Origin of the sequence: Pseudomonas sp. MWU13-2862 (assembly GCF_023242495.1) — a bacterium.
Classification (GTDB): domain Bacteria; phylum Pseudomonadota; class Gammaproteobacteria; order Pseudomonadales; family Pseudomonadaceae; genus Aquipseudomonas; species Aquipseudomonas gingeri_D.
Genome location: NZ_JALMEZ010000006.1, coordinates 228,518 through 286,188, shown reverse-complemented (window position 1 = coordinate 286,188; position 57,671 = coordinate 228,518). Strand labels below are relative to the sequence as shown.

General features: G+C 61.5%; 46 protein-coding genes and 1 riboswitch (2 of these 47 running past the window's edge). Of the genes, 16 read left to right on the top strand and 30 right to left on the bottom strand.

The window, feature by feature from the left end; genetic code table 11:
* The 3 genes from zapE to M5C56_RS13640 form a co-directional block, all read right to left on the bottom strand.
* Window positions 1–418, bottom strand: the beginning of a protein-coding gene (gene zapE / locus M5C56_RS13650; RefSeq protein WP_103494505.1) for a cell division protein ZapE. 677 nt of this gene lie to the left of the window's left edge; only the first 418 of its 1,095 coding nucleotides appear in the window; its start codon is at window positions 416–418; its stop codon lies off the left edge, out of view.
* A gap of 90 nt (window positions 419–508) precedes the next feature.
* On the bottom strand, window positions 509–1,864 hold the full coding sequence (locus M5C56_RS13645) for a tryptophan--tRNA ligase (RefSeq protein WP_103494504.1): 1,356 nt from the start codon (window positions 1,862–1,864) through the stop codon (window positions 509–511).
* A gap of 14 nt (window positions 1,865–1,878) precedes the next feature.
* Window positions 1,879–2,508: an alpha/beta hydrolase gene (locus M5C56_RS13640; protein WP_103494604.1), complete on the bottom strand. Its 630-nt coding sequence runs from the start codon at window positions 2,506–2,508 to the stop codon at window positions 1,879–1,881.
* A 149-nt stretch (window positions 2,509–2,657) separates the two neighbouring features.
* Here M5C56_RS13640 and M5C56_RS13635 point away from each other — a divergent pair, with 149 nt between their 5' ends.
* The gene (locus tag M5C56_RS13635) at window positions 2,658–3,092 is read left to right on the top strand and encodes a DUF1043 family protein (protein ID WP_103494503.1); all 435 of its coding nucleotides are present in this window, start codon (window positions 2,658–2,660) and stop codon (window positions 3,090–3,092) included.
* 82 nt (window positions 3,093–3,174) lie between these two features.
* Here M5C56_RS13635 and M5C56_RS13630 read toward each other — a convergent pair whose 3' ends face one another.
* The 10 genes from M5C56_RS13630 to M5C56_RS13585 form a co-directional block, all read right to left on the bottom strand.
* Entirely contained in the window at window positions 3,175–4,020 is an 846-nt protein-coding gene (locus M5C56_RS13630) for an OmpA family protein (RefSeq protein WP_103494502.1), read from the bottom strand.
* 97 nt (window positions 4,021–4,117) lie between these two features.
* Window positions 4,118–4,762, bottom strand: coding sequence for an MBL fold metallo-hydrolase (locus M5C56_RS13625; protein WP_103494501.1), 645 nt, complete (start codon window positions 4,760–4,762; stop codon window positions 4,118–4,120).
* Window positions 4,763–4,806: 44 nt separating this feature from the next.
* A complete protein-coding gene (locus tag M5C56_RS13620) occupies window positions 4,807–6,096 on the bottom strand; it encodes an MFS transporter (protein WP_103494500.1) in 1,290 nt (429 codons plus the stop codon).
* 42 nt (window positions 6,097–6,138) lie between these two features.
* Window positions 6,139–10,425 carry a CHASE domain-containing protein gene (locus M5C56_RS13615; RefSeq protein WP_247263180.1) on the bottom strand — a complete coding sequence of 1,429 codons (4,287 nt, stop codon included), beginning with the start codon at window positions 10,423–10,425 and terminating at the stop codon, window positions 6,139–6,141.
* A 117-nt stretch (window positions 10,426–10,542) separates the two neighbouring features.
* Window positions 10,543–12,237, bottom strand: a complete 1,695-nt coding sequence (locus tag M5C56_RS13610; RefSeq protein WP_103494499.1) for an EAL domain-containing protein — start codon at window positions 12,235–12,237, stop codon at window positions 10,543–10,545.
* Window positions 12,238–12,439: 202 nt separating this feature from the next.
* Window positions 12,440–15,187: a LuxR C-terminal-related transcriptional regulator gene (locus M5C56_RS13605; RefSeq protein ID WP_103494498.1), complete on the bottom strand. Its 2,748-nt coding sequence runs from the start codon at window positions 15,185–15,187 to the stop codon at window positions 12,440–12,442.
* A 337-nt stretch (window positions 15,188–15,524) separates the two neighbouring features.
* Window positions 15,525–16,889, bottom strand: a complete 1,365-nt coding sequence (locus M5C56_RS13600; RefSeq protein WP_103494497.1) for a DUF1329 domain-containing protein — start codon at window positions 16,887–16,889, stop codon at window positions 15,525–15,527.
* 30 nt (window positions 16,890–16,919) lie between these two features.
* Window positions 16,920–18,779, bottom strand: a complete 1,860-nt coding sequence (locus M5C56_RS13595) for a DUF1302 domain-containing protein (RefSeq protein WP_103494496.1) — start codon at window positions 18,777–18,779, stop codon at window positions 16,920–16,922.
* A gap of 331 nt (window positions 18,780–19,110) precedes the next feature.
* Window positions 19,111–20,793, bottom strand: a complete 1,683-nt coding sequence (locus M5C56_RS13590; protein ID WP_103494495.1) for a fatty acid--CoA ligase — start codon at window positions 20,791–20,793, stop codon at window positions 19,111–19,113.
* 148 nt (window positions 20,794–20,941) lie between these two features.
* Complete coding sequence (locus tag M5C56_RS13585) at window positions 20,942–22,126, bottom strand: MFS transporter (RefSeq protein WP_103494494.1); 1,185 nt, start codon at window positions 22,124–22,126, stop codon at window positions 20,942–20,944.
* Between the two features lie 106 nt (window positions 22,127–22,232).
* Here M5C56_RS13585 and M5C56_RS13580 point away from each other — a divergent pair, with 106 nt between their 5' ends.
* Window positions 22,233–23,006, top strand: coding sequence for a helix-turn-helix transcriptional regulator (locus M5C56_RS13580; protein ID WP_103494493.1), 774 nt, complete (start codon window positions 22,233–22,235; stop codon window positions 23,004–23,006).
* Here the strand turns inward: M5C56_RS13580 and M5C56_RS13575 are convergent.
* The gene (locus tag M5C56_RS13575; RefSeq protein ID WP_103494602.1) at window positions 22,990–23,619 is read right to left on the bottom strand and encodes a LysE family transporter; all 630 of its coding nucleotides are present in this window, start codon (window positions 23,617–23,619) and stop codon (window positions 22,990–22,992) included. The two genes, M5C56_RS13580 and M5C56_RS13575, sit on opposite strands and share 17 nt — an antisense overlap.
* A gap of 89 nt (window positions 23,620–23,708) precedes the next feature.
* On the opposite strand from M5C56_RS13575, the gene M5C56_RS13570 reads away from it, so the two are divergent.
* From M5C56_RS13570 to M5C56_RS13560, 3 genes are all read left to right on the top strand, one after another.
* Window positions 23,709–24,674, top strand: a complete 966-nt coding sequence (locus tag M5C56_RS13570; protein WP_103494492.1) for a 2-hydroxyacid dehydrogenase — start codon at window positions 23,709–23,711, stop codon at window positions 24,672–24,674.
* A gap of 32 nt (window positions 24,675–24,706) precedes the next feature.
* Entirely contained in the window at window positions 24,707–25,705 is a 999-nt protein-coding gene (locus M5C56_RS13565) for a class I SAM-dependent methyltransferase (RefSeq protein ID WP_103494491.1), read from the top strand.
* A 40-nt stretch (window positions 25,706–25,745) separates the two neighbouring features.
* A riboswitch (yybP-ykoY riboswitch) is annotated at window positions 25,746–25,865 on the top strand.
* Between the two features lie 88 nt (window positions 25,866–25,953).
* Window positions 25,954–26,538, top strand: coding sequence for a TMEM165/GDT1 family protein (locus tag M5C56_RS13560; protein ID WP_103494490.1), 585 nt, complete (start codon window positions 25,954–25,956; stop codon window positions 26,536–26,538).
* Between the two features lie 46 nt (window positions 26,539–26,584).
* Here M5C56_RS13560 and M5C56_RS13555 read toward each other — a convergent pair whose 3' ends face one another.
* Window positions 26,585–27,403, bottom strand: coding sequence for a M48 family metallopeptidase (locus M5C56_RS13555; RefSeq protein ID WP_103494489.1), 819 nt, complete (start codon window positions 27,401–27,403; stop codon window positions 26,585–26,587).
* A 275-nt stretch (window positions 27,404–27,678) separates the two neighbouring features.
* On the opposite strand from M5C56_RS13555, the gene M5C56_RS13550 reads away from it, so the two are divergent.
* A complete protein-coding gene (locus tag M5C56_RS13550) occupies window positions 27,679–29,820 on the top strand; it encodes a methyl-accepting chemotaxis protein (protein ID WP_152741199.1) in 2,142 nt (713 codons plus the stop codon).
* A gap of 12 nt (window positions 29,821–29,832) precedes the next feature.
* On the opposite strand, the gene M5C56_RS13545 is transcribed toward M5C56_RS13550, so the two are convergent.
* From M5C56_RS13545 to M5C56_RS13535, 3 genes are all read right to left on the bottom strand, one after another.
* On the bottom strand, window positions 29,833–30,453 hold the full coding sequence (locus M5C56_RS13545; RefSeq protein ID WP_103494741.1) for an SOS response-associated peptidase: 621 nt from the start codon (window positions 30,451–30,453) through the stop codon (window positions 29,833–29,835).
* A 162-nt stretch (window positions 30,454–30,615) separates the two neighbouring features.
* Window positions 30,616–30,876 (bottom strand): DUF2007 domain-containing protein, encoded by a 261-nt coding sequence (locus M5C56_RS13540; RefSeq protein ID WP_100941256.1) that lies wholly within the window; start codon window positions 30,874–30,876, stop codon window positions 30,616–30,618.
* 10 nt (window positions 30,877–30,886) lie between these two features.
* Window positions 30,887–31,072 (bottom strand): CPXCG motif-containing cysteine-rich protein, encoded by a 186-nt coding sequence (locus M5C56_RS13535; protein ID WP_103494740.1) that lies wholly within the window; start codon window positions 31,070–31,072, stop codon window positions 30,887–30,889.
* 143 nt (window positions 31,073–31,215) lie between these two features.
* Between M5C56_RS13535 and M5C56_RS13530 the strand changes: the two genes are divergently transcribed.
* Window positions 31,216–32,382 carry a 1-acyl-sn-glycerol-3-phosphate acyltransferase gene (locus tag M5C56_RS13530; protein ID WP_103494739.1) on the top strand — a complete coding sequence of 389 codons (1,167 nt, stop codon included), beginning with the start codon at window positions 31,216–31,218 and terminating at the stop codon, window positions 32,380–32,382.
* A 133-nt stretch (window positions 32,383–32,515) separates the two neighbouring features.
* Window positions 32,516–32,722, top strand: coding sequence for a hypothetical protein (locus tag M5C56_RS13525; protein ID WP_100941253.1), 207 nt, complete (start codon window positions 32,516–32,518; stop codon window positions 32,720–32,722).
* Between the two features lie 21 nt (window positions 32,723–32,743).
* On the opposite strand, the gene M5C56_RS13520 is transcribed toward M5C56_RS13525, so the two are convergent.
* Entirely contained in the window at window positions 32,744–33,328 is a 585-nt protein-coding gene (locus M5C56_RS13520) for a YajG family lipoprotein (protein ID WP_103494744.1), read from the bottom strand.
* Window positions 33,329–34,257: 929 nt separating this feature from the next.
* Here M5C56_RS13520 and mqo point away from each other — a divergent pair.
* The gene (mqo, locus tag M5C56_RS13515) at window positions 34,258–35,766 is read left to right on the top strand and encodes a malate dehydrogenase (quinone) (protein ID WP_103494738.1); all 1,509 of its coding nucleotides are present in this window, start codon (window positions 34,258–34,260) and stop codon (window positions 35,764–35,766) included.
* 201 nt (window positions 35,767–35,967) lie between these two features.
* Here the strand turns inward: mqo and M5C56_RS13510 are convergent, their stop codons facing one another.
* The gene (locus M5C56_RS13510; RefSeq protein ID WP_103494737.1) at window positions 35,968–36,255 is read right to left on the bottom strand and encodes a PA4642 family protein; all 288 of its coding nucleotides are present in this window, start codon (window positions 36,253–36,255) and stop codon (window positions 35,968–35,970) included.
* A gap of 203 nt (window positions 36,256–36,458) precedes the next feature.
* Here M5C56_RS13510 and glsB point away from each other — a divergent pair, with 203 nt between their 5' ends.
* Entirely contained in the window at window positions 36,459–37,367 is a 909-nt protein-coding gene (gene glsB, locus M5C56_RS13505; protein WP_103494736.1) for a glutaminase B, read from the top strand.
* A 175-nt stretch (window positions 37,368–37,542) separates the two neighbouring features.
* Here the strand turns inward: glsB and garD are convergent, their stop codons facing one another.
* The 4 genes from garD to kdgD form a co-directional block, all read right to left on the bottom strand.
* Window positions 37,543–39,096, bottom strand: coding sequence for a galactarate dehydratase (gene garD, locus M5C56_RS13500; protein WP_103494735.1), 1,554 nt, complete (start codon window positions 39,094–39,096; stop codon window positions 37,543–37,545).
* Between the two features lie 11 nt (window positions 39,097–39,107).
* Window positions 39,108–40,469: an MFS transporter gene (locus M5C56_RS13495; protein WP_103494734.1), complete on the bottom strand. Its 1,362-nt coding sequence runs from the start codon at window positions 40,467–40,469 to the stop codon at window positions 39,108–39,110.
* A gap of 98 nt (window positions 40,470–40,567) precedes the next feature.
* On the bottom strand, window positions 40,568–42,013 hold the full coding sequence (locus M5C56_RS13490; protein WP_103494733.1) for an aldehyde dehydrogenase family protein: 1,446 nt from the start codon (window positions 42,011–42,013) through the stop codon (window positions 40,568–40,570).
* Window positions 42,014–42,070: 57 nt separating this feature from the next.
* Window positions 42,071–42,982, bottom strand: a complete 912-nt coding sequence (kdgD, locus tag M5C56_RS13485; RefSeq protein ID WP_103494732.1) for a 5-dehydro-4-deoxyglucarate dehydratase — start codon at window positions 42,980–42,982, stop codon at window positions 42,071–42,073.
* Window positions 42,983–43,209: 227 nt separating this feature from the next.
* On the opposite strand from kdgD, the gene M5C56_RS13480 reads away from it, so the two are divergent.
* Together M5C56_RS13480 and M5C56_RS13475 are read left to right on the top strand one after the other, a co-directional pair.
* On the top strand, window positions 43,210–44,835 hold the full coding sequence (locus tag M5C56_RS13480) for a phospholipase (RefSeq protein ID WP_103494731.1): 1,626 nt from the start codon (window positions 43,210–43,212) through the stop codon (window positions 44,833–44,835).
* Window positions 44,836–44,849: 14 nt separating this feature from the next.
* Complete coding sequence (locus M5C56_RS13475; RefSeq protein WP_103494730.1) at window positions 44,850–45,038, top strand: hypothetical protein; 189 nt, start codon at window positions 44,850–44,852, stop codon at window positions 45,036–45,038.
* Window positions 45,039–45,329: 291 nt separating this feature from the next.
* On the opposite strand, the gene M5C56_RS13470 is transcribed toward M5C56_RS13475, so the two are convergent.
* The 6 genes from M5C56_RS13470 to M5C56_RS13445 all read right to left on the bottom strand — a co-directional run bounded on the left by M5C56_RS13470 (window position 45,330) and on the right by M5C56_RS13445 (window position 52,359).
* Window positions 45,330–45,836, bottom strand: coding sequence for a hypothetical protein (locus M5C56_RS13470; protein WP_103494729.1), 507 nt, complete (start codon window positions 45,834–45,836; stop codon window positions 45,330–45,332).
* A 587-nt stretch (window positions 45,837–46,423) separates the two neighbouring features.
* Complete coding sequence (locus M5C56_RS13465; RefSeq protein ID WP_103494727.1) at window positions 46,424–47,173, bottom strand: FadR/GntR family transcriptional regulator; 750 nt, start codon at window positions 47,171–47,173, stop codon at window positions 46,424–46,426.
* Window positions 47,174–47,244: 71 nt separating this feature from the next.
* Window positions 47,245–48,975 (bottom strand): ABC transporter ATP-binding protein/permease, encoded by a 1,731-nt coding sequence (locus M5C56_RS13460; protein ID WP_103494726.1) that lies wholly within the window; start codon window positions 48,973–48,975, stop codon window positions 47,245–47,247.
* A gap of 96 nt (window positions 48,976–49,071) precedes the next feature.
* On the bottom strand, window positions 49,072–49,632 hold the full coding sequence (locus M5C56_RS13455) for a response regulator transcription factor (RefSeq protein ID WP_100941240.1): 561 nt from the start codon (window positions 49,630–49,632) through the stop codon (window positions 49,072–49,074).
* Window positions 49,629–50,888: an ATP-binding protein gene (locus M5C56_RS13450; protein WP_100941239.1), complete on the bottom strand. Its 1,260-nt coding sequence runs from the start codon at window positions 50,886–50,888 to the stop codon at window positions 49,629–49,631. The genes M5C56_RS13455 and M5C56_RS13450 overlap by 4 nt, the downstream gene beginning before the upstream one ends.
* Before the next feature lie 160 nt (window positions 50,889–51,048).
* Entirely contained in the window at window positions 51,049–52,359 is a 1,311-nt protein-coding gene (locus tag M5C56_RS13445) for a hypothetical protein (protein ID WP_103494725.1), read from the bottom strand.
* A gap of 435 nt (window positions 52,360–52,794) precedes the next feature.
* Here M5C56_RS13445 and M5C56_RS13440 point away from each other — a divergent pair, with 435 nt between their 5' ends.
* The 4 genes from M5C56_RS13440 to M5C56_RS13425 form a co-directional block, all read left to right on the top strand.
* On the top strand, window positions 52,795–53,505 hold the full coding sequence (locus M5C56_RS13440; protein ID WP_103494724.1) for an SIMPL domain-containing protein: 711 nt from the start codon (window positions 52,795–52,797) through the stop codon (window positions 53,503–53,505).
* 100 nt (window positions 53,506–53,605) lie between these two features.
* Window positions 53,606–55,207 carry an ABC transporter substrate-binding protein gene (locus M5C56_RS13435; protein WP_103494723.1) on the top strand — a complete coding sequence of 534 codons (1,602 nt, stop codon included), beginning with the start codon at window positions 53,606–53,608 and terminating at the stop codon, window positions 55,205–55,207.
* A gap of 257 nt (window positions 55,208–55,464) precedes the next feature.
* Complete coding sequence (locus M5C56_RS13430) at window positions 55,465–57,090, top strand: ABC transporter substrate-binding protein (protein WP_103494722.1); 1,626 nt, start codon at window positions 55,465–55,467, stop codon at window positions 57,088–57,090.
* A 297-nt stretch (window positions 57,091–57,387) separates the two neighbouring features.
* On the top strand, window positions 57,388–57,671 hold the 5' portion of the coding sequence (locus tag M5C56_RS13425; protein ID WP_103494721.1) for an ABC transporter substrate-binding protein. Its footprint extends 1,315 nt past the window's final position; 284 of the gene's 1,599 nt are visible here — the first part of the coding sequence; the start codon lies at window positions 57,388–57,390; its stop codon lies beyond the right edge, outside the window.

Here is a 57,671-nt window from a genome sequence, read left to right as displayed (position 1 = left end):
CGGTGATATCGGAAACGAAGAACTCGTCGAAACAGATCACCCGGGTCTCGGCGGCAAAGCGCTTGGCGATCAGGGTCAGCGGGTTTTTCTCGCCGGTCAGGGTCTTCATTTCTTCGTGCACCCGCTTCATGAAGCGGTGGAAGTGCGTGCGGGTCTTTTCCTTGAACGGCAGCGCTTCGAAGAAGGTGTCCACCAGGTAGGTCTTGCCGCGACCGACGCCGCCCCAGAAATACAGGCCCTTGACCGGCGCCTGGTCTTTCTTGCCGAACAGTTTGCCGAGCAGGCCCGGCTTGTTCTGCGAGGCCGCGATCAGGTCGTCGTACAGGCGCTGCAAATGGCGCACTGCCGTTTCCTGGGCCGCGTCGTGAAAGAACTCGGGGCGTTTCAGATCAGCTTGATATCGTTCTAGGGGCGTCATAATTTCGTTAGCAAGGTAACAAAAACGGGCCGTCACTTTAGCGACGGCCCGTGGGAATGGCAATCAACCCTTGGTCGGGAAGGCCTCGAATCAATCCTGTGCCGGGGTCAACGCGACCCGCAACGCCTCGATGGCCGCGTCACGCGACACTTCGTCGGCGAACTCGGCGCTGTCGGCCACGCACTCGCCTTCCAGCCAGACGCTGAAACGCCCGGCCTCGCTGCGAATATCCAGGGCCTGGCCGGCTTGCAATTGCTTGGTCACCGCACCGGCGGCCTTGCCATCGGCAAAGTGCCGCGACAGCAGCAGTTGTTCGCCATCGGCGGCCAGCAGGCGGAAACGGAAACTGCCGTCGTCTTCCCGGAAGCTGACAAAACGCGCAGCCTTGGCGGCTTTCTTTTTGCTGCTCGCGGCCACCTGGGTCTGGTTGACGAAGGAGCGCAGGCCCACCGCCTCGCGCAGCTCGCCGAGGAACGGGGTGGCGACGCTACGGGCTTTCTTCGCCCCGGCCTGGAGAATGTCTTCCAGGTCCGACGGACGGGTGATCAGCTCGTGATAACGCTCGCGGGCCTCGCCCAGATCGTTGTCCAGCAGGGTGAACAGGCGGCTCTTGGCTTCGCCCCAACCGAGGCCCGCCAGCAGCTCGCCACGGAATTCGGCAGCCTGCGCCGGGGTCGAAAACGCCTGGAACAGGGTGAACAGGTGCGAATTGTCCGGGTCCTTGGCTTCGCCCGGCGCACGGGAGTCGGTGACGATCCGCGAGATCGCCTCCTTCATGTCCTTGGCGCTGCTGAACAACGGGATGGTGTTGTCGTAGCTCTTGGACATTTTCCGGCCATCGAGGCCCGGCAGCGTGGCGACGCTTTCCTCGATCAGTGCTTCGGGCATGACGAAGAATTCCTTGCCCTGGCCGAACAGGTGGTTGAAGCGCTGGCCGATGTCGCGGGCCATTTCCACGTGCTGGATCTGGTCGCGACCGACCGGCACCTGGTGGGCGTTGAACATCAGGATGTCGGCGGCCATCAGCACCGGGTAGCTATACAGGCCCATGGTGATCCCGGCATCCGGGTCTTCGCCGCCTTCGACGTTCTTGTCCACCGAGGCCTTGTAGGCATGGGCGCGGTTGAGCAGGCCCTTGGCGGCGACACAGGTCAGCAGCCAGGTCAGCTCGGGGATTTCCGGGATATCCGACTGACGATAGAAGGTCACGCGGTCCACATCCAGGCCACCGGCCAGCCAGGTCGCGGCGATTTCCAGGCGCGAGCGCTGGATGCGCAGCGGGTCATCGCACTTAATCAGGGCGTGGTAGTCGGCCAGGAAGTAGAACGAATCGGCGTTGCTGTCGCGGCTGGCGAGGATCGCCGGGCGGATCGCGCCGGCGTAGTTGCCCAGGTGCGGCGTGCCCGTGGTGGTGATACCGGTAAGGATGCGCGTACGTGTGGTCATGGAGGGTCGCTTGTTCAATTCGAGAGGCGCGGCAGGATCAGATCCTTGAGATCGGTCAGCTTGCCGTGGAAAAAGTGTCCGCATTCTGCCACTTTCAGCAGCTCATGGGGACGTTCCAGCGCGGCGGACCAATCATAGACAAGCTGCGGATCGATGACTTCGTCGGTTTCCGGCTGGATCAGGGTCAGCGGACAGTTTTCCGGCAGACGGTCGACCGCCTGCAAACGCATGACCGCCGCGGCCACCAGGAACAGGTGCTGCAAGGTCTGGCCCTGGGCTTCCAGGCGACCGCCGAGGCTCGCCGCGACAAAACCGCCGAAGGAAAAACCGAACAGGGTCAGGGGCAAACCCGGGTGCCGTTCGAGCAGCCATTGCGCGGCGGCCTGGGCGTCATCGACTTCGCCGTGGCCCATATCGTGGCTGCCGGCACTGGCGCCGACGCCGCGATAGTTGAAGCGCAAAGTGATCAGGCCGGCATCGCGCGCCGTGCGCTGCAGGGTCGAGACGACCTTGTTAAGCATCGTGCCGCCCTGCACTGGATTGGGGTGGCAGATCAACGCCAGGCCCCGTGGTTCGGGGATATCCAGGTACAAGGCTTCCAGTTGGCCGACAGGGCCATCGATCAATACAGGGGTTTCACGCATCAGCAAGGAAGGAACTCCGTGACCTCTCAAGGGGTCGACTCGTCTAGCTAAAAGTCTGTGCCTGACATGACTGCGACCTTAAGATCGCGGTATACAGCGCAGGTCCGAGCCGTTAACGTAAAGCAAAGCCGTTTATAGAGGAAGGACTCGTGGAACACTCGCTCTTAGTTTGGTTGTTGCCGACTCTTGCCCTGGTTGCCGGTGTCGCCATTGGTTTCCTGGTCGCCCGTCTGGTCCCGAGTGCCGCTCCAAGCAGCACGCAGCGCCAGTTGGACGATATCCAGGAACGTTTCGACAGTTATCAGAACGAAGTGGTCACCCACTTCAACAGCACCGCGAACCTGGTGAAAAAACTCACCCAGAGCTACCAGGAAGTGCAAGACCATCTCGCCGAGGGTGCCAACCGCCTGGCCCTCGACGAACAGACCCGCCAGCGCCTGCTCGCCGCCCTGCACGCCGATGCGGTACAGAGCCCTCGGGAACGCCTGACGCCACCGCGCAGCCAGGAGCCGCCACGCGACTACGCCCCCAAGGCGCCCAATGCGCCCGGCATGCTGGATGAGCACTACGGCCTGAAAAAATAAGCCGGTTTCCAGCGCTATTAAAAAGCCCGCCCGATCAGTGATCGGGCGGGCTTTTTTTTACACCTGGGGTTCAGTCAGGCAATCAAGGGTATTGCTGCACCGGCTGACCGTATTGCTGGCCCTGCTGGTATTGCGGCTGACCTTGTTGCTGGTACTGTTGGCCCTGCTGCTGGTACTGCGGCTGGCCTTGTGGCGGATACGGCTGAACTTGAGGCTGACCTTGCGGCTGGCCGTAGTTCTGACCGGGAATCGCCTTCAGGTTGACCTCCACCCGACGGTTCTGCGCCCGACCGTTGACATCGGCGTTGCTGGCCACCGGATTATCCGGACCGGCACCGCGCGCCGAGAGGTTGGCCCCGCTGACCCCCTGGGAGGTCAGGTAGTTGGCAACGCTCTGGGCCCGGCGTTGGGACAGATCCATATTCAACTGGCGGCTGCCGGTGCTGTCGGTATAGCCGACGATTTCGATCTGGTTCTGGTTGAACTCCTTCAGGGAGTTGGCCAGGTTGTTCAACGGCTGATAGAAACTGCTGGCGATCGCATCGGAGTTGGTGGCGAAGGTAATGTTGCCGGGCATGATCAACTTGATCTGATCACCCTGGCGCTGCACCTGGACCCCGGTATTGGCCATGCTCTCGCGCAGTTTCTTTTCCTGCTGGTCGGCGTAGTAGCCATAACCGGCACCGGCCAGACCGGCCAGGGCACCACCGACCATCGCACCCTGGCCATGGTTTTTGTGGTTGATCAATGCACCGGCCGCGGCACCGGCCAGCACACCGATACCGCCGTACTTGGCGGTATTGCTCAGGCCCCCGGAGCTCGGTTGCTGTTGTGCCTGCCCCTGGCTGTCATACGGGTTTTGCGAGGCACAGCCGGACACGAGAGCGACGGCGGTAGCGAGGATAATCAAGCGACGCGAGGTGAACATGAATCAGGCTCCTACTCATTTAAGGTGCAACAGTCGTTGACAATAGACCCCTGCACGCCTTGGAACATGACGAATGGCAAAAATTCCATGAAACTTTTCAGCCGCGCACAAAAGGGTTCTCACGCATCTCCTCGCCCAGGTGGGTGTCGGGGCCGTGCCCGGTGACCACCGTCGCCTCTTCGTCCAGGGTGTACAGGCGCTGCTTGATCGAACGCACAATCGTGGCCTGGTCGCCGCCCCACAGATCCGTGCGCCCAATCCCGCGACGAAACAGCGTGTCACCGGCAATCAGCAGTTTGGCCTCGGCAAACCAGAAGCTCATGGAGCCCGGGGTATGCCCCGGCGTATGCAGGGCCACCCCGCAGCCGCAGGCCAATTCCTCATCATCGGCCAGCCACTGGTCCGGTGACGGCACCGGTACGTAAGGCACACCGAACAGGTTGCATTGCATTTCCAGGTTGTCCCAGAGGAACTGGTCTTCCTTGTGCAGGTGCAGGGTCGCGCCGGTTTTTTCCTTGAGTTGGCCGGAGGCCAGGAAGTGATCCAGATGCGCGTGGGTATGGATGATGCTGACCAGTTTCAGCCCATGGGCTTCGAGCCGGGCGAGAATCAGTTCCGGGTTGCCGCCCGGGTCGACGACAATGGCCTTTTTTGTGATCGGATCGCCGATCAGGGTGCAGTTGCACTGCAAGGGACCGACGGGGAAGGTTTCGCGAATCAGGCTAGGTTTTGCAGCGTCCATAGGTGTTCACTGTGAAGTTAGTAGGGTTTGATTCAGCCCGGGGTTCATTCCTGCTGCTGGGGACAATACTGTGTCTGGCTTAATTCATCGCTGTTCACGCCGGCACGGCCACTGCCCTTGGGCACGAGCAACACCAACACACCAGCGATAACTTCTAGAATCCCACTCCCGACGATGACACTGCCCGGTTCGAAGCGCGCATAAAGTGCCGCGCCACACGCGCCGGCAATCAGGATCGAGGCCCCCATCGCGGCAAAACGCAGCCTGGCCAGACCGGCGATCTCGCTCTGCCTGAAGGTGGTTTGAATCAGCAGGATAAACGAGATATCGATCACCGGACCGCCAAGGGCCGCCAGACCGGCGCCGAACATCATGCCGGCCAGGACGTGCTCCGCCGGCAGGTACAGCACCGCCGCGCCAATGATCGCAATGCCCAGGCCATTGAGCACCGAACCGAAGCTGAAACCACCATACAGGCGACGGATCTGCAGGTTGCCGACGACAAAAATGCCGATCAGGTTGCCCGCGCCATAAGCCCCCATGATCAGGCCGTAGACCGCAAAGCCGTGGAAGCCAAAGCCCTGGATATCATACTTGACCACCGCCAGCGCCATGCCGATGGACATCCCCAGGCTCCAGGCGACGTTGCCCAACCCGGCACACACATACACCACCTGCATCCGCCGCCGGCCGACCAGGCTGCGCCAACCGGCGGCAAACGCGGCGCGCCGGCTGATCATTTTGGCCGGTTGACGCGGCAGGGCCTTGCCCAGTTTCATCAGCGCCCAGGCCGAGATCAGGAACGTCAGGCTGTTGAGGGTAAACAGCTGCTCCAGCGGAATCAGCAGGGTGATGGCCGCCGCCAGCATCGGCCCGATCACCCGCGCCACCCGGAGGATCACGTCGAACAGCGCGTTGACCGCCTGCAACTGCCCCGGCGCCGCGACAATCCGAGGGAGGCTGGCGCGCAACGCCGGTTCGAACAGGGAGTTGACGATCATCATCAGCATGACCGGTATCGCCAGGGTCCACAGGCTCATAAAGCCCAACGCCCAGGCCAGCATCGGTATCAGGGCAAACCCGGCGCGCACCAGATCAGCGCCGATCATCGTGCGTCGGTGGTCCCAGCGCTCGGCCCAGATCCCGCCCAGCAACGCTCCCGCCAATGCGGCCGTGCCGCGCAAGGCACCGAGCCAACTGGCATCGCTGCCCGCGACCTGCACAGCCATCCAGGCAACAGCAATCGCGAACAACTCATCACCGATGGCCGAGAGCGCCAGCCCTCCCCACAGCAAGGCCACCGGTCGCTGCAGTAAAGGTCTAAACAGTTTCATCAAGCATGCGAGTCCAATCCCTCTCCAAACCAGGACCAAGGCTCAAGAGAACGGCCCCGAAGCCACCTCCCTGGGCGAATCCCCTCGATACCCGGTGCCAAACGCCGTCTGCAACTGCTCGACACTGCGCACCAGCAGTTCCTTGAGTTCCGGCAACCATTGCGGGTCCTCCAGCACCCGCAGCACCGCCGCCGCATCACCATACATCAGCTCGCGTTCAAGGGCACTGGCACGCTGCGACAAGGCCCGCGCACCGACAGTGCCGGAACTGCCCTTGATCGCATGCAGCACCGCCGCCACCGCCGGCCCGTCGCGGTCCTGCAGGTGTGTCGGAAGCAACGCCAGGTGTTTTTCCAGCTCCGCGCCAAAGGTGTAAAGGACGGTGCAGATCAGTTCGAGATTGCCACCGAAGCGGCTCATGATCGAATCCCGTGGTTCGATCACCGACTCCGTCGAATACTGGTGCACCTCACTCATCATCAACGGCTGAGGCGCCTCGCGCCCGGTCTGGACGCGCAACTTCAGCACCAGTTGTTCAAGGTCGATGGGTTTGCTCACATGATCGTTCATGCCCGCCGCCATACAGGCCTCACGGTCGCTGCTGGAGGCGTTGGCGGTCATCGCCAGGATCGGCAACAGGGCAAAATGCGGGTGGCGACGAATCCGCCGCGTCGCTTCCAGGCCATCGATGTCCGGCATCTGGATATCCATCAGCACCGCATCGAACGGCGTCGACGCCGACATCACCTGGCTGACGCCCTCCAACCCACCTTCCGCCAGGATGACCTGGGCACCTTCGCCCCTCAGCAACTCGTCGGCGACCTGACGGTTGAGGACGTTGTCTTCCACCACCAGCAAGCGCAAGCCGGCCAGGCGCCGGGGCCTGACCGGCCCGGGCAAGGCCTCGGGTAGCGGCTCGCTGGTGCTGAAGGCACGTTGGACCGCATCGGCCAACTGCCGCGGCGTCACCGGTTTGGTGAGAAAGCCCACAAAGGGCGCATCGCCTTCGTGGTGTACATCCGCCAGGACCTCACGCCCGTAGGCGGTAATCATGATCACCATCGGTGGCGGCGCGGCCCGTTCCTGCAAACTGATCAAGCGGGCGGCGCTGAGGCCGTCCATATCCGGCATGCGCCAGTCCATCAGCACCACATCGTAGGGTTCGCCGCGTAATTGCGCTGCGCGCACGGCCTCGACCGCCGCCGTGCCACCGCTCACCGTGTCGGCGGTCCAGCCCAGGGAGCGCACGGTACGCAGCAGCAGCTCACAGGCCATGGAGTTGTCGTCGGCCACCAGCAGGCGCATCGTCGAATCGACACCGGGACAGGACAGCCGCAGGGCCTCCTCGCGGGCCACATCCAGGCTGATATCGAACCAGAACCGGCTACCGACCCCCACCTCGCTCTCGACCAATAACTCACCGCCCATCAGGCCGACCAGGCGCTTGCAGATCACCAGGCCCAGCCCGGTGCCGCCGAAACGGCGGCTGGTCGAAGCTTCCGCCTGGGCGAAACCGTCAAACACCCGCTGCAGTTGTTCGGCACTGATACCGATGCCGGTATCGCACACCTCGACCCGAACCTTCACCGAGCCCGGCAGGCGCTTCAACTGTCGGATACTGACCACTACCTGGCCCTGCTGGGTGAACTTCAGGGCGTTGCCGGCCAGGTTGATCAGCACCTGCTGCAAGCGCAGGCTGTCGCCCACCAGGCTGCCGGGCAGGTCGGAGTCCAGGTCGAACATCACCTCGACTTCCTTGCTGCCCTGGTTACCCGCGAGCACCACCGCCAGGTCGCGCATCAGCGGCTCGAGCTCGAAGGGGTGGGGGTCCAGGCGCAGTTTGCCGGCCTCGATCTTGGAGTAGTCGAGGATGTCGTTGAGCAGCCCGAGCAGCGATCTGGCCGCCGTCTGGGCCTTGACCACGTAGTCGCGCTGGCGGGCCTTGAGGTCGGTGTGCTGGACCAACTGCAACATCCCCAGCACCGCGTTCATCGGCGTGCGGATTTCATGGCTCATATTGGCCAGGAAGAACGACTTGGCCGCACTGGCGCTGTCGGCCTGGTTCTTGGCCCGCAGCAGATAGGACTCCAACTCGCGCTGGGCGGTGATATCGCGGTTGATACCGGTGACCCGCAGGGCTTGCCCCTGGGCATCACGCTCGACCTGGGCGCCGGCCTGAATGAAACGTATCCGGCCGTCCGGCGCCTGCACGCGGAAGATCGGGTCATACACGCCCTCCCCGGCGACGGCGGCCGCCAACTGCGCGGCGGCCGCCTCGACGTCCTCGGGGTGAACCCGCTCGTACCAGTGCGCATAGTTCAAGCCGTTATCACGCAGGGTCAGCGGCTGGCTGTAGAACTCGAACATCCGGTCGTTCCATTGCAAGCCATTGTCCGCCAGGGTCCAGGTCCAGATACCCAACTCGGCCACATCGGCGGCCATCAACAATTGATCCCGGATCACCCGGCTCGCTTGCAGACTCAACTCAAGCTGATGCTCGGCGGCCTTGCGCTGGGTGATATCGACGGCGATGCCCAGGTAACCGATCAATTGCCCTTCGTCGTCGCGCAGGGACGTCACCACCAGGCTGACCGGCACATGGGAGCCATCCTTGCGCACATAGGTCCACTCGCGGGTCTCCGAGTGTTCGAACTCCGGCTTGTGGGTAAAGACCCTGAAACCTTCGATGACCTGCCCATACTCAATGCTGAGCTCAGCCCCACGGCGGGTGACTTCCTGTTCGACATGAAGGAGTGCCGGCGTGGTCTTGCCCAGCAACTCTTCGGCGCGATAGCCGAGCATATGCTCGGCGCCTTCGTTGAACACACTGATCACATCGTCCAGATCGGTGGCGATGATCGACACCTCGGAGGCCGAACGCAGCACACTGCTGAACAGCAGATTGATCCGCCGCAGCTCCGAGGTGCGTGCCGCCACCTGCTCTTCGAGGCTGGAGTTGAGTTCGAGAATCCGCGCCTCGGCGGCCTTCTGCGCGCTGATGTCGCGAAGAATCTTGGAAACACCGACCACCCGACCGTGTTCGTCGCAGATGGGGGAAACATTGACCGACACATGGATATTGCAACCGTCCTTGCGCCGCCGCAGGGTATCGAAGTTGGTAATCGTCTCGCCGAGTGCGATACGCGCCAGGATATCGACCTCTTCCGGAGCCAGCTCGGGCGGTACGATCAGCTTCACCAGCGGCAGGCCCACCGCCTCCTGCGCGGTATAACCCAACAGCTTCTGCGCCCCCTTGTTCCAACTGGTCACCACACCTTGCAGAGTCTTTCCGATGATCGCGTCCGCCGAGCCCTCGACGATCGAGGCCAGCCGCGCCTGCTCGGCGATCACCTGCAGACGACGCTGGGAGCTGATCCCGGCAATGGCCGCGAGCGCGGCCAGCAGCAAGGTCGCCAGGACACCGAGGAAAAACACCACCGTTGGCGACACCAGGTGCAGGCGCTGGGCGAACAGCGGCAACGCCTCCAACTGGACCTGCCAGCGCCGACCGAAGATGTCGCGCTCCAGGGTTTGGGTCATCAACCCCACCGGCTGCGCTCCCGCCGCATAGCTCGTCTGGTAGAACTGCTCCTCCTTCCCCGGCACGGTAATGTCCGTGAGCCGCAGGTTCACGGCCTCGCTTTCCGGTAACAAACCGCCCAGCACACTCTCGATCAGCAAAGGTGCGTAGCCCCAGCCCACCACAGCCGCCTCGCGCTCCGCCTCGGTGGGCGGGACGATACCGTCCTTGTAGATCGGCAACAGGATCAGGAACGACTGTTCCGGGCTGCCCAACGCCTGTACCAGCGTGATCGGCGATGTGATGCGCGCGCTTGCGCTACGTGCAGCCCCCCGGGCTGCCTCGGCCCGGTCGGCCTCCGAGGCGATGTCCAGGCCGAAGGCCGCCGACTGGTCGGCGTTCGGCTCCAGGTACTGGATCACATAGAGGTCGCCGTCATGAGGCGCAAACTGGCGAATAGTGAAGTCCGGTGCACCATCGGCCCGGGCCCGGCGCACAAACGCATCCAGTTCCTGAACCGGTACCCGGCGGATAAAGCCGAACCCGCGGGCCCCGGGAAACTCCTTGGGCACGTCACGCATCTGGCTATAGCGGTGGAAAATCTCCCGCGTCATGCCATCCACGCCGGCGGTGATCATCGCGCCACGGGTACCGCGCAAGCCGTACTGGTAAAGCTGCAGCCGGGTCAACACCGACTGCACCGCGCTTTCGGCCTCGGCGTCGAGGGCTTCGCGGGTACGTTGCTCATTGCTATTGTGCAGGATCAGGCATCCCACGACCGTCGCCACCAGCCCAAGGGCCAGGATCATCGCGACACGCCCATTCAGGGCAGACAGGCTAGCTCGTTTCAACACTGGGGCTCCCTTGAGCAGTGCGGCGATCCCGAGGGTCGGGATATCGATCGGCGGCAACTGGCCCCACGGCCCTCATGCCGTTCGTGGCCATGAAGACAGGAAGGCGCATATCTGGGTAAACGGAATTGGTCGGCAATACAGATAGCCCTGCATGATCCGGCAACCCCGTTCCAGCAGGAGGGCGGCCTGTTGCGGGGTCTCCACGCCTTCGGCCACCAGTTCAAGGCCCAGTGCCTGCCCCAACTTGATGATCGCCTCGACAATGGCCAGGTCGCTCTTGTCGGTGAGCATGTCGCGTACAAAGCTCTGGTCGATCTTCAACACATCGATGGGAAACCGCTTGAGATAGGCCAGGCTCGAATACCCCGTGCCGAAATCGTCGATGGCCACATGCACGCCCAATTCCTTGAGCGCCACCAGGGTTTCGCGGGCGTTGTCGATGTCCCGGGCCAGGACCCCTTCGGTGATTTCCAGCTCCAGCCAGCGCGGCTCCAGGCCCGAGTCGAGGAGGATGCCCTTGACCATGCCAAGGAACGACTCTTCGCGAAACTGCACGGCGCTGATGTTCACACTGACGCAGATCGGATAGCCCAGCTCATGGAGTTTGCAGGTGTCCTTGCAGGCCTGGAGCAGCACGTATTTGCCGATGGGGATGATCAGCCCGGTTTCTTCGGCCAGCGGAATGAAGTCCGCCGGCGAGACCAGGTTGCCGTCGCCGTTGCGCCAGCGGATCAGTGCCTCCATGCCGACCACGCACTGGTCCTGGGCATCGACCTTGGCCTGGTAGAACACCTCGAACACCCCCTCCTCGATGGCCGCGCGCATATGCCGTTCAAGCAAGTGGCGGGCACGCATGCCGCTTTCGATACCGGGAGAAAAAAACAGGTAGCGGTTACGCCCGGCCAGCTTGGCCTGATACATCGCGGCGTCGGCATGTCGGTAGAGCGATTCGAGATCATCGCTGTCTTCCGGGAACACCCCGATGCCGATACTGGCGCTCAGGTCGTAGCGCGTGCCCTGCAATGAAAACGGGCTGGAAATGGCCGCCAGAACCTGCTCGGCGAAATCGCCCACCGCCTCGAAACCGTCCACCTCCGAGAGCAGGATGATGAACTCGTCGCCGCCTTGGCGACTGAGGGTATCCATGCCGCGCAGGAGCATCGACAGGCGCGTCGCCACATATTTGAGCATCTGGTCGCCAACCGAATGGCCCATGGAGTCATTGATAGCCTTGAAATTGTCCAGGTCCAGCAACAACATCGCCAGCCGCCCGTGATCGCGCCGGGCCATTTTCAGCGCCTGCTCGGCACGATCCTGCAACAGCATGCGATTGGGCAAGCCGGTAAGGGCGTCATGGTTGGCCAGGCGCTTGGCTTCGTTGCGCAGGGTGATATGAGCGTTGATATGCGCCCTGGCCACCGGGATATTCAGGGGTTTTTGGATAAAATCGATACCGCCGTAGCCCAGGGCCTGGAGCTCGTAATCGGCCTGGGCATGGGAGGTAACGAAAATCACCGCGGCGTCGGACAGCTTGGGATCGGCCTTCAGCGCCTTGCAGACCTCAAAGCCGTTCATGCCGGGCATCTCGATATCCAGCAGGACCACATCGGGACGGCATTGGCGTGCCACTCGCAGCGCTTCCTCACCACTGGTGGCGACATGCACCTGGGCCAGGTCCCGCACCGACTCGCGGAGAATCATCGCTTCGGTCGCCTGGTCGTCAACGATCAGGACAACCGGAGAGGGACTAAATGTGGACTCGCGCATTCCTTGCTCCCAGGCAATTCCTTTGTAATTCATGACCAAAGAGCGCTGACGTGGCGCCGTTCCTCCCCCCTCGTCAGCCTTCAGTCGTTCAAGGCGTTGAAAGTGAGTGCTGACGTCTATTGGTTATAGCTGACGCAAGGCACATAGCCACCCCGTCGAAGCTTCTTCGACGGCTCGTGGGGCGAACGGTAGGCCGAAGCGCTCAGCGCGATTCGCCCAGCAACCCCAGCTCCTGCGCCCGCGCCACGGCCTGGGTCCGCCGCTCGACCCCCAACTTGCTGTTGATATGGCTGGCATGGGTTTTCACTGTGTGCAGGGAAATGAACAACTGGTCGCTGATCTCCTGGTTCGAACAACCCTGGGCGATCAAGTGCAGGACCGCCAGCTCACGGGTACTCAGACTCTCGACCGGCTGCGCCAGTTCCCCCGCTTCACGCACCGTCGGGGCCGGCAGCAGCGCCAGCAGGCTTTGTCGCAGCGGCGTGTCGGGGCCGTGCAACAGTTGCTCGCGCATCCACTCCGGATGCGCCTTCACCAGGGCCTGGAACGGCAACAGCGCGCCGCCCGTGGTGGCCTCCACCGCGCGGGCGAACAGCGGCCGGGCTTCGGCCTCCCGCGCCGTCGCCAGCAACACCAGCACCCACTGGTTCCAGGCCATCACGCTGAGCAATTGGCCGCCGCTGGCCTGGCCCTGCTCCACCAGCTTAGCCAACCGCTGCCGCGCGGCCGCCGGTTTGTCGCGCAAGGCTTCAAGCAACGCCTGCTGCAACTGGATATGCAGGGGCAGTTGCAGATGGAACTCCGGTGCCGCCGCCGGTTGATCGCCGTTATAGGTCTGTTCCAGACGCCCCAGCCAGACTTCGGCCAGGTCGATACGGCCCTGGGCCAGCCACAGTTGGCATTTCATCAGGGTGATCATTGCCAGGTAGTAGATCGGCGGCACGTCCCAGATATGCATCAAGCGCTCGGCCTCGGCCAGTTCGGCAAAGGCCTTGGCGAACTCGCCATTGCGCCCGTCCTGGCTGGCAATCACGCAATGCCCGACCAATACGCTGATATCCCGGCAGGCCCGCGCCTCGTGAAGGCCGGCAAGCAGGCGAATGCGCCCGGCTTCGGGTTGCAGGCGCAGGGTCAGCAGATACCCCTCGTACAGCGTCAACCGGGCACGGGCGGCGTACAACCGCTGGGCGGATAACCCCTCCAGGCGCTGCAAGCCCTGGCGGACCTCATCCAGTGCGCGCAGCACCTCGCCACGGGCCTGGAGCACCCGCGCCCGGTCGTAATGGGCCAAGGCCTCGAACAAGGGGTTACCGACCCGCTGGGCCAGCTCCAGGGACTCACGATTCAGGCCACGGGCGCGCCACAGGTCGCCATCGGCAATCGCCAGGTTGGACAGGGTCGACAGGCACACCAGGCGCTGGCCGTAACGTTTATGCGGCAGGCTGAGCAAGGCTTCGCCGCAATAGGCCTGGGTCTTTTGGCGATCGCCCCGACCACGGGCGATGATCCCGCTCAGGGCCAGCCATTGCGCAAGCATGGACTTCTGCGCCGTGGCCGAAGGTGCGGGCAGGAAGCGGCTCAGATGGCTGGCCAGTTCTTCGGCCGCGTCCAGCTGGCAGGCCAGGCCCAAGGCCCAGGCGTAGAGCACGATCAAACGTGGCGTGCTGACCAGCAGGCGGTCGGGCAAGTCGGTTTTCCAGCGCAGCAGCATGCCGACGTTCTGCTCGGCCAGCAGTTGTTCTTCCGAGAGGTTCTGCACCAGGTTGGCCGCCACATCCAGATGCCCAGCGCGCAGTGCCTGTTCCACCGCTTCATCGAAAAGGCCCTGGGTGCTGAACCAGCGGCAGGCCCGCAGATGCAGGCTGGCGGCGGGGACCAGGGCATTGCTCGGCGGGCGGCTGCGCAGCAGGTCGGAAAACAGGTGGTGATAACGGAACCAATGGCCGTGTTCGTCCAGCGGTACCAGGAACACCTGGTGTGATTGCAGATAGCTGAGGATCTGCGCACTGTCGTGGGATTCGCGAATCCCGTCGCACAGTTCGCTGCAAAAGCGCTCCTGGGGCGCGGTGTCGTAGAGAAAGGCCTGGACCTCGGGCGGCAGGCAATCGATCACCTCCTCCAGCAGGTAGTCGCGAATCAGCCCGGTCCCCCCTTGCAGGACCTGGGGCAACGCCATGTCGCTGCTGGCCTGGGCGGCAGCCAGCAGCCAGAAGCGCAGGCCGGCCACCCAGCCCTCGCTGCGTTCGATCAGGTTGTTCAGCGCTTCGCCACGCAAGGAACTGCTGTGGCGCTCGAACAGGTCCAGGGATTCGTCGTGGGTCAGGCGCAGGTCCTGCTCGTTCAATTCCAGCAGTTGCCGCGACAACCGCAGGCGCGCCAGGTGCCACTCCGGCCGCTGTCGACTGGTGACCAGCACCAGCAGACCGGCGGGCAGGTGATTGAGAAAGAACTGCAGGCAACGATCCAGCACCGGGCCCTGGGCCAGATGGTAGTCGTCGAGCACCAGCAACAGCGGCGCGGTGCTGGAGAGATGCAATGCCAGCTCGTCGAGCAGGCCGTCCAGCCATTCCTCGAAAGCGAAGGGTTGATGGCGCTGGCGCATTTTCAACAGGCCCAGCGCCTGGCTGCCGACGCCTGGGAAGTAATGTTGCAGGCCATCGAGCAGGCGCTCGAGGAAACGCCCCGGATCGTTGTCCCGCGGGCTGAGCCCCAGCCACAGGCTTTGCCAATGCCCGGGCAGGCCCTGGCAGAACTCCACCGCCAGCGAACTCTTGCCGAAGCCGGCCGGGGCACTGATCAGCAGCAGGCGGCCGTGTAACCCGGCGCCGAGGCGTTCGCACAGGCGCGGCCGCAATACATAGCCGTCCGGCAGTGGCGGACGGTAGAAGCGTCCTTCCAGGGCAGGTATGGCCGGGCCCACGGGACCTTGCACACGGGACAGATCAGTCATGGCCGGCTCTTGTTGAAGGGCTGTTATCGGCAGGCAGATGTCCGCAGACTAGCGGTAAAAAGCGCCGTAATGAAGGCTTATTGTCGTAATTTTGTCGAAAAGCATCGAATCTGAAATATTTAGCCACACATATCCCGCGAGCAAAAAAACGCCCCGAATCAGCCGGGGCGTTTCAACGCAGGATGCGGCCTGCGCTTGTAACGGTTGCCTGTGAGAGCGATGCCTATTTGAGAGCCGAACTTGTTTAGGGGCAGAGCTTTTGTGGGAGCGGTGCTTGCCCGCGAAGCTTTTAGCAACTTTAAGGGCCCCTTCGCGGGCAAGCACCGCTCCCACAGTTTCAGCGAACGCCGTCCTGGCGCAGGGCGGCCGGGGTGAAGTCGCTGGTGGTGGCGGTGAAGCCGAAGTCATACGCCTGCTTCTCTTCGTTCTTCATGCCCAGCGCCAGGTAGCGGCCGGACTGCAGGTCGTAGAGGGTTTCCAGGGCGTACCAAGGCACCTGCTTGTCGTAGTAGTTCTCGGCATGGGCCTCGGCGACACGCCAGAGCTGACCGCGACCGTCGTAGTGGTCGATCACCGCCGCCTGCCAGGTGTCTTCGTCGATATAGAAGTCACGCTTGGCATAGATGTGCCGCTGGCCTTCCTTCAAGGTCGCGACCACGTGCCAGACGCGGCGCAGCTCGTAGCGCGCCAGGTCCTGGTTGATATGCCCGGCCTTGATGATGTCGGCGTACTTCAGTTGCGGCGAATCGAGCTTGTAGCTGTCGGAGGCGATGTACATCTCCTTCTTGCCTTCTAGCTTCCAGTCGTAGCGGTCCGGCGCGCCGTTGTACATGTCCAGGTTGTCGGAGGTGCGCAGGCCGTCGGCGGCAGTACCCGGACCGTCATAGGAGACTTGCGGGGCCCGGCGCACACGGCGCTGGCCGGCGTTGTAGACCCAGGCCGAACGCGGTTCCTTGACCTGGTCGAGGGTTTCGTGGACCAGCAGCACGCCACCGGCCAGACGCGCCGGCGCGGTCACTTTCTGCTTGAAGTAGAAGAGGATATTGCCCGGGTTGGCCGGATCGTAGTCCTTCATCTTGTCGCGGAAGACGAACTGGTCCTGGAAATACACCAGGCTGTACGAACCGTTGGCCTGGGGCGTGGCCTGGGTCACCAGGCGAGTCACGCTGCCGCCGCGATAGCGGGTGATATGGTTCCAGATCACTTCCACACCGCTTTTCGGGATAGGGAACGGCACCGCGGTCTTGAAGTTTTCCAGGCCGTTGCCGCCGCTGACCAGGTTGGTCCTGGTGGCGTTTTCCTTGATCGCGGCAAACACGTCATCCGGTACGGTGGCGCCGCGATGGGACGGGTAGACCGGCATCTTGAAGGTCTCCGGGTAACGCTTGAACATCGCGTATTGCCCCGGGGCCAGCTTGTCCTTGTACTGCTCGACGTTCTGCGCGGTGATGATGAACAGCGGTTTTTCACTGGCGTACGGGTCGGAGAGGAAACCCTTGCTGTCGACCGTGCCGATGGTCTTGGCCATCGGCGTCCAGGCCGGGATGGTGCCGGCGGCGTTGCCGGCCTTTTCCGCGCCCATCGGGGTCAGGCTCGCGCCCAGTTTCGCCGCCTCGTCGGCGGACACCGCCGCCATTACGCCGGTGGCCAGCAACGACAATCCCAACACACCGACCTGAAGCAGATTCTTGGTGATTTTCATCTTGTTGTTATTCCTTCAAGTGCAACGGTCTTAGAAGTTCATGCCAACGCTCAGGGCCACGAAGTCACGGTCATCCACCGTGCTGTAGTCGCCGCCGAAGAAGTTGGTGTAGTTCAGGCTCGCGGTGTAGGTGTTCTGGTACTCGGCATCGAGGCCCAGGCTGACCGCCTTGCGCCCTTGTTCGAAGTTGCCGCCAGGGCCCGGCGAGTAGCCTTTCACGTCATGGGACCAGGCCACGTTGGGCTTGAGGTTCACCCCGGCGAAGACATCCGGGTATTCCCAGATGGCCCGGGCGCGATAACCCCAGGAGGTGGCGGTGGTGAAGCCGTCGTTGTTGCAGTTGGTGCTGCGGTTGCTGGCATCCGCGCCGGGACCCGCGCCAGCGATGGTGCTGCCATTGAGGGTTGGGCAAAAACCATTGGGCAAGGTGCCCGGCCCATAGACCGGATCCCGACCGTAGCGAACCTTGTCACGGCTTTCCAGACCGCCCACATAGGTGATCCCCGCTTCACCGACGAGGGTCAGGCGACTGGCCCCCATGACCTGGTCGAAGAAATGCGTGAAGGTGGTCTGGAACTGGGTGATTTCCTTGCGGTTATAGCCGTTGATCGTCTGACCCGGCGAGCCCTTGAGGATCGAGGCATTCCCCAGGCCCGGCAATGGCGTGACACCGGCATAGAGGATATCGGTGGAGCTGATCTGCACCGGCGCATTCGGCCGGTAGCTCAACTCACCGCTCCAGGCCGTGCCGGTGGGCAAGGTGGTGGAGAAGCTCAAGCCATACAGGCGGATATTGTCCGGGTACTCCATGAAGTAGCTGGAGTTGCCGGCCACCACCAAGGGGGCCGCGGCACCGAAACCCGGAGCAGCATTGAAAACCGCCTGGGAGGCGCCCTTGGCACTGAAGATCGGCGCGCGACTGTGGTAGTTCATGAAATAGGCGCCGAACTCGGTGTCCAGCGGCTCGAAGTTGTAATGCATGGCCAAGCCGAACTGACCGCCGCTGCTGGGATCCTGGTCGGGCGTGCGCCGAACCAACACACCCTCGCCGTTGATATCGACACCAAACGGCCGTAGGCCTGCTTGCTGGGCCGGACTGATCGTGGCGGTCGAATTCAAGACCCGCAGGTTGTTGTTACAGCCATGGGAGGAAATATCCGACTGCGAGAAGAAGGTGCCGCAGTTGTCGGTGACCGTCGCATCCCAGCCGATCTGGTAGAAGCCTTCCGCCGAGAGGTTATCGGTGAGGCTCTGGTTCATGTAGAACATGTTGACCGGAATCAGGCCTTCCTTGATTTCGGCCCCCGGACGACGGAACGCGGACACATCGATCGGGTTGATCGCATTGATGCCGCCACCGATAAAGGTACTTTCACCCCAGCTCACCACCTGCTTGCCCAGGCGCACCGTGCCCGGCAGGTCGGCAATGCTGTAGTTGTGATAGGCGAAGGCATCGAGGATTTCCGCGCCGGAAGAGCGGGCACCTTCCTGGCGACCGTCGTTGCTGACGTTCTTGAAGTCGAGGTCCTGGTTCTGCAAGGCAAAGTCGTACCAGTACTTGCCACGCACGAACACGCCGGTATCGCCGTATTTCAATTCAAGGTCATGCACGCCCTTGAAGATCTTCGAAAAAGTGTCCCCGGCCTTGAAGTTCTGGTGCCCGTCATCGGAGGTCTGCGACAACCCCGCGCCGCCATTGTTGACGCCGATCAGGTTTCTGTTGGGATTCTGCGTCGACCAGCTGGCCCCCAGGGACAGGGACGAGTCGAAGCTGCCTTCGATTTCACCGACATTGAAGCTGACGCCAAAGGCGGGACCGGCGAGTGTAGAGGCGAGGCTGACGGCCAAGGGCAGTTTCGCCCGGCGCCAGAACGGGTTTAGCGCGATCATCGACATACTCCATGTGCTTTATTGTTTTGGCAGTGAGTACCTTCAGGAACGCCTCGGACGAAAGGGAAGCAGACACTCCCAACCCTCGCCCGAAGTGGCGGCTTATCGCTGGCCCGCCCCACTCCTGAAAATCCGTCAGCGGACTATATCCAGCAGGTAGTACCGCTTGATCCCTCTAAAGTGTGATTTGCACCCTGAGGTCACTGCACAAACAATGCGTTCGCCAAGCCGCTGAAAAGCGGCGGGCAAGAATGACTGAAAATTCGGATTCGACAAGCCAAGCACTTGCTTGGTGGGGCTGCCACGCCCTTTCGGGCGTGGTGGGGACACCTCAAAGGGTCGAGAGGAAGCTGCTGTTGCTGGCCTGCCATTGGACGATATCAATACGGATGCGCTTCTTGTCCAGTTTACCGACGCTGGTCTTGGGAATTTCCGTAACAAGGGCGATCTGACTCGGAATCGCCCACTTGCTCAAATGCCCCTGCTCGACGAACGGCTTGAGGTGTTCCTTGAGCTCCCGGGCACCGATTTCATGGCCTTCACGCAAGACCAGCAGGGCAAACGGACGCTCGCCCCATTGCGGATCGGCAATGCCCACCACCGCGACTTCACGTACCGACGGATGACGACTGACCAGGTCTTCCAGGGCCAGGGAGGAGATCCATTCGCCGCCGGTCTTGATCACGTCCTTGATCCGGTCGCGGATATCGATCACCCCCAGGCTGTCGAGGGTCGCCACGTCGCCGGTGTGCAGCCAGCCGCCGGCCCAGAGCTCGGCGCCCTTCTGCGGTTCGTTGTAATACCCCTCGGTCAGCCAGGGCGCGCGCAGCACCAGTTCGCCCTGGGTCTCGCCGTCCGCCGGGAGGAAGTTGCCGTCCTCGTCGACAATCGCCGCCTCCACCAACGGCCCGGGTACACCGGCCTTGATCCGGTAGGTGGTGCGTTCGTCCTCGCTGCCGGCCATCAACTCTTCGCTGAGGTGGGCACAGGACACCAGCGGGCCGGTCTCCGACATGCCATAGGCGGCGGTCAGTTGAATGCCCCTACTCTTGGCGGTCTCATACAGCGTGCGGTTCAACGCACTGCCGCCGATCACCATCTTCCAGCCCTTGAAGTCGGTGCCCTGGGCCGCCTTGGCGTTGAGCACCATCTGCAGGATGGTCGGCACGCAGTGGGAGAACGTGACCTTTTCCTTGCGCCACAGCTCCACCAGCAGCTCAGGGTCGTAGCGGCCGGGATAGACCTGCTTGAGCCCGAGCATGGTCGCCACATAGGGCAGGCCCCAGGCGTGCACGTGGAACATCGGGGTGATCGGCATATAGACGTCGTTGGTACCCAGCAGGCGCACGCTGTCGATACTGCCCATGATGGTCGCCACGCCCATGGTGTGCAGCACCAGTTGGCGATGGGTGAAGTACACGCCTTTCGGATTGCCGGTGGTCCCGGTGGTGTAGAAGGTGGTGGCGACCGAGTTCTCGTCGAAATCCTCGAAGTCGTAGACCGGGCTCGCCGCCGCCAGCAGTTGCTCGTATTCACCCACCAGGTTCGGCAACTCGGCGCTCTTGTCCTCGGTGTCGGTGAGCAGCAGGGTCTTGTCCACCGTGGTCAGTTGCCCGGCGATCGCCTGGTACAGGCCGACGAACTCGCTGTTGACCAGCACGAAGCGGTCCTCGGCGTGGTTCATGGTGTAGAGGATCTGCTCGGGCGAGAGACGCACGTTGATGGTGTGGATCACCGCGCCGATCATCGGGATGGCGAACATGCATTCCAGGTAGCGATGGCTGTCCCAGTCCATCACCGCGACGGTGTCGCCGGCCTTGACCCCCGCCGCCGTCAGTACATTGGCCAGGCGGGCGACGCGCTCGCTCAAGGTCGGATAGCTGTAGCGCAGCTTGTCGCGATAGACGATCTCGCGGGTTTTCTCGTAGCGGCTGCCGGACATCAGCAAGCGCTTGATCAACAGGGGGTATTGATAAGCCCCTTCGGCGGGCGGAATGATACGAGTCTGCAACATGGAGCTTCCTTGGTCTGTCTGCACGGTCGAAGCTAAAGATAGGCACTCTAGAGCCACCGCGCATCCACTAAATCACCCAAAGGAATGATTTGCAGACGAACGTGAGTGCTAGCTCACAGCCAGCACCCACTTGAACCTCCGCCAAGACTCAGGCCGGCTGTCCGGCGGGCTGCTGGGCCGGGGTGCGCGGAAACACCAGCGCGGCGACAAAGGTCAGTGCGGCAAAGCCCGCGAGGATCAGGTACAGGCCGGCAAAACCCTGGCGCGGTTCGACAAAGGCGATCAATGGAATGGCCGTCGCGCTGGCCCCGAACGACAGGCAGTAGCGCAAGGCAAAGACCCGCGATTGCCACTGCGGCGCGACAAAATTGGCGACCATCGCATCATTCACCGTTACCTGGCCGAACACCACGAACATCAGCGCCGCGCCCAGGACCATCACCAACAGGCCGTCGACGTAGGCCAGGCCGAACAGCAAGGGTGCCTGGCACAGGGTCAGCACCACGAACGGCCACTTCAGGCTCATGCGGTCGAGCATCCGCCCGATGCTCAACTGCGCCACCGCGCCAAAGGCGTAGGCCAGGCTGACGATCACCCCGAGCAACTGCGGCGAAGCGAGCCACTCATGCAGGCGCTCCTGGAACAGTTTCGGGTAGGTCATGGTGGTGGCATTGAACACCACCCCGCCGGTGGCCGTGACCAGCGCCAGGACGCTGAACACCATGATCATGGAGATCTGCTGGCCGCTGGCGTTGCGCAGTTTCACATGGGGCTGCAGCGGGATCGGTTCTTCGCGCACCTGCCAGGCAAACAGCACGCCGAGGATGATCGACACCGCCCCCGGCAGGATAAACGCCGAACGCCAGCCGAACTGCGCCACCAGAAAGCCGGTGACCAGCGCCGAAAACGCCACGCCGAGGTTGCCCCACATGCCGTTGACGCCGATTTCACGGCCACGGTTCTGCGCGTAGCTGACCAGCATCGCCGTGCCCACCGGGTGGTAGATCGCGGCGAAGACGCCCACCAGGGTCAGCCCCAGGGTCAGCATCGGTGCCGTGCTGCTCAGGCCGGTAAAGATCGATGCGGCGCCGATGCCGAAGAAGAACAGCAGCATCATGCTCCGCCGGCTCCAGTGGTCCCCCAGCCAGCCGGCCGGCAGCGAACAGGCGCCGAAGGCAATGAAGCCGCCCAGGGACAGGCCGATCATCTGGGCGAAGTCGAGACCGAAGGCCTGGCCCATGCCAAGCACGGCGGCGGGATAAATCAGCATGAACATGTGGTCGATCACATGAGCTGCATTGATGTAGCGGATTACGTTTCGGGGTTGGTTCATCGCGGCACACACGTCAGGATTGTTATCGGTCCGTTATGCTAAGTTGGCGACAAAACGTATTTCCGCCAACAAACTCATCAAACCAGACAGACTTGTAGAATCAGACATGCTAATCAGCCACTTCCTACACGGCCCAGTCAGCGCCTATCCCCGCGACTACGTCGACGGCGCACACCAGGAACTGCACGTCCATCAGGAAGCGCAGTTGCTCTATGCCGTGTGCGGGGTCATGCGCCTGGTCACCGCCGAAGGCGCGTGGATCATCCCGCCAACCCGCGCCGTGTGGATTCCGCCCTGGGTCGAGCATGAGATTTTCATGAGCGGCGAAGTGCGCATGCGGTCGTTATTTATCGCCGCCGAGTATTCCCCGGCCAACCTCCACGGTTGCTGTGTGCTGGCGGTGACGCCGTTGCTGCGGGAGTTGATCGTGCGTGCGGTGCAAGGCCCGGAACAGGCGAAAAACCCGCTGATCCAGCAGCTTATGCTGGAGGAACTGGCGGCCCTGGAGAACCTGCCGCTGCATATCCCGATGCCGACGGACCGGCGCCTGCAACGGATCTGCCTGGCCCTGCTGGAAACCCCGGACCACCCCAACAGCCTGGAAGACTGGGCACAGCAGGTCGGCGCCAGTACCCGGACCCTGGCGCGGCTGTTCCAGCAGCAAGTACGGATGAATTTCAATGCCTGGCGCCAGCAACTGCGCCTGATGGAGGCCTTGCCACGCCTGATCGCCGGGGAAAGCGTGCAGCACGTGGCCAAGGTGTTGGGCTATGGCAGCGCCCGAGCCTTCAGTTCGATGTTTCGTCGCCTGCTTGGCGACAACCCGCGGGACTACCTGAATGCCCTGAACCAGTTCAGCTCGATCAATGCATCTCGGTGAAGGCCAGCTTCACGCCGATGGCGATCAGCACCGCGCCCATGGTCCGGTCGAACCAATGGCCCATGCGGGCGAAACCGGCGCGTACACGCTGCTGGCTGAACAGCATCGCCACCAGGCAGAACCACAGCGCGGTGGCCACGGCCAGGTAAACGCCGTAGCCGGCCTGGACCAGTAGCGGCGTGTGCGGGTTGATCACCACGGTGAACAGCGAGAGAAAAAACAGCGTGGCCTTGGGGTTCAGGCCATTGGTCACGAAGCCCGAGGTGAAGGCGCCGCGCGCGGTGCGCTCACCGACCTGCAAGGCCAGCTCGTCGCTCACCGGTTGGGCCGGCTTGGCGCGGATAGCCTTGAAGCCGATGTACAGCAGGTAGGCCGCCGCCAGCCATTTCAAGGCGTTGAACAGCACGATCGATTGCGACACGATCAGGCCGATCCCCAGCAGCGAGTAGCCCACATGCAGGAAAATCGCCGTGCCGACGCCCAGCGCGGTCCAGGTGCCGGCACGTCGACCATGGGTCACGCTCTCGCGCACCACCACGGCAAAGTCCGGGCCGGGACTGGCCACCGCCAGCAGGTGAATCAGGGCAACGGTCAGGAATTCCGTCAGGTAGATGGACACGGCGATGGGCTCCTCGGTAACTGAATATGTCTGTTAGGCTCGTCACCTTACGCGTTCATCCAATAGCACAAAAGGTACAGTTGATGAGCAACTCCCGCCGCGCGGTATTTCTCGATCACCCTTCCCTGGATCTCGGCGATCTTGACCTCGATCCGCTGCGGGCCTGCTTCGACGAGCTGTGCCTGTATGCCACGACCACGCCGGAGACAGTCGTCGATCACCTGAAAGGCGCCAGCGTCGCCATCAGCAACAAGGTCCCGCTGACCGCCGCCACCCTGGCCGCCTGCCCCGAGTTGAAGCTGATCCTGATCAGCGCCACCGGCACCAACAATGTCGACCTGGCCGCCGCCCGAGCCCAGGGTATTACCGTGAGCAACTGCCAGGGTTACGGCACGCCGTCGGTGGCCCAGCACACCCTGATGTTGCTGCTGGCCCTGGCCACGCGCCTGACCGATTACCAGAAAGCCGTCGGTGAAGGCCGCTGGCAACAGGCCAAGCAGTTCTGCCTGCTGGACTTCCCGATTGTCGAACTGGAGGGCAAGACCCTCGGCCTGCTTGGCCATGGCGAACTCGGTGGCGCGGTGGCGCGGCTGGCGGAAGCCTTCGGCATGCGTGTATTGCTCGGGCAGATTCCCGGTCGCCCGGCCCGGGCCGATCGCGTACCGCTGGAGCAATTGCTGCCGCAGGTCGATGCGCTGACCCTGCACTGCCCGCTCAACGAATACACCCGCCACTTTATCGGTGCCTCGGAACTCGCGCAGCTCAGGCCCGGGGCCTTTGTGGTCAACACCGCCCGCGGCGGCCTGATCGACGAACTGGCCCTGGCCGACGCCCTGCGCAGCGGCCACCTGGGCGGCGCCGCCACCGATGTGCTGAGCGTCGAACCGCCAACCAACGGCAACCCGCTGCTGGCCGGCGACATTCCGCGCCTGATCGTCACCCCCCACAACGCCTGGGGCAGCCGCGAGGCCCGGCAACGAATTGTCGGCCAGCTGGCGGAAAACGCCCTGGGTTTCTTCAACGGGGCAGCGTTACGGGTTGTCAGTTGATAGACTGCGGCACTTTTTTCAGGGAGCAGACCATGGATCCGCGCAGTGAAGTACTGCTTCGTCAGGCCGATTATTTCCAGGGCAAGCTGTTGCTCGCCGGGCTGCCCGCCGACGACCTGCTCGGACGCCTGCCCAACGCCCACGGCTGGTGCTGGCACGCCGGCGATCAGGCGGCATTGGAGACGCGCTTCGAAGGCCGCAGCCATTTTGGCGTGCATATCCCCGAGGTCCCGTTCGACAGTGCCGTGGTGTTCCTGCCCAAGTCCAAGGACCTGACCGACTACCTGCTCAACGCCATCGCCTCGCGCCTGCCGGCTGGCGAGGTGTTCCTGGTCGGGGAAAAACGCAGCGGTATCGAAGGCGCGGCCAAGCAGCTCAACCCCTTCGGCAAGCCGCGCAAGCTCGACAGCGCCCGACATTGCCAGCTGTGGCAGGTCACCGTGGCCGAAGCACCGGTCGCCAAAACGCTGGAAAGCCTGGCGCAACATTACCAGCTGGACCTGGCCGAAGGGCCGCTCAAGGTGGTCAGCCTGCCCGGGGTGTTCAGCCACGGCCGGCTGGATCGCGGCAGTGCCCTGTTGCTGGAACACCTGGACAAACTGCCGAGCGGCAACCTGCTGGACTTCGGTTGCGGCGCCGGTGTCCTCGGCGCGGCCGTGAAGCGGCGTTACCCGCACAACCACGTGATCCTGCTCGACGTCGACGCTTTTGCCACCGCCAGCAGTCGCCTGACCCTGGCCGCCAACGGCCTCGACGCCGAGGTGTTGACCGGTGACGGTATCGACGCCGCGCCCATGGGCTTGAGTGCGATCCTGAGCAATCCGCCGTTCCATGTCGGGGTCCACACCGATTACCTGGCGACGGAGAACTTGCTGCGAAAAGCAGCGAAACATCTGAAAAACGGCGGCGAACTTCGGCTGGTGGCAAACAGTTTCCTGCGTTATCAGCCGCTGATCGAAGAGCATCTCGGACGCTGCGTGACCAAGGCCGAGGGACAGGGCTTCCGGGTCTACAGCGCCAAGCGCGGTTGAAAAAGAAGGCTTGCGCAATGGATTCTGCCTAGGCAGAATCCGCTCCGTCCTAGGGGAGTAGTCTCCCACGAGCGCCACGCTCGTCCGGCATGCGTCAACATACTTGGTCAACAGACCATGGCGCATGCGACCCACGGTCCGCACAGACGGGCCCGGGGTTTGACAAGACCTATGACACGAACACCTTACCCGGGGCGGGAAGGCTGTACGTGTCATAGCCGTGTCGACCCGCCCCTTAGGAAAACCTGATGCTGGATTCCCTGCTCGTCCCCACTGCAATCGTTGCCTTGGCCGAAATCGGCGACAAGACGCAGTTGCTCGCGCTCATTCTCGCTGCACGCTTTCGCAAGCCCTGGCCGATCATTGCCGGTATTGTCGCGGCAACCCTGGCCAACCATGCGGCAGCCGGCGCGGTAGGCGCCTGGTTCGGCAGTTTCTTCTCCGATGCGGTGTTGCACTGGATCCTCGCGGCGAGCTTTACCGCCACCGCCCTGTGGACCCTGGTACCGGACAAGATCGACGATGACGAGACCACCACGGCGCGCAAGTTCGGCCCGTTCCTGACGACCCTGATTGCGTTCTTCCTCGCGGAAATCGGTGACAAGACCCAGATCGCCACGGTGATGCTGGCGGCGCAGTATCCGGAGCTGTGGCTGGTGATCATCGGCACCACCCTGGGCATGCTGATTGCCAACGTCCCGGTGGTACTGGCGGGCAACTTCGCCGCCGACAAACTGCCGCTGACCCTGATCCGCCGGCTGGCGGCGACAGCGTTCTTCATCCTCGCGGTGGTCGCGGTGTACAAGGCGATGCAGAGCAGCGGCTGGATCTAAAGCAGGTTCCTTGTGGCGAGAGGGTTTGCCCTCTCGCTACACAGGGTCAGGACTTCCTGGCCTGCTGATACAACGGCATCACCTTCGGAATCGCTGCCTCCAACGAAGCAATACGACTATCGGACGCCGGGTGGGTGCTCATGAACTCCGGCGGTGCACCTTCAGCCGCCTTGCCCATCTTGTTCCACAGGCTGATGGCCGCGTTCGGGTTGTAGCCGGCGCGAGCCGCCAGCTCCAGGCCGATCAGGTCCGCCTCGTTTTCATTGGCCCGGCTGTTGGGCAAGGTCATGCCGTAGTTGGCCACGGTATCGGCCAGCGCCAGGCTGTCCTGTCCCAGGCCGAACAAGGCGCCCGCGCCCTGCTTCGCCATCTCGACCCCATAAGCCTTGGACATCGCTTCACGCCCGTGCTCGCGCAAGGCGTGGGCAATTTCATGGCCCATCACCGCGGCAATCTCGTCGTCACTCAGCTTGAGCTTATCGATCAGGCCACTGTAAAAGATGATCTTGCCGCCAGGACCGCAGTTGGCATTGAGCTCGTCACTCTTGATCAGATTGACCTCCCACTGCCATTGCGCCGAATCCGGACGGAAGGTCGGCGCCTGGGCGATCAGGCGCTTGGCGATCGCCTGGACCCGCTTGGCATTGGCGCTGGTCTTGTCCAGAACGCCCTTGCCACCCGCCTCCCCCAGGGTCTTCTGATACGACTGCGCGTACATCTGGTCGACTTGCTGGCTCGACAGCAGGCTGAACATGTACTGCTTGCGCTCAACCCCGACCGCCCCACCGTTGGTGGTGTTGACAGCCTGGCACCCGCCCAACAGCAAACTCGCGCTCAACGCGCCCAACACCCAAGCTCTAGCCATGAACACTCTCCTTGAAGACTGCGGCTATCCTAGGCGGTGATTTGTATCAATACCAGATACAAACGATGTGTAGCACATCAACATCGGATACATCCTGCACGCTTCGTAGGAAAAGATTCATAAACCCGCCCAAGCCACGGCGAACCACATCCCGCACCTATCCATTTGCGACACAGACACATTCAAAACAGCCATTTCAGCGACCGCCCCTCATGCCTGTGAAAAGCCCGGCCGATACAAATTGGCAGATGTCACTCCTTGTGTCCGGGGCTCCCATGAAATTCAAGTCGATCCAGTTTTCCGTCGCGGCCCTGGCCGGGGCCATTATCCTCAGCGTGGTCGGGGCCCTGGTGGTCTACGCCCTGTTTTCCGGGGCCAGGACCCAGGACATGGTGCAACAGCGCACCCAGGCGCAATTCGAACAGGTGATCCAGCAGCGCCTGGATGCGCTGGCCCGCACCCAGGTCAGCCAGATCCAGCGCGAACTCGAAGCGCCGCTGCTGATTGCCGGCGGCCTGGTCCGGGTCAACAGCCTGATCGGCACCACCGGCGCCGACGGCAAGCCCGCCTTGAGCCTCAGCCGCGAACAACTGATCAGCCTGGTCAAGGAAAACGTCCAGCAGAACCCGAAGATTCTCGGCACCTATATCGGCTGGGAAAAGAACGCCCTGGACCACAACGACGCCGCCTATGTCGACACCAAGGTCGCCGGTATCGACCCCAAGGACGGCCGCTTCCTGCCCTGGTGGTTCCGTAACGACGACGGCACCCTCGGCGAGTCGAGCCTGGTGGATGTGGACGACCAGAAACTGCTCTCCACCGGCATCCGCGCCAGCGAGTACTACCTGTGCTCCAAGGAAACCAGGAAGTCCTGCGTGATCGACCCGGCGCCCTACAAGGTCGGCGACAAGATGGTCATGCTTGCCTCCTTTATCCAACCGATCCTGCTCAACGGCGCGTTCCAGGGCATCGTCGGCGCCGACCTGTCGGTGAACTTCATCCAGGACATGCTGCTGGCCGCCAACCAGAAACTCTATGGCGGTGCCGGCAACATGGCGCTGGTGGGCAGCAACGGTCGCCTGGTGGCCTACACCAAGGACTCAAGCAAATTCGGCGAGAAGGCCGGGGACGTGCTCGGGGCCGACAAGGTCGCGACCATGGGCAAGCTCAATCGCGGCGAAGTGACCTATAACGTCGACAAGGACAAAGGCACCATCGAGCTCTACCTGCCCTTCGGCATCGGCCAGACCGACGCGCGCTGGACCCTGATGATGCAGCTGCCGCTGGACGCCGTCATGGCTGACCTGCACAAGCTGCAAGGCGACCTCGACACCCAGCGCAAGGCCGATGTCTTCGGCATGGCCATGGTCGGCCTGGTGATCGCTGGCCTGGGCCTGTTGGTGATCTGGCTGGTGGGTCACGGCATCGCCCGTCCCCTCAAGCAGATGGTCGCCATGCTCGACGACATCGCCCAGGGCGAAGGCGACCTGACCCGGCGCCTGAGCAGCGACCGTGCCGACGAACTGGGCTCGATCGCCAAGGGTTTCAACACCTTCCTGATCAAGTTGCAGGCGATGATCACCCAGGTGGTGACCTCGGTGCAGAGTGTCAGCGACTCCTCCGAACACACCGCGGATATCGCGATCCGGACCAACCAGGGCGTGCACAAGCAGATGGCCGAGATCGACCAGGTGGCCACCGCCGTGCAGGAAATGACCGCCACCGCCCAGGACGTGGCGCGCAATGCGACCCAGGCGGCCCAGGCCGCCAGCCATGCGGATATGGCCGCCAGCGACGGGATGCGCATCGTCAAGGACACCTCGACCTCCATCGGCGCCCTGGCCCTGGAGATCGGCCGCGCGGTCAGCGTGGTGCAGACCCTGGCCAAGGACAGCGAGAACATCAATGCGATCCTGACGGCCATCCGTGGCATTGCCGAACAGACCAACCTGCTGGCGCTCAACGCCGCCATCGAAGCGGCCCGGGCCGGCGAACAGGGCCGGGGCTTTGCGGTGGTGGCCGACGAGGTGCGCAACCTGGCGCAGAAGACCCAGAAGGCCACGGAAGAAATCCAGTCGATGATCCAGCAGTTGCAGCAAGGTACCCGCGACGTGGTCAAGGTCATGGAAGACAGCCAGGCCAAGACCGACGAAAGCGTGCAGCACGCGGCCAAGGCGGCCCAGGCGCTGGAAAGCATTACTCAGGCAGTGTCGGTGATCAACGACATGAACACCCAGATCGCCAGCGCGGCCGAGGAACAGAGCGCGGTGGCCGACGACATCAACCGTAACGTGATCAATATCGGCCAGGTGGCCAATGAAGTAGCGGGCGGCGCCGACGAGTCGAGCGCGGCCAGTGCGCAATTGACCAAGCTGGCGGAGCAGCAGCGTCGATTGATCAATCAGTTCAGGGTGTAGGACTTCACCGAATCAACCCGGCGTCAGGCACTCCGGCGCATTGAGCTTCGGATCGTTCACCAGATTGGCCAGCACCCGCTCGCGCAAGGGCGCCTGGGGGCTGGCCAGCAGCGCCTGCAAATCCGTCATGGAGGCCTGCGCCGACAACCAGGTTTCCTGCCCCGCCGCATCCAGGATCAGCGGCCGCCGTTGATTCGACGCCGCCTGGGTCACCACCGCGGTGCTCAACCAGACATGTCCATCCACCGGATAAGCCTCCCAGATCGCCGCGAAAAACAGGCTGGAACCTTCCGCCGGGGTCAGCCAGTAGGGCCGCTTGCGCTGGGTTCCGCGCCACTCGTAGAAACCGTTGGCCGGCAGCAGGCAACGCCGCTCGCGGAACGCCTGGCGAAACATCGGCTGCTCGGCCAGGGTTTCGGCCCGGGCATGGGCCGGTGTCTTCGACAGATCGGTCAGCCACGCCGGGGTCAGCCCCCAGCGGGCACGGGCCAGCTCACGCTGCCCCTCGGCGGCACGCAGGATCAGCACCGAGTCATTGGGCGAAATATTCCACTGCGCCTGCTGGTCGGCGGGAAAGCCGGGCAAGGCCGCGAAGGTGGGGTTCCAGCGAAACAGGGCATAACGTCCACACATGGGGCAATACGGCTCTTTTCAAAAACGCGGGGCAATCAAGGTACAACACAGCCCCTGTAGGAGCTGGCTTGCCGGCGATGAGGCCCTTGAGCCTTGCAGCGCCCTGACGGACGCCATCGCCAGCAAGCCGGCTCCCACAAGGTGCGCGGTGCTTTCAAGAAACTAACAGACCAGCACATCCGGAAAACTCTCCGGCTCGTCGCCGGCCAGCGGCAACGCCGCATTGTACGCGGCGATCAACTCCCGCGCGCATTGCGCCTGGTCATTGTCCACCGCCAGGGCCAGCAAGCCGAAGACCGGCAACTCCCCCACCCCACCCAGCAAGTCACGCCCCACCAGGTGCGCCTGAATCCCTTCACTGGCGAGCATGCCTTGCAGCAGCTCGCCTTCCATCAGGTTTTCCGGCTCGTAGATACGCTGCATGGGGGCGCCCTCATCGCTCGTTCTCGCTGTAAACGTCGAGCATCCATTCCTCGCCATCGGTCTGCAGGACAAAGGTGATCGGTCGACAACACACCGCACAGTCCTCGATATAACTCTGGTCGCCGCCAGTCAGATCCAGGACCGCCTCACCGATTTCACCACAATAGGGACATTCGTAACGCTCAGTTTCCAGCATCGCGGCCTCCGAAGTGACTTGTGCGTATAATCGCCGGTCTATTTGCAAGGCTATTTTATGTCTGGGCTTTATTTTCCAGACCGGGCTTTGTTATTTATCACTCAAACCTCTACTTACCCTAGCCGTTTCCAACAAGAGAGAATATGGGCGAATTCGATACCATCCGACCTTACGACGACAGTGAAGTACCGGCCGTCATGGCCCGGCTGTTCGGCGACCAGGCGTTTCTAGATATCCTCACCCACTTCCGCTTCCCGCGCCTGGCCGGTGCCTTCGGCTGGCTGCTCAGACCCTTGATCGCCCACCGCCTGCGCCGTGAGTTCGCCGGCGTGACCTCGGTCGCCACCTTGCAGGACAAGGTCGAGGTCTACGTCGACCAGACCATCGAGCGCGCCACCGACGGCGTCACCTACACCGGCGTCGAACAGTTCAAGTCAGGCCAGGCCTACCTGTTCCTGGCCAACCACCGGGACATCGTGATGGACCCGGCGTTCGTCAACTATGCCGTGTATCACGCCGGTTTGCCCACACCGCGTATCGCCATCGGTGACAACCTGCTGCAGAAGCCGTTTGTCAGCGACCTGATGCGCCTGAACAAGAGCTTTATCGTGCACCGCTCGATCGCCGGACGGCGGGAAAAGATGGCCGCCTATCAATTGCTCTCGGCCTATATCAACCATTCGATCCGTCATGATTGCCAGTCGATCTGGATCGCCCAGGCCGAAGGCCGGGCCAAGGATGGCGACGACCGTACCGAATCGGCGATCCTGAAAATGTTCCACATGAGCCGCAAGGACGAGCCGTTCGCCGAGGTCATCCGTTCGCTGAACCTGACTCCCGTGTCCATCAGCTACGAATATGATCCCTGCGACCAGGCCAAGGCCCGCGAGTTGTATATCCGCGCCACCACCGGCAGCTACACCAAGGCGCCGGGCGAGGATGACGTCAGCATCGCCAAGGGCATCACCGGCTACAAGGGCCGGGTCCATGTGAATTTCGCCGCGCCACTGACCGGCGAGTTCGAGGACACCAAGGTCCTGGCCACGGAAATGGACCGGCAGATCCTCGAAGGTTATCGCCTGTTCCCGGTGCATTACCTGGCGTATGCCCAGTGGAGCGACGCCGATCCGCAATTGCAGGTACCGGGCGCCGCCCAGGTGTTTGCCGCCGACGAACTGGCCAAGGCCCAGGCGCAATGGCAGGAACGCCTGGACGCCTGCCCGGTCGAGCACCGTCCGTACCTGGTGCAGCAATACGCCACGCCGGTGCGTAATCAGTATCGGGTCAAAGCCGGTCTGGGGCTTCCATAGCCACGATCTGCAAACAACAACGGCGCCCACGGGCGCCGTTGTTGTTTCTGTTGGTCGGGTTAATTTCCGTTGTCACCGGAACGTCACCTTAACAAGCCAGTCTGTCGCCCCTCGATAGCCCACGGAGCTTGTCATGCTGCACGCAGAAAACCAGGATCGGCTTTATCTGATCGCCCCCAGTGACGAACAGCAAGCCCTGGTGGACGCCATGTCGTTCAATGTCCAGGACCGCCATTGGCTGGTCTATTGCGCCCTGGGCGGGCACCAGCACGCCGACCTGCCGGAAGCCGATCTGCTGACCGGAGTGAGCATGCTGGATCTTTATGTGGAGGCGGCGTGAGCCGGCTCCACACCACTCAACTTACTCGCTCAGCACTTGGCCGATTTTCGGGTCCTTGAACACCCGGGTCAGCGCATCGCTCAACACGTCGCTGATCAACTTGGTGTTCGACTCTTCGTTCGGCGCCATGCCGAAACGCTGGTTCAACGACGCCCCGTAGCTACCGCTGTAACGACGGTTGGCGTTGGTCACATCGGAGCGGAAGTTGGCTCCGATGGTCGCTTCGGTCACGTAGACGCCTTCTTTCGGCGACTGATAGGTCAGGTCGGACAAGGTCACGGTCAGGGTCGGCGCATTCATCGCATTCGGCGAAGGGGTAAAACCCAACAGGCGCACGGCCGCTTCAGCCTGGGCCTGCAGTTTCGGGATCAGGTCGGCGCCTTGCACGGTAATCGCGCTGGTTTCAGGGTACAGACCGCCCCGCGTGCCCAATACCGGCGAACGACGACCGTCCACCACCCGCACCACCACCGGCTGGCCATGACCGACCGGCGCCAGTTGAGTAGTGAGCGTGGGCTGCGGGCTGAGTTGTTGCGGGCTGTTGGCACAGCCGACAAGTGTCAAACTGGTTACAGTGATCAAACCGAACAACAGGCGTTGCAACATGCTCATCTCTCCAAGGACCAGGCATCATTCAGACGCTGAGTATAGCGGGGCCCGGGCGTCGCTCACCAGCGCCACCACGGCTTGCTGAAAAGTCTGACAAACCCGGGCGGCCAGCGTTCCCGTCACAAGCCTGTCACAGGGTTCTGCAACCCTGCGCACGGCCTCTGAACGATGCCGCTGCCCGGCATCTGACCAGATGTCGAATAAAAGTCATTAAACACGACCATTTCCCCCCGTTTCTTAGTTACAATCTCCCCCCGATTATAAGGACGTCTCCTGATCGGGCCTCGCAGCACCGCCAATGCGCTTGCATCGGCACCTTCGTATTGCCCACAGAGAGCCGCCCACACAGATCGAGTGAAGCCGGCGAGCTTGCCGTTACCTGCGCAAACCACCGTTTTCAGCGAATCTGCCAGAGCTGCCCTTGTGCTCGCTCACTGAGTTGTTGGCCCGTGCCGCCTGCCCTTCCCGGCGGGTATTCGCACCGCGGGCCCGGTGACAGACCGCGGCAGCCCTTTTTTGAGGTTCACGTCTTCAAAAGAGCGTGAAAAAACGGGTTTTCACAACTTCACGAGAGTGTGGCGAACAAATGAATAGTTTCGCGTCTGAACAGGCACCATCAGCGTCCCCAACGACCTCATCACACAGGACCCGATACACCCCGACAGGTGCTTGACGCCTGTTCGCTTACGGATTTGGTTGCACGAATCGGACGCTCTTGACCATAAGTCGAATTGCCCGTGTTGCCCACACATGCGTTCATACGCACCTTGGGCCCACCGGCAGCGTCCGCTGAAGTTGCAAGAAATTGCGAAGAATCGGACATGGCCATCCTGGTCGGGTCATTGCTGGGCTAACGTCAAACGTGCCCCGCCCATGCCCGGCAGCCATGCCGTCAATGTGGTGCTGCAGATTTTGGAGACGCGTTAATGGCGCATAACGAAGCAGTTGATGTGGTCCTGGTTGGGGCCGGCATCATGAGTGCCACCCTTGCGGTGCTGCTCAAGGAGCTCGACCCCGCGATCAAGCTGGAAGTCGTCGAGCTGATGGATTCCGGTGCCGCGGAGAGTTCCAACCCGTGGAACAACGCCGGCACCGGCCATGCCGGGCTGTGCGAGCTGAACTACACGCCGCAGGCGGCTGACGGCTCCATCGACATCAAGAAAGCCGTGCACATCAACACCCAGTTCGAGGTGTCGAAGCAGTTCTGGGCCTATCTGACCCAGAAAGGCACCTTCGGCTCGTGCAAATCCTTCATCAGCCCGGTGCCGCACCTGAGTTTCGTCCAGGGCGAAAAAGGCGTGGAGTTCCTCAAGAAGCGCTTTGAAGCCATGCATCCGCACCATGCCTTCGCCGAGATGGAGTACACCGAAGACCGCGCGAAGATGGCCGAGTGGATGCCGCTGATGATGCCGGGCCGCCCGGCCGACGAGGCGATTGCCGCGACCCGCGTGATGAAAGGCACCGACGTCAACTTCGGCGCCCTGACCAATCAGTTGCTCAAGCACCTGACCAGCACACCCGATGCCCAGGTCAAGTACTGCAAGCGCGTCACCGGCCTCAAGCGCAATGGCGCCGGCTGGACCGTAAGCATCAAGGATGTGAACAGCGGCAACAGCCGTGACGTCGATGCCAAGTTCGTCTTCCTCGGTGCCGGTGGCGCGGCGCTGCCGCTGCTGCAGGCTTCGGGCATCGAGGAAAGCAAGGGTTTCGGCGGCTTCCCGGTAAGCGGCCAATGGCTGCGCTGCGACAACCCGGATGTGGTCAAGCACCACCAGGCCAAGGTCTACAGCCAGGCCGCCGTGGGTTCGCCACCGATGTCCGTGCCGCACCTGGACACCCGCGTGGTCGATGGCAAGAAATCCCTGCTGTTCGGGCCTTATGCCGGTTTCACCACCAAGTTCCTCAAGCACGGTTCGCTGATGGACCTGCCACTGTCGGTACGCGCCGGCAATATCGGCCCGATGCTGGCCGTGGCCCGTGACAACATGGACCTGACCAAGTACCTGATCAGCGAAGTGATGCAGTCCATGGAGCAGCGCCTGGAATCCCTGCGCCGCTTCTACCCGGAGGTGAAAGCCGAGGACTGGCGCCTGGAAACGGCCGGCCAGCGGGTGCAGATCATCAAGAAAGACGCGAAGAAAGGCGGCGTCCTGCAGTTCGGTACCGAACTGGTGGCGGCGAAGGACGGCTCGCTGGCCGCCCTGCTCGGTGCATCGCCGGGCGCTTCGGTGACCGTGTCGATCATGCTGGAACTGATCGAGCGCTGCTTCGCGGACAAGGCCAAGGGTGAGTGGGCAGCCAAGCTCCACGAAATCTTCCCGGCACGGGAAAAAGTCCTGGAGACGGATGCAGCGTTGTATCGCCAGATCAATGCGCAGAACAACGTCCGCCTGGAACTGGTTGAGCCGAGCAGCGAGACCGAAAGCTACGCTTGAGGTGATCGCTGACAAAAAACGCCCCGCTCTTCGGTTGAAGAGCGGGGCGTTTTTTTTGGTCAGGATTCAACGAAAGCCCGCGTTATCGTTCATCGCGAGCAAGCTTGCGCCTACAGGAATGGCGCCGTACGCGAAATGTCGGTTCGCCGCAGCATTGTAGGAGCAAGCTTGCTCGCGATGCAGGCAACGCGGTCTTGAATCTTACCCGCGAGCCTTGTCGATCAACTCGATATAGTCGCCGGCATTACGCTGGTCGCGGATCAGGCTCACGAAGTCCTGGCCGTGCTCGTCTTTACCGTCGAGGTCGTAACCGGCTTCCTTGAAGAACCCCAGGAAGCGCTCGAAATCGTCGATACGCAGTCCACGGTAGGCCTTGATCAGTTTGTGCAGGGACGGCGAAGTGGCGTCGACCGGCTCGAAATCGAGAAACAACTTGATCTGCGCATCGCCGATCTCGTCACCAATCACCTGTTTCTTATCTTTGCGCATTACCGGCTCCAGCCAACAGACATTACACGGGGCAGGCAGTTTACCCCCGCCTCTGCTCCGGTCTCAACGAGTACGAACTGATCCGGTCCACACAGGCGCCAACGGCTCAACCCCGAGCGTAAAAACTGTGCTCCGAAGCCCGCACGCGGCGTCTAGCAGCATGTAGCCCCGCAACCCGGCGGGAAGTGACTGCGAGCCCGAGCATGCAAGCGCTGTTGAACGAAATCCTCGATGAAGTCCGGCCCTTGATCGGCCAGGGCAAGGTGGCCAATTACATTCCGGCGCTGGCGGATGTGCCGGCCAATCAGTTGGGTATTGCCGTGTACGGCAACGACGGCGAAATGTTCTGCGCCGGCGACGCACAGACGCCGTTCTCGATCCAGAGTATTTCCAAGGTCTTCAGCCTGGTGCAGGCGATCAACCACTCCGGCGAGGCCATCTGGGAGCGGCTGGGCCATGAACCCTCCGGACAGCCGTTCAACTCGCTGGTGCAGCTGGAGTTCGAACGCGGTCGCCCACGTAACCCGTTTATCAACGCCGGCGCCCTGGTGATCTGCGATATCAATCAATCGCGCTTCGCCGCGCCGGCACTGTCGATGCGCGATTTCGCCCGGCGCCTGTCGGGCAATATGCAGGTCATGGTGGACGGCAAGGTGGCCGAGTCGGAGTACCAGCACCGGGCGCGCAACGCGGCCATGGCCTATCTGATGCAGTCATTCGGCAATTTTCACAACGATGTCGAAGCCGTGCTGCGCAGCTATTTCAGCCACTGTGCCCTGCGCATGAACTGCATCGACCTGGCGCGGGCGTTCGGTTTCCTGGCCAATGACGGCTTCTGCAAGCACAGCGGCGAGCAGATCCTGACCCGGCGCCAGACCCAGCAGGTCAACTCGATCATGGCCACCAGCGGGCTGTATGACGAGGCCGGGAACTTTGCCTATCGCGTCGGCTTGCCGGGCAAGAGCGGCGTGGGTGGCGGGATTGTCGCGGTGGTGCCGGGACGCTTTACCGTGTGCGTCTGGGCACCGGAGCTGAATGTGGCGGGCAACTCGTTGGTGGGGATGGCGGCGTTGGAGCTGCTGAGCGAGCGGATTGGTTGGTCGGTGTTTTAAAAACACCACAATGTGGCGAGCGGGGTTGCTCAAATACCAGTCAGTTAAGGAAGTGAGATATTGAAAACGCCAAATAACCTGTAGGAGCAGGGCTTGCCCGCGAAGCTTTTGGCGATCTTACGGGCCCCTTCGCTGGCAAGCCATGCTCCTACAGGATTGATGGCGTCCTTGAGACTCAGGTAATCGGCGCCGGATTGAACAAGGTAATGTCGTTGTGCAGCTTGTGCTGCTCGGCCCAGGTCTTCTTCCGGCCGCTGGCGACATCCAGGTAGTAGTTGAACAACTCCCAACCCAGGTCCTCGATCGTTGCCCGCCCGGTGGCAATCCGCCCGGCATCGATATCGATCAGGTCCGGCCAACGCTGTGCCAGCTCGGTACGGGTCGAAACCTTCACCACCGGTGCCATTGCCAGCCCATAAGGCGTACCCCGCCCGGTGGTGAACACATGCAGGTTCATCCCGGCCGCCAACTGCAAGGTGCCGCAGACAAAATCACTGGCAGGCGTCGCACAGAAAATCAGGCCCTTGCGCGTAAAGCGCTCGCCCGGGCCAAGCACGCCGTTGATCGCACTGCTACCGGACTTGACGATGGAGCCCAGGGACTTCTCGACAATATTCGACAACCCGCCCTTCTTGTTCCCCGGTGTGGTATTCGCGCTGCGGTCCGCCTCGCCCTTGGCCAGGTAGCGGTCGTACCAGTCCATCTCACGCACCAGCGCCTCGGCCACCGGCAGGTTTTCCGCCCGCGAGGTCAGCAGGTAGATCGCATCGCGCACTTCCGTCACTTCGGAAAACATCACCGTCGCCCCGGCCCGCAACAGCAGGTCGGAGGCATAACCCAAGGCCGGGTTGGCGGTGATCCCGGAAAACGCATCACTGCCGCCACACTGCATGCCGAGGATCAGCTCCGACGCCGGCACGGTTTCCCGACGCCGCAGATCGAGCTTCTTCAAACGGGTTTCCGCCAGCGCCATGATCTGCTCGATCATCTCGGTAAACCCGTGACTGGAATCCTGCAGCCGATACAACCAGGGCTCACTCAGATCCACCGAGCTGTCGCCCTCGTGCATCACCTGGCCGGCCTGCAACTTCTCGCAGCCCAGGCTGATCACCAGCGCTTCGCCGCCCAGGTTCGGGTTGCGCGCCAGATTGCGCACGGTGCGGATCGGGATATAGGCATCGGTCGCGGTAATCGCCACGCCGCAGCCATAGCTGTGGGTCAATGCCACCACGTCATCGACATGGGGGTACTTGGGCAGCAATTCATCCTTGATGCGCTTGACCGCATGGTCCAGCACACCAGTAACGCACTGCACCGTAGTGGTGATACCGAGGATATTGCGCGTACCGACGGTACCGTCGGCATTGCGATAACCTTCGAAGGTAAAGCCCTCAAGCGGCGCCTGGGCCGCCGGCACATCGGTGGACAGCGGCAGGCTGTCCAGCGGCGGCGCGGTAGGCATGCGCAGTTGATCTTCCTTGACCCAACTGCCCTGGGGAATCGGCAGCAACGCATAACCGATAACCTGGCCGTAGCGGATCACTTCGCCGCCCTCGGCGATATCCACCAGCGTCACCTTGTGGCTCTGGGGAATGTGCTCGCGGGTCACCAGGCCGTCCGGGAACTCGGTACCGGCCGGTACACCCTGGTCATTGACCACGATCACCACATTGTCCCGCTCGTGCAGGCGGATGTAGCGCGGCGAGTCGGAATGTTCAATCAACTGCATGACGCCGCTCCTCAGGAATGGGCTTGGGACAGACGGGGCTCGCTATTGAGCTTGGGACCGGCGGGCGGATCGCGCAGTTCGACGCGCTTGATCTCACCGACGATCACCACATAGCTGATCACCGCCAACAACGCATTGGCGCCGACAAACACCAGGGCCCACTTGAACGAACCGGTGGCGCTGATGATGTAGCCGATCACGATCGGCGTGGTGATGGAGGCGATATTGCCGAACATGTTGAACAGGCCGCCACTCAAACCGGCAATCTGCTTCGGCGAGGTATCGGAAACCACTGCCCAGCCCAGCGCACCCACGCCCTTGCCGAAGAAGGCCAGGGCCATGAAGCCCACCACCATCCATTCGATGTCCACGTAGTTGCAGGCGACGATAGTGGTCGAGAGCAACAGGCCGCCAATGATCGGCGCCTTGCGGGCAAAGGTCAGGGAATGGCCGCGACGCAGCAGGTAATCGGAAATGATCCCGCCCAGCACGCCGCCGATAAAACCGCAGATGGCCGGCAAGGAGGCGATAAAACCAGCCTTGAGAATGGTCATGCCGCGTTCCTGCACCAGGTACACCGGGAACCAGGTCAGGAAGAAATAAGTAATGCCGTTGATGCAGTACTGGCCGAGGTAGACACCGAGCATCATGCGGTTGGTCAGCAACTGGCGCACATAGTCCCACTTCGGACCGCCACCGGCGGCCTTGCCCTGGTCCATGTCGACCATGCCGCCGTTCTCGGCAATATGGTTGAACTCGGCGTCGTTGATCATCGGGTGCTGGCGCGGGCTGTGGATAACTTTCAGCCAGATCAGCGAGAACACCACGCCCAGGCAACCCATCACCAGGAACACATGCTGCCAGCCGAAGGTGTACACGATCCAGCCCATCAGCGGTGCGAACAGCACGGTGGCGAAGTATTGCGCGGAGTTGAAGATCGCCGAGGCGGTGCCGCGTTCGGCAGTGGGGAACCAGGCCGCGACGATACGGGCGTTACCGGGAAAGGATGGCGCTTCGGCCAGGCCCACCAGGAAGCGCAGCATGAACAGCGCGACCACCGCGGTGGAGACACCGAACTCGCCGACATAACCTTGCATGGCGGTGAACAGCGACCAGGTGAAGATGCTCAGTGCGTAGACTTTTTTCGAGCCGAAACGGTCGAGCAGCCAGCCGCCGGGAATCTGCCCGAGCACATAGGCCCAGCCGAAGGCGGAGAAGATATAACCGAGGGTGACGGCGTCGATGCCGAGGCTTTTTTGCAGGCTGGAGCCGGCAATGGCGATGGTGGCACGGTCGGCGTAGTTGATCGTGGTCACCAGGAACAGCATGAACAGGATCAAATAGCGGACGTGTGTCTGCTTGGTCGCTTGCATGTAGATGTACTCCCACTCTTTATTTTTTTACGCGGGTAAAACATTCAGTGATGTACCGCACGAGGCTTCAGGCAAGAGCCCCGTGCGGGTAAAGCGGATTACGAACCGATGTAGCTGGTTTTGACCACGGTGTAGAACTCCTGGGCGTAGCGACCTTGCTCGCGGGAACCGTAGGACGAACCTTTGCGCCCGCCGAACGGCACGTGGTAATCCACGCCGGCGGTCGGCAGGTTGACCATCACCATCCCCGCCTGGGAGTGGCGCTTGAAGTGGTTGGCGTACTTCAGCGAGGTGGTGGCGATACCGGCGGAGAGGCCGAACTCGGTGTCGTTGGACATGGCCAGCGCGGCTTCGTAATCGGCGACGCGGACGATATTGGCCACCGGGCCGAAGATTTCTTCACGGCTGATGCGCATCGAGGCTTCGCTGTCGGCAAACAAGGTCGGCGCGAGGAAATAGCCTTCGGTATCGCAGGTCACCAGCTCACCGCCGGAGACCAGGCGCGCGCCTTCGGACTGGCCGATGTTGATGTAGCTCAGATCCTGCTCCAGTTGCGCCTGGGACACCACAGGACCAATGTCGGTACCGCTCTTGAGGGCGTGGCCGACCTTGATCGAACGCATGCGCTCGGCCATGGCTTCGACGAACTTGTCATGAATTCCGGCGGTGACGATCAAACGGCTGGACGCCGTGCAACGTTGGCCGGTGGAGTAGAACGCGCTCTGCACCGCCAGCTCGACGGCCTGCTTGAGGTCGGCGTCATCGAGGATGACCTGCGGGTTCTTGCCGCCCATCTCCAGCTGCACCTTGGCCTGGCGCGATACACAGTTGACCGCGATCTGCCGGCCGACGCCGACCGAACCGGTGAAGCTGATGCCGTCGACTTTCCGGCTGTTGACCATGGCGTCGCCGACCAGACGGCCACTGCCCATCACCAGGTTGAACACACCGGCCGGGAAACCGGCGCGGGAAATGATTTCCGCCAGGGCCCAGGCACAGCCCGGAACCAGTTCGGCCGGCTTGAGCACCACGCAGTTACCGTAGGCCAGGGCCGGAGCGATCTTCCAGGCCGGAATCGCGATCGGGAAGTTCCATGGAGTGATCAGGCCGACCACGCCCAGCGCTTCACGGGTCACTTCGACGTTGACGCCGGGACGTACCGACGGCAGGTAGTCGCCGGAGAGACGCAGGCATTCGCCGGCGAAGAACTTGAAGATATTACCGGCACGGCTCACTTCGCCAATGGCTTCGGGCAGGGTCTTGCCCTCTTCCCGGGCCAGCAGGTTACCCAGCTCTTCACGACGGGCGAGAATTTCCGAACCGACTTTATCCAGCGCATCGCTGCGGGCCTGGATGCCGGAAGTGGACCAGGCCGGAAACGCCTCACGAGCGGCGTCGATGGCCGACTGCACCTGGACCAGGTCAGCCTTGGCGTACTCGCCAATCACATCGGACAGATCCGACGGGTTGATATTGGCCGAGTACTCGGCACCGGCGACCCATTGGCCACCGATGTAGTTGTCGAAACGTTTTGCATCTGCCACGGAAAACCTCCTGAACCGAAAAAGCCGCTGATTGCTCAGCGGCCTGTTTATTCGTTCTTACTGTGCGCCTTGCTTGTCGATCAGCGCGGCCAGGGCGTCGTATTCGTCCGGCAGCAGATCGGTCAGCGGCGTGCGCACGGGACCGGCGTCATAACCGACGATCTTCGCCCCGGCCTTGACGATGCTCACAGCATAGCCGGCGCGGCGGTTGCGGATATCCAGGTACGGCAGGAAGAAGTCGTCGATGATCTTGCCGACGGTGGCGTGATCGTCCCGGGCAATGGCGTGGTAGAAATCCATCGCGGTTTTCGGGATGAAGTTGAACACCGCCGAGGAGTAGACCGGAACACCGAGGGCCTTGTAGGCCGCGGCATAGACTTCCGCGGTCGGCAGGCCACCCAGGTAGCTGAAACGATCGCCGAGACGATGACGGATCGACACCATCAGTTCGATATCGCCCAGGCCATCCTTGTAGCCGATCAGGTTCGGGCAGCGCTCGGCCAGACGTTCCAGCAGCGGCGCGGTCAGGCGGCAGACGTTGCGGTTGTACACCACCACGCCGATCTTCACCGACTTGCACACGGCTTCAACGTGGGCGGCAACGCCTTCCTGGCTGGCTTCGGTCAGGTAGTGCGGCAGCAACAGCAGGCCCTTGGCGCCAAGACGCTCGGCTTCCTGGGCGTACTCGATGGCCTGGCGGGTCGCGCCACCGACACCGGCGAGGATCGGCACGCTACCGGCGCAGGTATCGACGGCGGTTTTCACCACTTCGGAATATTCACTGGCTGCCAGGGAGAAAAATTCACCGGTACCGCCGGCGGCGAACAGCGCGGTGGCGCCGTAAGGGGCCAGCCACTCCAGGCGCTTGACGTAGCCGGCGCGATGGAAATCGCCCTGGGCATTGAAATCGGTCACCGGAAAGGACAGCAGGCCGGAGGAGAGGATGGACTTCAGTTCTTGTGGATTCATTATTCGAACACCCTGGGAAGCACGTTGTGATGAAAGAGACAGCGCAGACTGGCTGATGTCGTACGTCATCGTACAACTTAAATAATAAAGGTCAACAGGAATCGCTCAGCCGATCCCACAAGAATCTCCCTCCTTGACGTAGGAAGTTTTTCATCTAAGCTCAACTTTAACTGTATATACATACAGTTAATTTGAACGATAAAAACGACATATCAAGGATGCCAGACATGTCAGCCACTCCACAGCACGCACAGGATTTCCTGCTGCACGACGGCAAGGTCATTGCCGAGCTGGACACCCTTTTCACCGAGCAAGGCATCGCCATTCCGGGCGATGGCGCGGCGGTGATTCTTCTCGCCGAAGGTCATCACACCCTCAAGTATCACCAGCCAACGGCGTTCGACAGCGCGCTCAAGGGCAAGCCCCAGGCGCGCTTCGAAGGCGGTGAACACACCGCCATCGGCGACAGCGCCCAGCTGCGTTTTGCCAAGGACGCACCCGCCATTCCGGCCTGGCAGGTCGAACTGCACCTGACCAACGGCCTGGCCCTGACCTACGGCCAGATCGTCGCCCTGGGTGGCGATTTCTACGGGATTGCGGACCGGCCGATCGCCGACGGCAGCACCCCGGCCGACCGGCAGGCGCGCTTTACCGCGTCCTTCAACTCCCTGGCAGTGCTGCCCGCCTCCCGCGACGAAGCGCAGAAAATCCTGCAGGTGATGAAAACCGAGATCAACGCCGCCAACCAGGCGATCAAGGACGGCAAGCAGCCTCACGAAGCCTACGACGAACTGGGCGATACCCTCTCCGGCGAGTGGAACAAGATCACCGGTGGCGGCAGCCTTGCCTCGCCGCTGTTTCCCCTTGGCCGCTACCTGAAACTGGCCGCGAGCAACTGGGACCACTTCGGCGAATGGGCTCTGCTGGCTTACCAGGCCGGGCACGCCGCCGCCCTGCAACAGGCCGCCCTGGCGCACAAGAGCGGCGTCGACCAGGATCTGGAATTGGCCTACGCGATGAACGCCTTTGCCGACCACTTCCTCACCGACCTGTTCTCCGGCGGCCATCTGCGGGTGCCGCGCAAGCAACTGGCCGACAGCGTCATCCCCAGCGATGTGGGTTCGCTGATCTCGCGTTTCATGCACGACGAAGACAGCAAGTTCGGCCTGAAAGTCAGTAACGCCCAGGGCGATCGCTGGAACTGCTACGGCGACAAGCGCTATTTCGACACGGTCGACAGCGGCAACCGGCTGCGGGTCAAACAGGCGGTGCAGCAATCGGTGGATGAAGTCTTCGCGGTGTTTCTCAGTGGCGTCGTCGTACCTCCCGAAGCCTATGCCGCGCTACGTTCGGTGCCGGACCTGACGAAGGTGGAAAACAGCCAGGACAGCCTGAATTTCGCCCCATTGTTCGCCCTCAAGGGCAAGACCGTGCTGCGCCGCAACGACGTCAACAACCTCAACGACCGCAGCCAGAGCGACAGCTGGTGGGGCTGGAGTACCTACCTGCTGCTCAAGGACTACAAACCGAACCTGCCTGCCGGCTACCTCAACCCGCCCGGCGTGGCCCCGACCCTCAAGGCCGATGGCTGGCAGAGCCGCACGCCCAGCGAACCCAACTGGCTGCCGGGCAATGCCGTGCGTTATGCCTTCAGTTACACCAAGGGGCTGGATGAGTCCTATATCGGCCCGTGGACGGCCTATGCAGAACTGACCGATCGCTTTCAGCCGACGTTGAATGTGCCGGTGGGCGGGACGGGACGTAATGTGTTCCGTCAGTTCCGTGGTGGCTCGCCGGAGCTGATCGGCACGCTGGACGGCCAGGCCACCACCTTTATCGACAACCATCAGTGACAGGGAGATCAGTCATGACCTTTACCGTAAAACTCGAACTGGCTTCCGGTCAGTCACTCAAGGATATGCCGCTGGAACTGCTGGCCGATGGCGTGGCGATTGCCCGGGCGACGGCGGATGAGACGGGGAAAGTGGTATTCGCCACCCAGGCGAAAGCCGCGAAATGGGCGGTGCGTGTGGACCGGACGATTCTGAAGCGGTAATCCGCCAAGGGCACCACGTTATCGTTCTTCGCGGGCAAGCCCTGCTCCTATAGTTTGGTGTCGTTCACTGGTTTTGTGCACGACACCAAACTATAGGAGCAGGGCTTGCCCGCGAAGACGTACGACCAGACAACATCATAAACGGCAAAAACGCCTGGTTCTTCTGCAACTCAGCCTCGTCAGGAGCATGCCGACTGATTAAAACATTCACTGCATCAAAGAGGGTCAAGGTCAAAAATTTTCCGAGGGAGAAAAAACGAACACATCAGCCGCCACGTCAAACTTTCAGGCCTAGTTCAATAGCTCCGTAACTTGTCGTATAAGAAACCCATCTTCCGCGAAGTCATAATACTCAACACCGATTATTTCATTGCGTTGATCAGGGTACGCCGCGTAGGTGATGATGTCGCCTTTTGACAAATAGGCGGAAGCAAAATTCTCCCACGACCCCCAACTTGCCATGATACTTCCATCTTTAATCTTTGTTACGGTGACAGGCTCTTCCTGGTGACTTTCTTTCTTGGCTTTCGACCTAGGCAAGCCGGATTCAGGCGAGGTTGCTTCCGTGCTGACATTTGCCACAAAAGCAACGTTCACTCGATAGCTTCTATTGGCAATACTCAAGGCCGACACAACGTCTTTGTTAACGACTCTAACTTTTTGGCCTTTTATATATAAAATCTCTCCAACCTTTATCCTGATGAGGGCAGCTTCATATTGCTCTCGGGGTTCAGGCATTTCAACGAGAACATCACCAAGAAAAATTTTTATGTTCCAGGCTTCTGGCTGAGTTTTCATACTGGCACCCTTTCATCATTTATTGAATATCGATTAATTCAATGGAGGCCTGAAAAACAAAAATACGCTTTCAGGTGTGAGAAGCCTAAACCTAGGATGCGTCTTGGTGTAACTGTCAGAAATAACAGTTACGACGAACGGTCAGATCCCCGTGCGACAGCGGATGCGACGGGGGAAGTGGCATTTGATGTGCAGGCAAAAGCCACGAAATGGGCCGTGCGCGTGGATCGGACGATCCTCAACGGCGGTTGATCCAGGAGCAGACCGTTTGTCGCTACTGTCATTTCTGACAGTAGCGACAAATCTCACGGGGGAATTGAATGATTTCAGAAGGCCTGAAATCACTTCAGGTCCGGTGGAAGGAAACCCGTCATGGCGCATTCATATAGGATCAAGTTACCCGAAAACAAAGTTTCCAAGGGGGCCTCCGTCAAGGAGACAACCCTGGACGACTCCATAAACCGAGGCGACCTTCTCAGATTTGAAGTCTTTCCCGAGTTCACCTACATCGTCACCCAAAAGACCTATGAGGCTGGACGATACCTTCCGAGTAGAGCTTGAGACGGATCTCTACACCCCCTGAGAAACTAGCCTTTCTGCGCCTCGGCCTCTTCATGGGCCTGGCGCAACCGCTCGCGGCTGTTGGTCAGATGCAGGCGCATCGCTGCCCGCGCCGCATCGGAATCCTGGCGGGCAATCGCCTCATAGATCTCTTCGTGCTCGCGCCCCAGCCGATTCATGTAGTGCTGCTGGTCATCATGGGCCAGCCGCGCCGAATTCAAACGGGTCCGGGGAATGATGCTGGTGCCCAGGTGGGTCATGATATCGGTGAAGTAGCGGTTGCCGGTGGACAGGGCAATCTGCAGGTGGAACTGGAAATCCGACGCCACCGCATCGCTGGCATGGGCCGCACTTTCATTCAACGCGTCCAGCGCCGCCCGCATCGCCGCCAACTGCTCGGCGCTGCGCCGCTGCGCCGCCAACCCCGCCGACTCGACTTCCAGGCTGATCCGCAACTCCAGGATCGCCAGCACATCGCGCAGGGTCACCACCGTCGCCGGATCGATCCGAAAACCGCTGGGGCTCGGCGTGTCCAGCACAAAGGTGCCGATGCCGTGGCGGGTTTCCACCTGCCCGGCCGCCTGCAGGCGCGAGATCGCCTCGCGCACCACCGTGCGGCTGACACCATGGGCCTCCATGATCGCCGACTCTGTGGGTAACTTGTCCCCGCGCTTGAGCTGACCATCACGGATCTGCTCGGAGAGCACGGTGACCAGCTCCTGGGCAAGACTACGGCGCTTTCGGGTCGGGCGAAGCCCGGCGCTCTGGTTTTCCATATCGAACATCTATCTCGGCTGAACGGCTGAGCGCGCATCATAGCTCAACCGGGTTGTACGATCACTGTTGGCTATGCGCTGACCGCTTCCTGAGTGACCAGGTGTCCACGCTCGATCCGCAGATGCCGTGGGTGGAATTTCTTCAAGCTGCTGCGATGGCCGACGCTGACAATGCCCAGCCCCGGAATCTGATCGATCAGGGCCTGATAGAGGTCCGTTTCGTCTTCTTCATCCATGGCCGAGGTGGCCTCGTCCATAAACAGCCATTGCGGCGCATACAACAGCGCACGGGCGAAGGCCAGGCGCTGTTGCTCGCCCGGGGACAACATGCGTTGCCAGTGATTGCTTTCCTCCAGGCGCCCGGCCAGGTGCGGCAGACGGCAAGTCTGCAAGACCTCCTGATAACGCTCATCCGAGTAGGCATCGCTGGGCTGTGGATAACTCATTGCCTCACGCAGGCTGCCAATCGGCAGGTAAGGTTTCTGTGGCAGGAACAGCGAGCGCGCGGCCGGCAACCGGATACTGCCACCGCCCCGTGGCCAGAGATTGCCCATGGCCCGCAACAGGGTACTTTTGCCCGTGCCGGAACGCCCGCTGAGCATCACCCGTTCGCCCGGAGCCACATTCATGTTCGCACCGGCCAGCAGATGCCGACCGTCCGCCAGATCCAGCTCCAGGTTGTTCACCTGCAAGGCTTCACCCTGGCTCTGCACGTCGATGGCCGGAACACGCTCTTCATTGTCGAGCATGGCCTGGCGGAAACTCAGCAGACGGTCACAGGTGGCTTTCCACACCGCGAGGTTGGAGTACGCATCGATAAACCAGCTGAAGTTTTCCTGCACATTGCCGAACGCCGAGTTGATCTGCATCAGCTCGCCGAGCTGGATCTTGCCGGCGAAATAACGCGGTGCCGCCACCATGAACGGGAAGATGATCGCAATCTGGCTGTAACCGGCGGTGAAGAACGTCAAGCGCTTGGTCACTCGCATCAGCGCCCAGTAGTTGGACCAGACCTTGCCGAAACGTGAGCTCAGGCGCTGCGTTTCATTCGGCTCGCCATCATAAAGGGCAATGCTTTCGGCGTTTTCGCGAACCCGCACCAACGAGAAGCGCATATCGGCCTCAAAACGTTGTTGTTGGTTGTTCAACGGAATCAAGTGGCGACCGATCAGCCGGGTCAACCAGCTGCCGACGGCCGCGTAGAGGAAGGCGCACCAGAACATGTAGCCGGGAATGCTGATACCGAAGACTTCGATACTCCCCGATACCCCCCAGAGGATGATCGAGAACGACACCAGGCTGACCACCGTGCGAAACAGGCCAAGGCCCAGGGTCAGGGTATCGGCGGTAAAACTGTTGAGGTCTTCACTCAGCCGTTGGTCCGGGTTGTCGGTGTTCCCGCCCGCCTCCATCTGGTAGTAGTTCTTGTGCTCGAGCCAGCGCTTGAAATGCTGCTCGGTCAGCCAGCGGCGCCAACTGATGGTGAGCATCTGGGTCAGGTACAGCCGATAGACCGCGCCGAGGATGGCCACGGCGGCAATCCCGCCGAAATACAGGATCAGGTGCCAGAAGGCCGCACCGTTTTTCTCCTGCAAGGCGTTGTAGAAATCCTTGTACCAATTGTTCAGCCAGACCGAAATGCCGACGCTGAAGAGTGACAGGGCCACCACACAGATCAGCAACAGCCAGGCCTTGCCCTTCTCTTCACTGCGCCAGTAAGGCGAGGCCAGTTGCCAGACCCTACGAAAAAAATGCCCTTCTACTGCATCGTTGACCGCGGAATATTCAGCGTTCTTAGTCATTCTAAGGCTCGGTTGGCGTAAGAAATTTCACCAACCGATCATAGATGATTCGCACCCGGCGTAGCGCGATTTGAAAAGGATTCGTTCAGCGCCGGTTCAGCGCCGCACCGGCCGTTTCTGCAATTTGCGCTGCAAGGTCCGCCGATGCATGCCCAGGGCCCGGGCGGTGGCGGAGATATTGCCTTCGTGCTCGGTCAGCACGCGCTGGATGTGCTCCCATTGCAGGCGATCCACCGACATCGGGTTTTCCGGCACCAGGGTATCGAGGTCGGCATGCTCGGAGAGCAGGGCCGCCAGCACGTCGTCGGCATCCGCCGGCTTGCACAGATAGTTGCAGGCCCCGCGCTTGATCGCTTCCACCGCCGTGGCGATGCTCGAATAGCCGGTGAGGATCAGCACGCGCATCTCCGGATCGAGCTCCAGCAGCTTGGGCAGCAGCACCAGGCCGGAATCGCCGTCCATCTTCAGGTCCAGCGCGGCGTAGTCCGGCAGGTCCTGCTGGGCCAGGATCAGGCCCTCTTCGGCGGAACCGGCGGTGCTGACACGAAAGCCACGGCGGCTCATGGCTCGCGCCATCACGCGGGTAAAGGTGGCGTCATCGTCCACCAGCAACAGGTGCGGCAGTTCCTCGCCTTCGACCTGGATCTCGTCACTCATGCTTCTTCTCCTCGGGCAACACGGGGCAGGCGCAGCTCGGTGAGCGTGCCACCTTCCTCATGACTGTAGAGTTTCACCGAGCCGCCAGCGCGGGTCACGCTGGCCTTGCTCAAGAACAGGCCCAGGCCGAAGCCTTTGCCCTTGGTGGTGAAAAACGGTTTGCCGATCTGCTCGGCGATGGCCAGCGGCACACCGGCGCCGTGGTCACGAATATTGATGGTGAGGTTTTCCTCATCCCAGTCCAACTGCACTTCGAGGCCTTCGGGACAGGCATCGGCGGCGTTGTTCAACAGGTTGAGCAAGGCCTGGGTCAGGTCCGGCGGCGGCGCCAGGCGCGGCACATCGCCCTGGCCAAGGCGCTGGAAGCGGTAACTGGCTTCCGGGCGCATCAGGTGCCAGCGGTTCAGCGCTTCGTCGAGCCAGACCGTGACATCCTGCATCTCCACCGCCAGCCGGCGATTGGCCTCGGCGGCGCGGACCAGTTGCTGCAAGGTCTGCTTGCATAGCTTGACCTGGTCCTGGAGCACGCTCAGGTCGTCCTGGAGCAGCGGGTCCGAATGGTCCTGGCGCATTTCCTTGAGCAGCACACTCATGGTTGCCAGGGGCGTACCCAATTCATGGGCGGCGCCGGCGGCCTGGGTCGCTACCGCCAGCAGTTGCTGGTCCCGCAGGCCCTCTTCACGGCGCAGGGCGCGCAACTCTTCCTGGCGGCGCAATTCCTCGGCCATCTTCGCGGCGAAGAACGTGATCACCGCGGCGGCCAGGGCAAAACTCAGCCACATGCCATAGATCTGCAGCTTCTCCCGGGAGATCGGGAAGGTCTCCAGCGGGTAGAACTGCACCAGCAGCAAGGTGTAGAGCACCAGCGCCGCACCGGAGAGCACCACCGAATAGCGCCAGGGCAAAGTCACGGCGGCGATGGTCAGGGGTACCAGGTAATAGGAGACGAAGGGGTTGGTCGAGCCGCCGGAGAAATACAGCAAGGCGCTGTGGATAAACAGGTCGCAGGCCAGTTGCACGGCGTATTCGAGTTCAGTGACCGGCCAGGTGGTCCGCAGGCGCACCACGGTGAAGGCGCAGAGCACCATGGAACAGGCCAGGGTCATTGCCAGTTGCAGCCAGGGCAACGGCAGCAGGTCGAACCAGTAGGCGATACCCACGGAACCGGCCTGGGCCGCCAGCACCAGAATACGGATAAAGGTCAGGCGCCAGAGGTTCTGACGGGTCGCGGACAACAACTGAACGGGGGCGAGCATGAGCTCTCCTGATGAGCGCTCCAGGCGGATCGCCACGAGTATAACCAGCCGGGGCGCGGACAGGCGAATGTGCGGCAAACCGCCACAGTCGGCAGACATCAGCGAGCGTTGTGAAACCGGCCATTGGAAAACGATTCAACGGCCGGCTGAACGCCACTGTTTATCCATGCAATCGCACCAGAGCAAAGGCGGCGGACTCGTCCACTTTGTAAATGAAGATAATTTTCCCGTCCGGCTGTACAGAAAGCCCATTGATAATGGCCTCACCGTCGAACATGACAACCCCCTCATTACCAAAAGCACCGTCCCACCCCATATCCTGCTCGATGCTGGCAATAAAAACTTTACTAAAGCCAGAAGAGGCAAGCGCAACAGAGCCTGCAACGACCACGGTTGATCGCGGATTATAGAGCGCCGCTTTCCAGACCACAGTGTCAGCCGTGTTTGGACCACCGACAGAGCCACCCCATCCTTGCTCTCCAAAAAGCGGATCCACCTGGCCATCCATTCCACGACGTTGGAGCACAATGAACAAATGCTGGGAGGCTGTATTTGCAGAGGTCCCGACAAAATACAATTTCGCGTCGCTCACCCTAGGCAAAATGACGTTTTTGACACTCGGCGGGCCATCATAGTAGCCATCGGTCGCAAAATGAGTATCCAAATTACCATCAGCATCATATCTGGCAATAAACCACTCCCCCGCCCCAGTAAAGCGAGAGGTGACTGCCACCAAAAAATGGTCACCTTGGCGCAAAAGGTCTTCGGCCCAGACATGCCGATTATTTCGAGAAATAGACTTGTACCCCACTTCACAAAATGTTTTGTCCAGGAAACCATCATTACCCACTTTCGTGAGAAAAGTCACATCAAAAACACCAACATGGAGAGTCGACAGAATCATGACGCCGCCGTCATCCAGTAACGCCATCGCCCCATGATAACTCCGGGAGCCGGCGTTTCGTATAGCCTCCTCATCAGGTGAAACCGCTGCCCACGGAACATTGCTTGTATCTTCATAGCTCCAGATCATTACCCCGTCAATCCCGAAATCCTCATCTAAATTCCCATTCAACTCAAACCTTGCCAACCCCGTGACTCCGGTATTAGATCCATCACCGACAAAGAAACCCATCACAACCTTATTACGATCAACATCAAATTTCACATTATAAGGTTGCGCCAGCCCCATCCCTGGAAAAAAATCAGACAGCTTAAATCGAGAAATCCCCGCACTACCAAAACTTGCATCTACAACACCCCGATCATCAAGCCTGATCAGATAGGTCGTCTGAAGCTGAACCGAGTAGGCTGCGCACAGTATTTTTCCGTCTGGGAGTATATGAGTAGCGCAGGGCTGCAGATAAACTCCGGTGCCATCAAACAAATAAACTTTACCGGCCACACCAAACGTATAGTCCAGGCTACCCCGAACCTCTGCTTTTTCGCTTGAATCATTTGAACCAGTCATATATTAACCCTCCATAAGGATTGACGAAAAAAAGACATTAACGCGCCTGATAGTAAATCGTCACCTGTCAGAAATAACAGTTCACTAGATGGATTAGATATAAAAACCCTTATTAACGATCAGCGATTGATCTAAGTATAAAGACATAAATTTTCTCGTATAATTTGTGCATTCTCTGTCTTTGCTCAAAGTCGTCCATGAGACGCGCAACCACTCCCTGCGCTACCGACGTACAAGCGTTGAATGCCGCCAGCACGGTGAAAAGCCGCCTTGTGTCGATCTGCGCCCACGGGTAAAAACAGCGCAACCTCGTGGGCAGTGGCCGCTATATGTATTGAAGTTGTAACGACGCGAACCGGACAATCCCGGCGTAGTCTGATGCCTGCACGCGGGACTGCCCGACACCACCCGCGCATCGAATCCCAAGGAGCCTTTATGCACTTCACGCGCCGCGCCGCCCTTCTCGCCCTCAGCCTCAGTACCCTGGCCAGCCTGCCGGCCCTGGCCGCCGACGAGCCGCACTACAACCAGATTTCCCTGCGTGCCGAAGCCAGCCAGGAAGTGGACCGCGACCTGATGATCGTGACCCTCTATACCGAGGCGCAGAACAGCGATCCGGCCAAGCTCGCCGCCGATATCACCACCACCCTGAACAAGGCACTGGGCCAGGCCAAGGCGGTCAAGGAAATCACCCTGCGCCAGGGCAGCCGCAACAGCTACCCGATCTACGACAACAAGACCCAGAAGATCACCGGCTGGCGTGAACGCGCCGAGCTGCGCCTGGAAAGCGCCGACTTCGCCGCGCTGTCCAAGCTGACCGGTGAGTTGATGCAGGACCTGAAAATGGAAAGCATGAACTTCGCCATTTCCACCGCCACCCGCAAGACCAGCGAGGATGCCCTGTTCAAGGAAGCCATCGCCGCGTTCAAGGCACGTGCCCAACTGGCCACCGAGGCCCTGGGCGGCAAGAGCTACAAGATCGTCAACCTGAACCTCAGCAGCAACGGTTATCCACAGCCGTTCGCCCGTGGCGCGATGATGATGATGAAAGCCCCAGCCATGGATGCCGCGCCGACACCGGACGTGGAAGCCGGCAAGGCACAAGTCAACATGAATGCCGAGGGGGTGATCGAGGTCCAGCAGTAAACACCCTTCGCTGACCCCGTATTGTCGGCACCAAGGCCTCGATAGGCCGTGCTAGAGTCGGAACCCTCCCCGCTCTATTACGCACCTTCGAGGCTTTTCAATGGAAAAGATTGCCTTCAAACCGCTGCTGCTGGCGGCCACCCTGCTGGCCTGTACACCCTTGGCCCAGGCGGCCTCGACCCTGGTCTACTGCTCCGAAGCCAGCCCGGCCGGCTTCGACCCGAGCCAGTACACCAGCGGCACCGACTTCGACGCCTCGGCCGAAACCGTGTTCAACCGCCTGGCCCAGTTCAAGCGCGGCGGCACCGAGGTCGAGCCCGGCCTGGCCACCCGTTGGGACGTTGCTCCGGACGGCCTGAGCTACACCTTTCATCTGCGCTCCGGCGTGAAGTTCCACACCACCGACGACTTCAAGCCGAGCCGCGACTTCAACGCCGAAGACGTGCTCTTCACCTTCCAGCGCCTGCTCGATGCCAATCATCCGTTCCGCAAGGCCTACCCTTCGGAATCGCCGTATTTCAGCGACATGGACCTCAACACCACGATCAAGAACGTCGAAAAACTCGACGAGCAGACCGTGCGCTTCACCCTGAACCATATCGACGCCGCCTTCGTGCAGAACCTGGCCATGAGCTTCGCCTCGATCCAGTCCGCCGAATACGCCGCGCAACTGCTCAAGGAAGGCCGCGCCGCCGACATCAACCAGAAGCCGGTGGGAACCGGGCCGTTCGTGTTCAAGCGCTACCAGAAGGACTCGCAGATCCGCTATGTGGCCAACAAGGACTACTGGAAACCCGAGGACGTCAAACTCGATAACCTGATCTTCGCCATCACCCCGGATGCCGCCGCCCGCCTGCAAAAACTCAAGGCCGGGGAATGCCAGGTCAGCGGCTACCCGCGCCCGGCCGATATCGAGATCATGAAACAGGACAAGAACCTGGTGGTGCTCCAGCAGCCAGGTTTCAACCTCGGCTTCCTCGCCTACAACGTGACCCACAAGCCCCTGGACCAGCTGAAGGTCCGCCAGGCCCTGGACATGGCCATCGACAAGCCGGCGATCATCAAGGCCGTCTACCAGAGCGCCGGCCAACTGGCGCAGAACGCCTTGCCACCAGGCCAGTGGTCTTATGACCCGACCATCAAGGACGCGCCCTACGACCCGACCAAGGCCCGCGCGCTGCTCAAGGAAGCCGGCGTGGCCGAAGGCACCAGCATCGACCTGTGGGCGATGACCGTGCAAAGGGCCTCCAACCCCAACGCGCGGATGTCGGCGCAGATGATCCAGGCCGACTGGGCCAAGGTCGGAATCAAGGCCAATATCGTCAGCTATGAGTGGGGCGAGTACATCAAGCGCGCCAAGAACGGCGAGCATGACGTCATGATCTATGGCTGGACCGGCGACAACGGTGACCCGGACAACTGGCTCGGCGTGCTCTACAGCTGCGCCGCGGTCAAGGGCAGCAACTACGCGAAATGGTGCGACCCGGCCTATGATCAACTGATCCAGAAAGCCAAGCTCAGCAGCAACCATGACGAACGGGTCAAGCTCTACCAGCAGGCGCAGAAAGTCCTCAAGGAACAGGTGCCGATCACCCCGATCGCCAACTCGACGGTGTTCCAGCCGATGCGCAAGGAAGTGCACGACTTCAAGATCAGCCCTTTCGGCCTGACGCCCTTCTACGGCGTGAGCCTGGGCCAGTAACTTAACGCCCCAACCGGGTGCGCCAGACGCCCCGGTTGCCCGCTTGAAGTGCGTCCCGCGCACCTGAAAAAACCCTCGAAACCTGTCAAATGCGTCAGAATTTACACATATGCGACATTCGTGTACGTTCGTGCCACTCTTTGAGGCTTCGCACGTATCTGCATCTTGCAATGGGTATGGGGCCTGCATAAGTATCCGCAGGTCGACTCACGAGGTCGTCCTCAAAACCAAAAATGACAACAAATCATGAGGCCACCATGCTTAAAAAAGCAGTCATTCCGTTTTTAGTCGGCGCAGGCCTCTTGGCCAGCGCACCGTTCGCCGTCGCCGCGACTAACCTGGTGTTCTGCTCCGAAGGGAGCCCGGCCGGTTTCGATCCAGGCCTGTACACCGCCGGAACCGACTTCGACGCCTCCGCGGAAACCGTCTTCAACCGTCTGAGCCAGTTCGAACGTGGCGGCACCGCCGTGATTCCTGGCCTGGCGACCAGCTGGGACGTGACCCCGGACGGCCTGAGCTACACCTTCCACCTGCGTGAAGGCGTCAAGTTCCACACCACCGACTACTTCAAGCCGACGCGTAATTTCAACGCCGACGACGTGCTGTTCACCTTCAACCGCATGCTCGACAAGGACATGCCGTTCCGCAAGGCGTACCCGACCGAATTCCCGTACTTCACCGACATGGGCATGGACGGCAACATCACCAAGGTGGAAAAACTCGACGACAAGACCGTCAAGTTCACCCTGAAAACCGTGGACGCCGCGTTCATCCAGGACTTGGCGATGAGCTTCGCCTCGATCCAGTCCGCCGAGTACGCCGACAAGCTGCTCAAGGAAGGCAAGGCCAGCGACATCAACCAGAAGCCGATCGGCACCGGTCCGTTCGTGTTCAAGAGCTACCAGAAAGACTCCAACATCCGCTACACCGGGAACAAGGACTACTGGAAGCCTGAAGACGTCAAGGTCGACAACCTGATCTTCGCCATCACCACCGACCCGTCGGTACGCGCGCAGAAGCTCAAGAAAGGCGAATGCCAGATCACCGCCTACCCACGTCCGGCCGACATCGCCCCGCTCAAGGCCGACAGCAGCCTGAAGATGCCTGAACAGGCCGGCTTCAACCTGGGTTACATCGCCTACAACGTGATGCCGGTCCTCAAGGACCAGACCGCCGCCAACCCCTTGGCTGACCTGCGCGTACGCCAAGCGCTGGACATGTCGGTGAACAAGAAGCAGATCATCGAATCGGTCTACCAGGGCGCCGGCCAACTGGCCGTCAATGCCATGCCGCCGACCCAATGGTCCTACGACACCACCGTCAAGGACGCCAAGTACGATCCGGAAAAAGCCAAGGCACTGCTCAAGGAAGCCGGCGTCAAGCCTGGCACCGAGATCACCCTGTGGGCCATGCCGGTCCAGCGTCCGTACAACCCCAACGCCAAGCTGATGGCTGAAATGCTCCAGTCCGACTGGAAGAACATCGGCCTCAACGTCAAGATCGTCAGCTACGAGTGGGGCGAATACCTCAAGCGGGCCAAGGGTGGCGAGCAGCAAGCCATGCTGATCGGTTGGAGCGGTGACAATGGGGACCCCGACAACTGGCTGGGCGTGCTGTTCGGCTGTGATGCGGTCAACGGCAACAACTTCTCGAAGTTCTGCTACAAACCTTTCGAGGACCTGATCAAGGAAGCCAAGTCGACTGCCGACCAGGCCAAACGCACCGAGCTGTACAAGCAGGCGCAACACATCCTCAAAGACCAAGTCCCCTATACACCTATCGCACACTCGACGGTGTACCAACCCATGAGCGCCAAGGTGCAGGACTTCAAGATCAGCCCGTTCGGCTTGAACTCCTTCTACGGCGTCAGCGTCAGCAAGTGAGGTTGCGCGAAGACAGCGTCCTAGGACGTTGTCTTCGCCTCCCCGCCAGAATTGCAGGAATTGTCCGGAATCCGTCGGCGGAAACACGCAAACGGATGACCGCTGCACAGAGTTTTCCTACAGCTCTCTAAGGCTCTACGCATTTACCGCATCGACTTGGCCTCGTAACGTCAAGACTTCGCTGACATGCGTTCACGAGCGGCATTGCTGCATTCACTGACTTGATCGGCGAGAGTTCCCGTGTTCCCAACACGGCCATCGTTCGCCGATGACAATAACAAAAGGATTGGGACCGTCATGCGCCAGACCTTCACTTTATCCGCTTTGGTGGGAGCCGCCCTGTGGGCGGGTGCCCCTTTTGCCCAGGCTGCCGGCAGCCTGGTGTTCTGCTCCGAGGGCAGCCCGGCCGGGTTTGACACCGCGCAGTACACCACCGCCACCGACAACGATGCCGCCGAGCCGCTGTACAACCGGCTGGTGGAGTTCGTCAAAGGTGAGACCTCCGTCGCACCGGCGCTGGCCGAAAGTTGGGATATTTCAGCGGATGGCCTGGTGTATACCTTCCACCTGCGCCGTGGCGT

Excerpts from the sequence above, each read along its gene's own strand:
- M5C56_RS13535 (WP_103494740.1), bottom strand. The coding sequence starts at position 31,072 with ATGCTGGAAACTGAGCGTTACGAATGTCCCTATTGTGGTGAAATCGGT.
- M5C56_RS13645 (WP_103494504.1), bottom strand. The coding sequence starts at position 1,864 with ATGACCACACGTACGCGCATCCTTACCGGTATCACCACCACGGGCACG.
- M5C56_RS13610 (WP_103494499.1), bottom strand. The coding sequence starts at position 12,237 with ATGCGCGAGTCCACATTTAGTCCCTCTCCGGTTGTCCTGATCGTTGAC.
- M5C56_RS13565 (WP_103494491.1), top strand. The coding sequence starts at position 24,707 with ATGGATCCGCGCAGTGAAGTACTGCTTCGTCAGGCCGATTATTTCCAG.
- M5C56_RS13460 (WP_103494726.1), bottom strand. The coding sequence starts at position 48,975 with ATGACTAAGAACGCTGAATATTCCGCGGTCAACGATGCAGTAGAAGGG.
- M5C56_RS13480 (WP_103494731.1), top strand. The coding sequence starts at position 43,210 with ATGTCAGCCACTCCACAGCACGCACAGGATTTCCTGCTGCACGACGGC.
- M5C56_RS13620 (WP_103494500.1), bottom strand. The coding sequence starts at position 6,096 with ATGAAACTGTTTAGACCTTTACTGCAGCGACCGGTGGCCTTGCTGTGG.
- M5C56_RS13440 (WP_103494724.1), top strand. The coding sequence starts at position 52,795 with ATGCACTTCACGCGCCGCGCCGCCCTTCTCGCCCTCAGCCTCAGTACC.
- M5C56_RS13510 (WP_103494737.1), bottom strand. The coding sequence starts at position 36,255 with ATGCGCAAAGATAAGAAACAGGTGATTGGTGACGAGATCGGCGATGCG.
- M5C56_RS13555 (WP_103494489.1), bottom strand. The coding sequence starts at position 27,403 with ATGGCTAGAGCTTGGGTGTTGGGCGCGTTGAGCGCGAGTTTGCTGTTG.
- M5C56_RS13545 (WP_103494741.1), bottom strand. The coding sequence starts at position 30,453 with ATGTGTGGACGTTATGCCCTGTTTCGCTGGAACCCCACCTTCGCGGCC.
- M5C56_RS13580 (WP_103494493.1), top strand. The coding sequence starts at position 22,233 with ATGCTAATCAGCCACTTCCTACACGGCCCAGTCAGCGCCTATCCCCGC.
- M5C56_RS13570 (WP_103494492.1), top strand. The coding sequence starts at position 23,709 with ATGAGCAACTCCCGCCGCGCGGTATTTCTCGATCACCCTTCCCTGGAT.
- M5C56_RS13630 (WP_103494502.1), bottom strand. The coding sequence starts at position 4,020 with ATGTTCACCTCGCGTCGCTTGATTATCCTCGCTACCGCCGTCGCTCTC.
- kdgD (WP_103494732.1), bottom strand. The coding sequence starts at position 42,982 with ATGAATCCACAAGAACTGAAGTCCATCCTCTCCTCCGGCCTGCTGTCC.
- M5C56_RS13550 (WP_152741199.1), top strand. The coding sequence starts at position 27,679 with ATGAAATTCAAGTCGATCCAGTTTTCCGTCGCGGCCCTGGCCGGGGCC.
- M5C56_RS13495 (WP_103494734.1), bottom strand. The coding sequence starts at position 40,469 with ATGCAAGCGACCAAGCAGACACACGTCCGCTATTTGATCCTGTTCATG.
- M5C56_RS13525 (WP_100941253.1), top strand. The coding sequence starts at position 32,516 with ATGCTGCACGCAGAAAACCAGGATCGGCTTTATCTGATCGCCCCCAGT.
- M5C56_RS13540 (WP_100941256.1), bottom strand. The coding sequence starts at position 30,876 with ATGCAGCGTATCTACGAGCCGGAAAACCTGATGGAAGGCGAGCTGCTG.
- M5C56_RS13455 (WP_100941240.1), bottom strand. The coding sequence starts at position 49,632 with ATGAGTGACGAGATCCAGGTCGAAGGCGAGGAACTGCCGCACCTGTTG.
- M5C56_RS13590 (WP_103494495.1), bottom strand. The coding sequence starts at position 20,793 with ATGTTGCAGACTCGTATCATTCCGCCCGCCGAAGGGGCTTATCAATAC.
- M5C56_RS13605 (WP_103494498.1), bottom strand. The coding sequence starts at position 15,187 with ATGACTGATCTGTCCCGTGTGCAAGGTCCCGTGGGCCCGGCCATACCT.
- M5C56_RS13640 (WP_103494604.1), bottom strand. The coding sequence starts at position 2,508 with ATGCGTGAAACCCCTGTATTGATCGATGGCCCTGTCGGCCAACTGGAA.
- M5C56_RS13435 (WP_103494723.1), top strand. The coding sequence starts at position 53,606 with ATGGAAAAGATTGCCTTCAAACCGCTGCTGCTGGCGGCCACCCTGCTG.
- M5C56_RS13450 (WP_100941239.1), bottom strand. The coding sequence starts at position 50,888 with ATGCTCGCCCCCGTTCAGTTGTTGTCCGCGACCCGTCAGAACCTCTGG.
- M5C56_RS13530 (WP_103494739.1), top strand. The coding sequence starts at position 31,216 with ATGGGCGAATTCGATACCATCCGACCTTACGACGACAGTGAAGTACCG.
- M5C56_RS13470 (WP_103494729.1), bottom strand. The coding sequence starts at position 45,836 with ATGAAAACTCAGCCAGAAGCCTGGAACATAAAAATTTTTCTTGGTGAT.
- M5C56_RS13445 (WP_103494725.1), bottom strand. The coding sequence starts at position 52,359 with ATGACTGGTTCAAATGATTCAAGCGAAAAAGCAGAGGTTCGGGGTAGC.
- M5C56_RS13560 (WP_103494490.1), top strand. The coding sequence starts at position 25,954 with ATGCTGGATTCCCTGCTCGTCCCCACTGCAATCGTTGCCTTGGCCGAA.
- M5C56_RS13475 (WP_103494730.1), top strand. The coding sequence starts at position 44,850 with ATGACCTTTACCGTAAAACTCGAACTGGCTTCCGGTCAGTCACTCAAG.
- mqo (WP_103494738.1), top strand. The coding sequence starts at position 34,258 with ATGGCGCATAACGAAGCAGTTGATGTGGTCCTGGTTGGGGCCGGCATC.
- M5C56_RS13585 (WP_103494494.1), bottom strand. The coding sequence starts at position 22,126 with ATGAACCAACCCCGAAACGTAATCCGCTACATCAATGCAGCTCATGTG.
- M5C56_RS13465 (WP_103494727.1), bottom strand. The coding sequence starts at position 47,173 with ATGGAAAACCAGAGCGCCGGGCTTCGCCCGACCCGAAAGCGCCGTAGT.
- M5C56_RS13625 (WP_103494501.1), bottom strand. The coding sequence starts at position 4,762 with ATGGACGCTGCAAAACCTAGCCTGATTCGCGAAACCTTCCCCGTCGGT.
- M5C56_RS13600 (WP_103494497.1), bottom strand. The coding sequence starts at position 16,889 with ATGAAAATCACCAAGAATCTGCTTCAGGTCGGTGTGTTGGGATTGTCG.
- M5C56_RS13520 (WP_103494744.1), bottom strand. The coding sequence starts at position 33,328 with ATGTTGCAACGCCTGTTGTTCGGTTTGATCACTGTAACCAGTTTGACA.
- M5C56_RS13430 (WP_103494722.1), top strand. The coding sequence starts at position 55,465 with ATGCTTAAAAAAGCAGTCATTCCGTTTTTAGTCGGCGCAGGCCTCTTG.
- garD (WP_103494735.1), bottom strand. The coding sequence starts at position 39,096 with ATGCAGTTGATTGAACATTCCGACTCGCCGCGCTACATCCGCCTGCAC.
- glsB (WP_103494736.1), top strand. The coding sequence starts at position 36,459 with ATGCAAGCGCTGTTGAACGAAATCCTCGATGAAGTCCGGCCCTTGATC.
- M5C56_RS13615 (WP_247263180.1), bottom strand. The coding sequence starts at position 10,425 with ATGATCCTGGCCCTTGGGCTGGTGGCGACGGTCGTGGGATGCCTGATC.
- M5C56_RS13595 (WP_103494496.1), bottom strand. The coding sequence starts at position 18,779 with ATGATCGCGCTAAACCCGTTCTGGCGCCGGGCGAAACTGCCCTTGGCC.